Genomic DNA, 57,671 nt, shown 5'->3' with positions numbered 1-57,671 from the left:
CTGCACTAGAATGTCTCTCTCATTATACCCTTAGCCAAACTCAAGCACAGCAAGTTATGAAAGGCAATACAGTGCTCCTATATCATCACGATGTACCTCTTGATGAAGATGAGGTTTGTGTCCTGTATCAAGACCAACTTCTTGCTATAGGCGCTCTTGAAAAAAACCAATTCAAGCCAAAGCGTCTTTTCACAATTTAATCCGCTTTTTCTCACAGCAATTTCTTACAGAAAAATACTTTTCATATTAATAAAGGGAAGAAAGCTCTTTTCACTGTTTTAAACTTACCTTTTCACGATAATTCATATCAGAGCCTAAAATCTGTGATATACTCATAATTCTGACTCTAGCTTGAAAATAAAGCACAAGAATTTGTCTTTGTCGTTTTAAATCGTCTCTTTGATCATTTGGATATATGCCATATGCTCTCTCGTTAAAAAGATTTTGTAGAATGAAAACTCAGGTTTGAGCCTAAAAAAAAATCGCAATGCTGATGAGCTCTCCAACTGTTTTTTCAATAAAAAGCTGTCCTCAAATTATCAACAACATAAAGTGTTCATTAAAACATCTAAAACTTCTGCTGTTCTGTTCATTCCAACAAATTCATCTATAAAAATAGTATCATACATATTTTACAGTTTCAAAAAACTGTTCTAGCTCTCTTATCATTAAGGTAACTGATCCGCAGAGGACTTTAAATGCATTTCACTGACATTTGGTATCGTTTGCCGCTCAATCATGCGGTGTACTCTTATACCGTCAGGAGCACGATTTAAGCGACGCAAGAGTTTATTGACCTCTGCATCTGCTTTTATGCGGCGGTGATTATGGCGCAAATAATCTACCCATGTTGGCATATGATACGCTTCTCTCCAATATTGGGGCCTTTCAAGATCGCGTAAGAGAACCCATTGGCGAGCACCATCACGTAAACGAATATGGCGGCGACGTGTCATCACTTTGAGAAATTCTTCTAGATCATCTTCATGAATTTGATAATCGATCATAATCATGATTGGACCACTCCTTGCTTTTAGATCGAGTAAAAGCTCTGGTTCTCTAAAATGATCAAGCGGATCTAGATCTATCCGAGGAATTTCCTGAATTCTAAATTTTATCCCCGCAAGTGCTCCAAAAATCAAGAAGAGAGAACAAATACTTAAAGCAATTGTTGGAGAATAACCATCAGCTAAAACGCCCCAAATCATGCTTCCAATAGCCATCCCACCATAAGAAGCTGTTTGATAAAGTGCTAAAACACGTGCAACAACCCAACGAGGTGTAGAAAGTTGTACAGATGTATTAAAGAGTGATAACGCTAACACCCAACATAAGCCTGCAGGAAATAAAGCAATATGGCTTATAATCAGTGAACGGCTCATTGCTAAAAAAAAGCAGGAAAAAGAAAAACCAATAAACGCACTTGCAATAATTGTCTCTAAACGAAAATAATTTCGTACAGATGCATTAATAATACCAGCTGTCATAGCTCCAAGACCAAAACAACCAAGTAATGTCCCATAAAGAAATGCGCTTCCCCCAAGAATTTTATGCACAACAATTGGCAAAAGTGCCAAAATCGAAATCGCTCCAATACCAAACAGAAACGCCCTGACCATAATACTGAGAAGATTAGGTGACATTGCAACATAACGTAAACCATCTGAGACAGCTCCAAAAAGTCTTTCTCGTGGTAACGTGTTGTTTTCATAGATCGGTTTCCAAAAAAACAAAGTACCAATTAAAGGAATGTAACTTATTGCATTAAACAAAAAAGCTGCAGCCACACCTAAAGTTGCAATGATAGCTCCCCCAATAGCAGGACCTACACTACGCATTAAATTAAAGCCAACACTGTTTAAACTCACAGCAGCAGGAATATTTTCCCTGCTCACAATGTCTCCTATTGTTGCTTGCCAAGAGGGATTATAAAAAGCAGTTCCACACCCAATCAAAAATGTAAAACATAATAAAAGCCAAGGTGTTAGAAAGCTCATAGAGGATAAAATAGCCAAAATCATTGATATAATCATCATCATAATCTGTGCGTACAACATAATTTGACGACGATTAAAATTGTCTGCTAATGCTCCTGCCATCAAAGAAAACATAACAAGAGGCAATGTTGTAGCGCTTTGAACAAGCCCTACCATAGAATGCGAAGAACTAATCAATGCCATTAACCACCCTGCTCCTACAGCCTGTATGAGCCCCCCTAAATTAGAAATGAGAGTGGATGACCACAAATTTCGAAATACCGAATTACGAAAAAGTTTGAATGTTGAAATGCTCTGCATCTTTTGCCTCCAAATCGGTATTCTATCGCTTTTTTTTTACAATATACATTCTGTTAAGCAGGAATCTTTGTCTCAAAAGGATGCATAATTCTTTAAAAATTTTTCATAAAACAGTATAAAAATCAATCTTTCAAAACAAAAGCCTTTATTTAAAAAGAGTTTCAAAATGCTTTGAAGGACTAGTATTTTGACCTTCTTTCCTATATAAATGTTACGATAAATAAGAAGTCTTTGACTCTTCTTGTTTTCTCACAGACCCTTGCTGAACGACATCTCGGCTATGGGTGACTTTTGTTTATTCATTTTTTGAAAGGATAAGACGATGTCGATTACAGCTGAACGTAAAAAAGCTATTGTCGCAGAATATGCCAATAAAGTCGGTGATACAGGATCACCAGAAGTGCAGGTCGCTGTACTTTCTGAACGTATTGCTAACTTGACTAATCATTTTAAATTTCACAAAAAGGATAACCATTCTCGTCGCGGTCTTTTGAAAATGGTGTCTCAACGCCGTCGCTTACTTGATTACCTTAAAGGAATTGACCAAAATCGTTATCAGACACTTATCAAGAAGTTAGGTTTGCGCCGCTAAAACAAAAATGGGTGAATGGTTTTTCTACAAAAATCCACCCATTTTTTTCGGCTTTCTGCTTTCAGTTGAAAGCTTTAAAAACTAATGAATAATCATCATGAGGCAGGATTGCTAGTTGCTTCGCGTTTTAAATTGCGATTTATTCCTCTCTTCTCGCGAAAAGACAGAAGTGTCTTGTTATCCTGCCCATAGCTTTAAAATATGCTACTCAAAACCAGAATGTGACCACTAAAAATGTGAACACTGGTCATTAAGGATAAAAAATGTTCAAAACACACAAGATAGAAATTGAATGGGCAGGCAGGCCACTAACCCTTGAGACAGGGAAAATAGCGCGTCAAGCTGATGGCGCAGTCATTGCTACCTACGGTGAAACTATTGTCTTAGCAACCGTGGTATCAGCAAAAAGCCCCAAACCAGACCAAGACTTTTTTCCACTCACCGTTAATTATCAAGAAAAATCCTATGCTGTTGGTAGAATCCCCGGTGGTTATTTAAAACGTGAAAGCCGACCAAGTGAAAATGAAACTTTAATTTCACGTTTAATTGATCGTCCGATTCGCCCCCTCTTCGCTGACGGTTATAAAAATGATACACAAGTCATTGTATCTGTTATACAGCATGATCTTGAAAATAACCCAGATATTCTCGCAATGATTGCATCTTCTGCTGCATTAACTCTGTCAGGTGTTCCTTTCATGGGCCCCATTGCCGGAGCTCGTGTTGGCTATTGTAACGGACAATATATTCTCAATCCCCATATCGATGAAATGTCCGAATCAAAACTCGATCTCGTTGTTGCCGGAACAGAAAATGCTGTATTGATGGTTGAATCAGAAGCTCAAGAATTGCCTGAAGACATCATGTTGGGTGCCGTTATGTTTGGACACAAAGGTCTTCAACCTATTCTTGATGCTATTATCAAACTTGCCGAAGTTGCTGCAAAAGATCCACGCGATTTTGTTCCCGAAGATCTCTCTGATCTCGAAACAGCTATGCTGGAAATGGCCGAAAAGGATATACGAAAAGCCTATACAATTACCGATAAACAGGAACGTTACGCTGCACTTGATGCACTTAAAACAGAAATCATCAATAAATTTATGCCAGAAACAGAAGAAGACTGTAAATTTAGTGTAGATCAAATTGCAACCGTTTTCAAACAGTTGCAAGCAAAAATTGTTCGCTCAAATATTCTTGATACGAAAAAGCGTATTGATGGACGCGACCTTTCAACAGTACGTCCCATCCAATCGGAGGTTGGTATTTTACCCCGAACACACGGATCGGCACTCTTTACCCGTGGAGAAACACAAGCAATTGTCGTTGCAACACTAGGAACCGGTGAAGATGAACAATATATCGATTCTTTAACGGGTATGTATAAGGAAACATTCCTCCTTCATTATAATTTTCCACCATTTTCAGTGGGTGAAACAGGACGTCTTGGCTCTCCTGGTCGCCGCGAAATCGGGCATGGTAAACTGGCGTGGCGTGCCATTCATCCTATGTTGCCAAGTAAGGAATCCTTTCCTTACACCATTCGTGCTGTTTCAGAAATCACTGAATCCAATGGATCTTCTTCCATGGCAACAGTTTGCGGAACTTCCCTTGCTCTCATGGATGCCGGTGTTCCTCTGGCACGTCCCGTTGCAGGTATTGCCATGGGCTTGATTAAAGAAGGTGAACGTTTTGCTGTGCTCTCTGATATCTTAGGAGATGAAGATCATCTTGGAGACATGGATTTTAAAGTAGCCGGAACAGCAAATGGTATTACCGCCTTGCAAATGGATATCAAAATTGATGGTATTACCGAAGAGATTATGAAAATCGCGCTTGAACAAGCCAAAGGTGGTCGAATCCATATCCTTAATGAAATGGCCAAAGCTTTAACCAGTGCACGTGCTGAACTCAGTGAATTTTCTCCACGCATCGAAGTTATGAACATTGCTGTTGATAAAATTCGCGATGTTATCGGTACTGGCGGTAAAGTTATTCGAGAAATCGTTGAACAAACTGGAGCAAAAATCAATATCGAAGATGATGGAACCATTAGAATTGCTTCTGCCGATGCCAAAACTATTGAAGCAGCAAAACGCTGGATTCATTCGATTGTTGATGAACCTGAAGTTGGCGTTATTTATCAAGGAACAGTTGTAAAAACTGCAGAATTCGGTGCATTTGTAAACTTTTTTGGCTCACGTGATGGGCTTGTGCATATCTCTCAACTTACAACAGAACGTGTCACAAAAACAACAGATGTTGTTAAAGAAGGCGATAAAGTTTGGGTTAAATTAATGGGTTTTGATGAGCGTGGTAAAGTTCGCTTATCAATGAAAATCGTCGACCAAAAGACCGGTAAAGAAATTATTGGTGAGGATTCGATAAAAGCAGAACAAGAAAAATACACAGAGGAAACACATAAATCTGAAAACAAGCGCCGTCGTAAGAAAAAAGAAGAGTAAACTTCTCCTTTTTTCATGAAATTAAATGCCATCCCAAATTGGAATGGCATTTTTCTCTAAAAGAGCCACATGTGTTATTATTTTTACCTTTTGAAAAGTATGCACTTCCCTATCCTGATCCAAGCCAATCTTGGTTAAGTTTTGGTTTAACGGAAATCCCTGTTCCAGAATGGACAAAAAACTTAGAAATTATAACGCCTTGGCGACCAGATTTTTTAAAATTTGCTAACGCTCAATTTCGCTGTTCTCCTGAAATCAATCAAACTTGCACCCATGATGGTGCACTTTTGCAATTAAGCAAATATCGTGGTTTTAACCAAAATTGTTTTCTTGATTTACTAGAACGCGTTAAACCTGGTGGATGGATCATTATCGGTGGAAATAAAACGAGTGGTGCTGACTCAATGATGAAATGGGTCAAAAAAATTGTACCCATCACCAATAAATTTTCCAAAAATCACGGTCTTGTCTTCTGGATTCAAGTTCCACAACAAATAGAAAAACAAAATACTGCACAATTGCGTTCACCACCGCTCACTTTTGAAAACAAATTTCAAACCACTTCTGGCATGTTCTCGCACGGTCGTATTGATCCAGGATCTGCTGTACTTGCTTCGCATATGTGCAAAACTATTTCTGGAAAAACTGCTGATTTTGGTGCTGGTTGGGGCTTCCTTTCTCACGCTGCACTTGAAAGAAGTGAAAAACTCACTGCTCTTGATCTTTATGAAGCGGACTACAACGCTTTAAAAGCAGCCAAACAGCACCTAAAACACATAACAACTTCTCTTCCAATCCATTTCTATTGGCATGATCTTGTGCATGAACCAATCACAAATCTCTATGATACAATCATTTCAAACCCACCGTTTCACACACAACAAACTACAGATGTCTCATTAGGACAGCATTTTATTATCAATGCTGCAAAATACCTAAAGCCCGGTGGTAATCTTCTTCTTGTTGCTAACCGCCACCTGCCTTATGAAACATTGTTAAAGAGGCTTTTTCGCACGGTATTGATATATGAAAAAGCCCATGGCTTTAAAGTTATTGAAGCATACCGGTAGATAAAAATAAGCGTTCACTTTAGAGAATAAAACGGGAAAGATCGACATCCGCGGCAAGATCACCTATAGATTTTTTGACATAAGCAGCATCAACTTTAAACGAGGTTCCAGCTTTATCAGGTGCAGTAAAAGAAATCTCATCCAAAACGCGCTCCATTACCGTTTGTAAACGGCGTGCCCCTATATTTTCAATCCTTGCGTTTAAATCCACAGCAATATCTGCTAAAGCATCAATCGCATCATCGGTAATTTCTAAATGAACCTCTTCCGTTGCCATTAAAGCAATATATTGCTTAATCAGACTGGCTTCAGGTTCGGTTAGAATACGTCGTAAGTCTTCCCTTGTTAAAGGATTTAATTCCACGCGGATGGGCAAACGACCTTGAAGTTCTGGCAATAAATCAGATGGCTTGGAAACATGAAACGCACCTGATGCAATAAAAAGGATATGATCTGTTTTGATTTGCCCATATTTTGTGGCAATTGTTGTTCCTTCAACCAAAGGTAAAAGATCTCTTTGAACGCCCTCACGCGAGACAGCAGCACTTGCGCCCCCATCTCTGGTCGCAATTTTATCAATCTCATCGATAAAAACAATTCCGTCATTCTCAGCAACACGAAGTGCTTCTTGAATAATTTGATCCTGATCAAGGAGTTTTTCAGACTCATCATCAATAAGTGGTTTAAAAGCGTCCTTTACTGTTGTTTTGCGAACTTTTGTACGATTCCCCATCTTGCCAAAAATTTCTGACAAATTCATAATTCCCATTTGTGCACCAGGCATACCAGGAATATCAAAGGTCGAAGTACTATTACTGTTATTATCAGAGACTTCAATTTCAATCTCTTTTTCATCCAATTCACCGTCACGCAATTTTTTACGAAAACTCTCACGGGTAGCGGGACTTGCTGTCTTACCAACAAGGGCATCTAAAACACGCTCTTCAGCATTAATATGAGCCTTTACTTTTACTTCATCCCGTTTTTTTTCACGTACAAGAGAAATGGCAATCTCAACAAGATCACGAATAATTTGCTCAACATCACGCCCCACGTAACCAACTTCAGTGAATTTAGTTGCCTCTACTTTAACGAAAGGCGCTCCAGCAAGTTTTGCTAATCGACGCGCTATACCCGTTTTACCAACACCTGTTGGTCCTATCATCAAAATATTTTTGGGCATAACCTCATCACGCATCGGACCATCAAGCTGTTGTCGACGCCATCGATTGCGCAGCGCAATAGCCACAGAACGTTTTGCATCACTTTGGCCAATAATAAAACGATCAAGTTCAGAAACAGTCTCTCGAGGGGAAAATACAACACACATTCAAATAGCTTTCTCTAAAGAAGATAATTCTGCATCCAATGTTTCAATTGTGAAATGATCATTGGTATAAACACAAATTTTAGCGGCAATATTCATAGCTTTACGAGCAATGGTTTCTGCATCCAAATCCATATCTATGAGGGCCCGCGCAGCCGAAAGAGCAAAATTGCCTCCAGAACCAATTGCCATAATACCGTCTTCTGGTTCTAAAACATCACCAAGTCCTGTTAAAGCTAACGTTATTTTCTTATCAGCTACAAGCATCATTGCTTCAAGACGACGCAAATAGCGGTCTGTTCGCCAGTCTTTTGCAAGTTCTACACAGGCACGCATGAGCTGATCAGGATATTGCTCAAGCTTCGTTTCTAATCTTTCCAGCAAAGTGAAAGCGTCCGCTGTAGCACCTGCAAAACCAGCAATAACTGCTCCACTCTTCCCAAGGCGACGCACTTTGCGTGCATTGCCTTTCATAATCGTCTGCCCAAGAGAGACTTGACCATCACCGGCCATTACGACTTTACCACCTTTTCGTACAGTAATAATAGTTGTACCATACATTATGTCTGGCTTATGTTCTGCCATAAGGAAACTCCTTACTATTGACTTCTCTTCATTAAATGTAAAATCTAATCACTCTTGTCTTTTATTTAAGAACATATAAAGCAAAACACAATGATTAAGAAAAATTCAATTTATTGGAATAAAAAAAAGATATCGTTGTTGTCAATGCAAATTGTTGCTAAATAACTTTATGTAAATAGTTTACGCCTTTTAGAGGAAAAATCATGAAAAAAATAGCCATAGGGACATTGGGTGGAACAATTGCAATGGCTGCTGACAATTTGGGTCAAATGCAACCGATTTTAACTTCAGATATACTGATCAAAAGTGTTCCTGATTTAGATAGCGTTGCTGATATTCATGCTCAAACATTAATACAAATACCAAGTGGCTCTTTATCTTTCAAAAGTCTTTTTGAAATTATAGAGTGGGCAACACAACAAATAAAAGCGGGGGCAGAAGGTATTGTTTTAACCCAAGGTACCGATACAGTGGAAGAAACAGCTTTTTTTCTTTCCCTCTACTGGAATAAAGCCGAACCACTTATTGTAACTGGTGCTATGCGTCTACCTCATGAAGCAGGTGCTGATGGACCAGCTAATATTTTGGCCGCAACCCGTGTCGCTGCTCATCCACAAAGTCGAAATAGAGGTGTTTTAGTTGTAATCAACGATACAATTCATTCACCTTATTGGGTCCAGAAAAGCCATACCATCAAAATTGAGACATTTCAGTCAAGTCCGGTAGGTGTTCTAGGCATTATTTTGGAAGGAAAACTGATTTATTTTACTGATCGAAATTTTTTTCCAACAACTTTTGATCTTCCCAAAAACTATGATCACCAAGTTGCAATTCTATACTCTTCTCTATCCTCTGATACACAGTTAATGAAATTCTGCTTTGAAAGTGGCCATTATGCTGGAGTTGTTATTGCAGGTTTTGGATCAGGACACTGCAGCTTTGAAGAAGCAGATATCGTGCGACAATATACACAAAAAATGCCAATCATTATCGCTAGCCGTACCTACACTGGCCCTACAACCCGCAAAACTTATGGCTATAAAGGTTCAGAAGTCGATATGATTGCTTCTGGCGCCCTCATGTCTGGTTATTTATCAGCACTAAAAGCACGTTTACTTTTATGGGCTTTTTTGGCACAAGGGCTCTCATTGGAACAAATTAATGCACATTGGGATGACTGGACTATAAGCTAAAGATTATCTATCTTAAAGAAGAAAACATGCAAAATAAAGTTCATTTAAATACAAAAGGGCCTGCCTGTCTATCCTTAATCAATTACTTCGGCAAAAAAATTCTCGACTAATACAAATGATTGATACAATTCTCCCAAAAATTAATCAGGAAGATAATTTAGTCAAATCGATTTCCGATCGATATTCGCCCTATCGTGTCTTTACTGCACAAGAATGGTCTCAATTTCGTGCAGATACACCGCTTACTTTGACCTTTGATGAAATCAAACGTTTACGCTCAATTGATGATCCAATTGATCTTGAAGAAGTGCAACGTATTTATCTTTCTTTATCACGTTTGTTATCATGCCATGTTGAAGCTGTACAAGAACTTTTTCACAAGCGTCAACAATTTTTATATCAAGAAGGAACGAGAAAAACTCCTTTTATCATTGGAATTGCTGGCTCTGTTGCAGTAGGAAAATCAACTACCGCTCGTATTCTACAAGAACTTTTGAAACGTTGGACTTCCAGTCTTAAAGTTGATTTGATTACAACGGATGGTTTTCTCTATCCTAACGCTGTTTTACAGCAAAAAAATCGTATGAATCGTAAAGGATTTCCAGATTCCTATGATATTAAGAAATTACTGTGCTTTCTTTCTGCTATAAAAGCCGGTATTGGTAATGTACGTGCCCCACTTTATTCGCATATGATTTATGATGTTTTAGAAAATCAAACAGTTACCATTGATCGTCCCGATATCTTAATTGTTGAAGGGATTAACGTGTTACAAGTCAATGACCTCCCTAAAGACGGTAAAATTATTCCTTTTGTTTCAGATTTTTTTGATTTTTCAATCTATGTAGATGCTGAAACAGAAGTCATTCGACACTGGTATTTGGAACGTTTTAAACGTTTGCGTAAAACAGCTTTTCAAAATCCTAAGTCCTATTTTCATCGTTATGCACTCATGCATGAAGAAGAGTCCTTAAAAATCGCTGAAAATATCTGGCAAACAATTAATTTGAAAAATTTACAAGAAAATATATTGCCAACACGACCACGGTCTAATCTCATTCTACGCAAGGGAAAAAAACATTTGGTTGAATATGTGGCACTTCGACGACTATAGACTATAAAGGTTTCTAAATATGCATTTACATCACATTCATTTTACTTCAACACGTATTGATAATAGTTGTCCCATATTTTTGGTAAACCAGAGAAGTCTGGCTGATTTATCGCTTGATGCATCAACAACAGCATGGATAAAAGTTAATGATTTCACTGGTAAAGCAGGGCAAATACTCTTCATTCCTCACGAAACAGGGCATTTAAAAAAAGTTCTCTTTGGACTTGGTAATGGTGATGAACCTTTTATCACAGGGCTTCTCGCTAAAAATCTTCCTGCTGGAAATTGGCACCTAGAAGGAACTGCCTCTCATGAAATAAATAACTATCTTGGTTTGGCATTCGGAAGTTATCAATTTAACCGTTATCGTCAAAATTCTTCTTCAAAGTCCTTATCATTTTACGTTAACGATACGGTTGATCTCAATGAACTTAAACGAATTTATGAAACTGTCTTTTTTGTTCGTGATCTCATCAATATTCCTGCCAATGATATGAACCCCGATATCCTCGAGAAAGAAACACGCCATCTGGGAAAAACCTACGGTGCTGATGTCCAAAGCATTTGTGGAGATGAACTTTTAACACATAATTTTCCAATGATCCATGCCGTAGGACGAGCTAGCAATACTGTACCACGACTCATTGAGTTACATTGGGGGCAAGAAAACCACCCTAAAATAACGTTGGTTGGCAAAGGCGTAACCTTCGATACTGGAGGACTCGATATTAAATCAGCCAATAATATGTTGCTCATGAAAAAAGATATGGGAGGAGGTGCACATGTTTTGGGGCTGGCTAAACTTATCATGGATGCCAAATTACCCTTTCGTCTGCGTGTTTTAATCCCAGCTGTTGAAAATGCAATTTCCGCCAATGCTTACAGACCAGGCGATATTCTCAAAAGTCGTAAAGGTTTAAGCGTTGAAATTGGCAATACAGATGCGGAAGGGCGACTTGTCCTTGCCGATGCGCTCGCCTATGGTGATGAAGAAAGTCCACAATTCATGCTTTGCATGGCAACTTTAACAGGAGCAGCGCATATAGCGTTAGGACCAGAGCTTCCCGCATTTTATTGTAATGATTCAGTATGGGCACAACAAATTTCTCAATCTGCACATTCTGTTTATGATCCTCTTTGGCAAATGCCACTTTGGAAACCTTATGAGGAAATGTTATCATCACCAATCGCTGATCTTAACAATATAACTGGAAATAACTTTGCTGGCTCCATAGTCGCAGCTTTATTTCTGAATTCTTTTGTTGAAAAAACTAAACATTTTGCGCATTTTGATCTTTATGGATGGGTTCCAAAAGAAAAACCAGGCTTTCCTGTTGGCGGTTCAGCACAAGCTATCCGTGCTCTTTATAACCTCTTTAAAAATTAAGCTTGACGCAAAATGTCCACAAAGATGGATAATTCTGGAGCTTCAGGAGCGATTGCCTATCACCTTGAATTTGCTCTGCGCTTCCTTTGAAGATAAAATTGTATAGATACAGTTTTGATAAATCTGTTTAAAGGTTAAAAAATGCTCTCTAAAGATCCAAGATTATATGCATTCAGAGATGATCTAGCAGATAAACGGTTCGAAACAGAAATTACGGCTCAACGCTTTATTCAAGGTGAAAAAAAACGTGTTAACACAGCTGTCGCTGGACTGTTTAAAGAAAATAACAAAAAAAGTGAAAAACAAACAGAATGCTTATTAGGAGAAGAACTTCTCATCTTTGAACAAGGGAAGACCATGTCGTGGGGGCAATCTCTCAAAGATGGTTATGTTGGTTATATTGATACAACAATTCTTTGTACATCAGCGATAAAACAGACACATATCGTTTCAGTACCACGTACTTTTCAATATTTACAAGCTGACTTGCGTGGACCAATGGAATATCCCTTATCCATGGGAAGCAAAGTCAGTGTTGTAGATGAAACTGAAGTGCGTGGCACAATCTATGCTATCCTTGAAAGTGGGAAAGCAATCATTACACGCCATCTTAGTCCCATTGGGCGCGTGTATGAAGATTATGTTACAGTTGCCGAAACTCTTATCCACACACCTTACCTGTGGGGAGGTGTCAGCGGCTTTGGAATTGATTGCTCAGGTCTCGTTCAGCTCTCTATGATGATGACTGGCAAAATGGTTTTGCGTGATACAGATATGCAACAAAAAACCATAGGAAGAGTACTTACAGACAGTGATAAACTTAAACGAGGTGATTTGGTTTTTTGGAACGGCCACGTTGCCATTATGATTGATCATGAAAATATCATCCACGCAAACGGCTACTCTATGGACGTTATGATTGAACCATTAGAAGAAGCAGTGACACGTATCGCTAAAAAATACCAATATCCCATAGAAAAACGTCGACCAATTCAAGAAATGTAATACATGCTCTTCTATAAGCATGATGGATAAATACCCTCCGCTGTTAAATTCTTCCATGAATACATGGCAAACTCTTAAAATAATAATTGCGGACTACGGCTCATTGCTGATCATTATATGAATGAAAAAGCTTTCTTCACAAAGTTATTTATTGTCGACAGGGCTCATCACTTGATCTTTTCTTAAATCTCATATTCACCGTTCATTCAAAAAAAACTTTTATTAATATTTACGTGTTTTTTTAGATATTTTGGAAACGAGCTCATTCAACTACTGAAGAGCTTTGATGAAAACATCGCATGTTATATGCAAGGTATTGATTTAAAAATAAATCATCATTACACATATCAAATCAGATTTTTTCATATTGCCATATTTCATTGTTTCAAACATTCTTACTCTGAATCAGAAAAAACTGTTCAATGAGTGATCAATAAAGGGGTAATAGATAAACGGAGGAATATATTCATTTTGGAAAAAGATGAATTATAAAATTATTGCTCAGCTTCACAGCTCTCAAAAGTATTTAGAGCAAATCTCTTTTAATTTAAATAATGCAAATTGCGCAGTGTCTTACATTTTTGTTTTTCACGTTCTTTAATGGAATAGAGGATCTGCTTGAATATCTTCCACACCATTGTATTGCGTATTCACACAATTGTTTAGATATCTTTACTTTCGCCTAATCTGCTATCTGAGTGTTGTCTATAAATGTATCATGCACAATCACTATACAATCATTTTTATGTTCATGAAGTTATAAAACAGCCTGATCATTTTTAATTTACCCTTAATGCTATTCTTTCTCTTACATTTAAACAGTTGATGAATCATATGTTTCATCCCTTCTAAAACTCTACTTTTCAAATTTAAAGGCTCCCTATTTTATAAACCTATCCCAATCACTTTTTATTGATCACTCATGGCACAATTTTTCTGATTCAGAGTGTTTGAAATAATAAAATATGACACCAAAAGTCTGATTTAATATGTATAATAATAATTTATGTTACAAATCGATTTCTTGTCGCATAAATGCAATACGATGATGATTAAACAGTTGGTCACGCAAAAAAAATCTCTAATGACAACCACACTGCTTTTTCTTCGAAAGAGCCCTCTCGAATCTTTCCTAACATCAATATTACGATACAAATACCCCTTTATTTGGCAGCAGTATTGCCTTCTCATACACTCATTAAATAAATTAAATAAAGAAATTTTTTAATACCTGAACTAATGGCTTATCAGCTTCAGGCATAGGATATTTATCAAGATCGTTAATAAAAATCCATTTTAAATTTTGTCCTTCTCGTCCTTGTGCAACCCCCTTATAATGGGAGCAAAAATACAATGGCATTAAAAGATGAAATGTTTCGTAGCCATGGCTCGCAAATGTTAAGGGGAATAAATTATCTGCCTGAACGTGAACACCAAGTTCTTCTTCTAGTTCACGAATTAACGATGCTTCCGGAGTTTCACCTTGCTCAACCTTTCCACCAGGAAACTCCCACAAACCAGCCAGTGATTTTCCTTCAGGACGTTGTGTCAACAAAACACGATTATCTTGATCTAATAATGCGCATGCAACAACAATAAGAAGTGAACTTTTTATAGGCATAGCGCTCTCCACCCGGGATAATAAAAATAACTGTCTCTTCTCTCATCCCCCTACTTCAAGATGAAAGAGTTCAAATACTTAGTTCTCTGCTAAGAAACATACAGATATCCAATGTCAAATTTATGGTGCACCAATTAACTTCTGTAATCGCCATTGATCATAACGTATTCTTTCGTTAAATCGCAAGACCAAACAGTGGCTTTACCAGTACCTAAGCCAATATCAACACGAATTGTAATGTGTTTATTTTGCATATAAGCGCCTATTTTCTCTTCACAATATTCAGGATCTCGTTCACCATTGATCGCCAAACGATGTTCACCAAACCAAATCGTTAACAAATCACGGTCTACTTCAACACCTGCTTTACCAACTGCCATAACCACCCGTCCCCAGTTAGCATCTTCACCAGCAATAGCTGTTTTTACAAGTGGTGAATTTGCAATTGATAGAGCAATAATCTTCGCAGTATTGTCTGTTGTAGCACCAATCACATGAACTTCAATTAAATGACGCGCCCCTTCACCATCACAAACAACTTGTAATGCAAGCTCATGTAAAAGCGCACGCAATTGTTTTGAGAATACCTCATAACGTGGATCAGTTTTACTTGTGATGCAAGGAAAACTTTCTTTTCCTGTTGCAAACATCATGAGGGTATCTGATGTTGAAGTGTCACTATCCACAGTGATCGAATTAAAAGATTCCTGAACCGCTTCTGATAACATGGATTGGAGCATCTGCGAAGAAATGGCTGCATCACTCACCACAAACGAAAGCATCGTTGCCATATCTGGTGCGATCATACCAGCACCTTTTGCAATACCGTTAATGGTAATAGTTTCTCCCCCACAATCAAATCTGCGCGTAGCAAGCTTTGGAAATGTATCCGTCGTCATAATGGCTTTTGCAGCCTCCAACCAATTTCCTTCTTTTGCTGTCTTAGCCATACTTGGTAAAAGATTTACAATACTCGATGCCTCCATCGGCTCACCAATAACACCTGTAGAAGCTATAAAAATCTCATTTTTTTTAACCTTTAAAGCATTCGCAGCAGCACATATTATTGTATCTACTGTTTGCTTTCCTTTGCGTCCCGTAAAAGCGTTTGCATTGCCAGAATTAACAACAACACCTCGAGCAACTCCATGAGGAAGTGATATACGACAATGCTCTACAGGAGCAGATGGGCATTTTGAGCGCGTAAAAACACCTGCCACACTTGCTGACTTATCAAATACGATAAAAAGAAGATCCGTACGATCTTTATATTTAATCCCAGCTTCAGCTGTTGCTATCCGCACACCAGATAATGAAGGAAGCTCCTGTATATTTTGAGGAAACAAACGAGATATTTCTAAAGCCACACTATGCTTTCCACGACAATAGATGAAATGACCGCCGATAAATGCCCTGTGTCAAACAACTGCTAGGCTTTTTGAATAAAACCAATCTATCAAATCGCCTAGCTTTCAAAGATGCTATTCTGCTTCTTCTTCATCGGATGTCTCATCCGAAAGCGGCGCTTCATTTTGATTAAGCGATTGCATGAGTTTTGTAACATTAGGATCAGGATATTTTACATCTATCTTTTTACGCAAATCAGCAATGAGTTTTTGGTAGCGCTCTTTTATCAGTTGTGTACGCAACATCTCTTTCACATCATCAAATACAGGAGGTTGTTTTACACGGCGATCTTCTATCTTGATAATATGCCAACCAAATGGACTTTCAACAGGCTTTTTTGTGTATTCGCCAACTTTCAAACCAAACGCAGCATCTTCAAAAGGCTTTACCATTTGACCATGACTGAAATAACCAAGATCGCCACCAACAGCAGCTGAACCATCTGTTGAATTCTTTTTTGCAATCTCTTCAAAACTTTCCCCCTTGTTTAAACGCTTAATGATAGCTTCTGCTTCTTTTTTCGTTTTGACCAAAATATGACGTGCTTTAACCTCATCTTCTTTGGGTAAAGCAGCAACTTCCTTTTTATAAAGTGTTTCCAAATCAGCATCTGAAATCTGATCAACAACTGTCTGTTTAAAATAAAGCTGCTGAAGAACATTGTCACGCATAACTGCCATACGTTTATTGTAAGTTTCACTCTTATCGATACCTTCTTTAATTGCCGCTTTAGCAAGCGCCAGCATATCCAAGTAAGCTTTTAAAACTGTTATACGGCGTTGTTCATCAGAAAAACGTGCTAAACCAGGATTTATTTCGAGAGCTAACTCATCTAATTGCCCTGCTGTAACTTCCTTCCCATCAATAACTGCCATAACATGAGAAGGAGCAACCGTTTTTTCAGAAGCTTTCTCCAAAGTCTTTAAATCATTCGACACAGACTTCACGCCTTCTTGGGCCATCACCCCTAAATTCGTGCTTGCCAATAAAGTTGATGTCAAAAACAGCGTGATAAAATTAAATTTCATAAATATACTCCTTAAGAATGAACGCATGTTCAAGATCCCAATTTTTTATCTGTAGCATTTTAATCTCTAAACATAGATAAATAAACTGATAATTTTGTTCAAAAAAACATAAACTTTTTTCTTTTCTCAGACTATCCTTCCCTACCTCATAATACTGAAAAAATCATATAGAAAATGCCATATTATACCCTAAGTTACCCTGTAATATGATAATTAAACAGCATTACTAAAGTTGACATGGTGCACTTATCCCCTTATCTCTACTTTAATAATTGAAGTGAAAAATTGCGCACCAACAAGTATAATGGTACTATCTGCGTTTGGTTATATTAAATACCTTACGAGATTTAGAGTGTGGGGATAATATATGAAATACCCAGTAATAGTGGCAACAAATAAAAGAAAGGGCCAGGGATGGTCGGTTTAGGTGTCTTTGCACGTAAATTTTTTGGTTCAGCTCATGAACGGCGCCTCAAGGTTCTTCGCAAAAAAGCCGAACAAATTAATGTTTTGGAAGAGCAATTCCAGAAGTTAAGTGATACACAGCTTTGCAAAAAAACCGATGAATTTCGTAAACGTCTCGTGGAAGGTGAAACCGTTGATTTGCTCTTACCAGAAGCTTTCGCAACTGTCCGTGAAGCAGCAAAACGTGTTTATGATATGCGTCCTTTTGATGTACAGCTCATTGGTGGAATGGTGCTTCATGATTGTGGCATTGCTGAAATGCGCACCGGTGAAGGTAAAACATTAATGGCAACTTTGCCAATTTATCTCAACGCATTGGAAGGAAAAGGCGTTCATGTCGTGACAGTAAACGATTATCTTGCCAATCGTGATGCTGAAACAATGGGAAAAATCTTCGGTTTTCTAGGACTTACAACGGGCGTGATTTTGCATGATCTTGATAGTGACGCCCGCCGAGCAGCCTATGCATGTGATATCACCTATGCCACAAACAATGAATTGGGTTTTGATTATCTGCGCGATAATATGGCTTTCGACCGTAGTCAAATGGTCCAACGTGGGCATCATTATGCAATCGTCGATGAAGTTGATTCGATCCTCATTGATGAAGCACGTACTCCTCTTATTATTTCTGGTCCTTTAGAAGATCGGACTGACTTCTATAACCTTATTGATACATTTATCCCTGCCTTAACTCCAGAAGACTATGAAATAGACGAAAAACAAAAAACAACAACCTTTACCGAAGTTGGTACTGAAAAAATTGAAAAAATGCTCGAACAGGCAGGGCATCTTAAAGGTGAAAGTCTCTACGATATAGAAAATGTCGCTATCGTCCATCATATCAATAATGCTCTAAAAGCCCATAAGCTCTTTGTCCGTGACAAGGATTACATTGTCCGCAATGGTGAAATTGTTATCATTGATGAATTTACAGGTCGTATGATGCCGGGGCGGCGTTATTCTGAAGGGCTTCATCAAGCATTAGAAGCAAAAGAGCACGTTGCTATTCAACCAGAGAATCAGACTCTTGCTTCCATTACTTTCCAAAATTATTTCCGTATGTATAGAAAACTTTCTGGCATGACAGGTACTGCTATAACAGAAGCAGAAGAATTTAGTAATATTTATGGTCTTGACGTTATCGAAGTTCCCACAAATTTACCGATACAGCGTCGTGATGAAGATGATGAAATCTATCGAACAGCAGAAGAAAAATATCGTGCTATTGTACGTGATATTCGTCAAGCACATGAAAAAAGACAGCCTATTCTTGTTGGAACAACTTCTATTGAAAAGTCAGAACAATTGGCAGAACGTTTGCGAAAAGAAGGCATTACCAATTTTAGAGTTCTGAACGCCCGCTATCATGAACAAGAGGCATACATTATTGCACAGGCAGGAGTTCCTGGAGCAGTAACTATCGCAACCAATATGGCTGGTCGCGGTACTGATATACAGCTTGGTGGTAATATCGAAATGCGCATTCGACAAGAATTACAGGATATGCCCGAAGGACTAGAACGAACTGCAAAAATTGAAGAAATTAAAAAAGACGTCAAGCAACTCAAAGAAAAAGCATTAGCTGCTGGTGGTCTTTATGTTATTGCTACTGAACGTCACGAAAGTCGCCGTATTGATAACCAACTACGTGGACGTTCTGGTCGCCAAGGCGATCCCGGTCGCTCAAAATTTTTTCTCTCTCTTCAAGATGATCTCATGCGAATCTTCGGTTCCAACCGCATGGATGGGATGTTGCAAAAACTTGGATTAAAAGAAAACGAAGCTATTATTCATCCATGGATTAATAAAGCCATCGAAAAAGCGCAAAAAAAAGTTGAAGCAAGAAATTTCGAAATTCGTAAAAATTTATTAAAATATGACGATGTGATGAATGATCAGCGCAAAGTTATTTTTGAACAACGTATGGAGATCATGAACGCAGAGGATTTAACTGAAATGATTCTCGAAATGCGCAACGAAGTGGTTGAAGATCTTGTCGAAACCTACATTCCCTCTGGAACGTATTGCGAAAAATGGGACATTACAGCTCTACAAGAAGAACTTCATCAGCTCTTTAATCTTGAACTGCCAATCGAGACATGGGCAAAAGAAGATGGAATTGCTGAAGAACAAATCTTAGAGCGTATATCAAATGCTGTTACCAAACTTGAAAACGAACGTATTGAACGCTTCTCTCCAGAAGTTATGGCTTATTTCCATAAGGCCGTATTACTTGAAACCATTGACACATTGTGGCGTGAACATCTGGTACATTTAGACCATCTCCGTTCCGTTGTCGGTTTTCGTGGTTATGCACAACGTGATCCTCTCAACGAATATAAGACAGAATCATTTGAACTCTTTCAAGCCATGCTTAGAAATTTACGCAGAATCGTTACCTCTAAACTCATGCGTTTCGAGATCATTCAGCAACCCATAGAACCGCGCATACCTGAACAAACGGATGTTGGTGATCCTATTTTGAATGATCAAAATAAAAAAAATAGTTCTACCTTGTGGACACCATCACAAGAAAATAAATTCGTTAATCCGAAAGATCGTAATCCTAGTGATTCAACCACATGGGGGAAAGTGGGACGGAATGAACGTTGTCCTTGTGGTTCAGAAAAAAAATACAAACATTGTCACGGCGCCTTCGTCTGAAAAATATAACAGTTAAGATGCATAAAAAGCGAAATTATGAGCAAGAATTACGCACTGCAGGTTTAAGAGTGACACGTCAACGACGTATTATTCTTGATATTTTGGTCGACACAAAAGATCATCCTAATGCATTTGAAATTTTTCAACGTGCTAACAAAATAGATTCCAGTATTTCGCTCTCAACTGTTTACAGAACCATGAAGATATTAGAAGGAAATGGGACGATTCATCGCCATAGTTTTAGTGGTGGTCCCTCTCGTTTTGAGCAAGCAGATGGGCACCACCATGATCATCTCATTGATTTGGAAACAGGGCAAGTTATCGAATTTCATTCTGATATTATTGAAAAGTTGCAAGAAGAAATCGCTAAGTCCCTTGGTTATGATATTATCCATCACCGCCTTGAACTTTATGGGAAAAAACGTAATTTTTAAAATTATAGTTTCTCATGTGTCATCAAAAAATTCTTCCTGCAAACAAGATTTTACACAAGTTCTCTTTAAAAGCCTGCAGTTTCCATTGGCAAGAAAGATTTTCTACTTTATTACCCCTTTTTATAGGATGCTATAAAACACTCTATCACTAATATTACAACAAAAGTATTATAATAAATGAGGCCAATATTATCATGGTTTCTTTGCCACAAGATCGTATGAGACAGCTTGAAAAGCGCTTTGAAATAATTGAAAGCCAAATGGCTAAAAACCCGAATGCTGAAATTTATGTAAAATTAGCTTCTGAATATGCTGAATTGCAACCAATTGTTAGTTCCATACGAGCATTAAATGCTCTTTACGGAGAGATCACAGATCTAGAAACTATCATCAGTGATAAACTCACAGATGTAGAGATGCGTACTCTTGCTCAAGAAGAGCTCCCATTATTATGTCAGAAAATGGAACAACTTGAGCAAAAGCTTCAGATTCTTCTTTTGCCCAAAGACGTTGCTGATGAAAAAAGCGCCATTGTTGAAATTCGAGCCGGGACAGGTGGATCAGAAGCAGCACTTTTCGCCGGTGATCTCTTTCGCATGTATGAACGTTATGCCGCTTCTCGTAACTGGAAAGTGGAAGTTGTTTCGCTTAATGAAGGGGAAGTTGGTGGATATAAAGAAATTATTGCTACTATTTCAGGGAGAGGTGTCTTTTCTAAACTCAAATTTGAATCAGGTGTTCATCGTGTGCAACGCATCCCTGAAACAGAAACAGGTGGACGCATCCATACATCTGCTGCTACCGTTGCAGTGCTTCCAGAAGCTGAAGAAATTGATATTGAAATTCGTCCAGAAGATATTCGCATTGATACAATGCGTGCCTCTGGAGCAGGAGGACAGCATGTCAATACAACGGATTCCGCTGTTCGTATCACACATATTCCAACTGGGATTATGGTCGTACAAGCAGAAAAATCACAGCATCAAAATCGCGCACGGGCACTGCAAATTTTACGTGCACGCTTATTTGATATTGAACGACAAAAAGCGGAAAATGAACGCTCAGCATCCCGTAAAAGCCAAGTTGGATCTGGTGATCGCTCAGAACGTATTCGTACCTATAATTTTCCACAAGGACGTGTCACGGATCATCGTATTAATCTCACTCTTTATAAACTTGACCGCGTTTTAGAAGGAGATCTTGATGAACTTATTCATGCACTCATATCCGATCACCAAACAGCCCTCCTTATGGAAATGGATCATCATGAATGAACAAACATTCTCTCAACAATGTCATTCGACAAACTCAAGAAAAATTGCGCTCTCAAGGAGTTTCTGAAGCCAATCTTGATGCAAAAATACTGGTCGAATGGATAACAGATACAAATATATCTGATAGAGTTCTCCAACCAGATCTTTGCCTCTCTTTTGAACAAATATTACAATTAGAAAAAGCCATTCAACGACGTATTGCTGGTGAACCTGTCTACCGTATTATCGGAAAACGAGAGTTTTATGGTATATCCTTCGCACTCTCTCAAGAAACATTAGAACCACGCTCTGATACAGAAACGCTGGTGGATCTTGTTTTACCACCCCTCAAAAAATATGGTGAAAAATCAGAAAAAATAACACTGCTGGATATGGGAACAGGAAGCGGTGCTATTGCCATTGCGATTCTTAAACAAATTCCCCAATCCTATGCAGTAGCTGTCGATATTTCTGAAAACGCTCTTAAAACAGCCACAAAAAATGCAAAAAGTGCGAAAGTTATAAATCGCTTTACACCTCTTCTGAGCGATTGGTTTGATTCTGTTACAGGGCAATTCGATCTCATTATTTCCAATCCACCCTATATTCCAGAAACAGATATCACAAAGCTTGCAAAGGAAGTACATCTGCATGATCCCTTGCGCGCATTAATTGGTGGAAAAGATGGTCTTGATTTTTATCGAAAGCTTTCTGACAAAGCAGCAAACTACTTAAAAGAAAAAGGTTCTATCGCTGTCGAAATCGGCTACTCTCAAGAAAAAGAAGTCTGCGACTTATTTGAAAAAAATGGCTTCAAATGTTTAGAAATGCGCAAAGACTTAAACGGTATACCCCGCGCCCTTCTCTTTGTATGTAACCCTTAAAACTCCCAATCATCATCCGTGGTAGCAACCGCCTTGCCAATAACATAAGAAGAGCCAGCTCCTGAAAAAAAATCATGATTTTCATCAGAGTTTGGTGATAAAGCGGCTAAAATAGCAGGATTAACACGACAAACCTCAGACGGGAAAAGAGCTTCAAAACCTAAATTCATTAAAGCCTTGTTTGCATTATAATGAAGAAAAATTTTAACATCTTCTGTCAATCCAAGTGCATCATAAAGATCTTCAGTATATTTACATTCAATATTATAAAGGTCAAAGAGCAAGTTAAAAGCAAAATCCTTAACTTCCTTCTTTTTGGTTTCATCAAGTTTTGCAAACCCTAATTGAAATTTATAACCTATATAATAACCATGGACTGCTTCATCACGAATGATAAGCCGAATGAGATCAGCTGTATTGGTCAATTTAGCACGGCTGGCCCAATACATGGGTAAATAAAAACCAGAATAAAATAAAAAGCTTTCAAGTAAAGTCGAGGCAATCTTCTTCTTGAGTGGGTCATTTCCTTCATAACGCTCAAGAACTAATCTGGCTTTTTTTTGTAAATGAATATTTTCCTCTGACCATCTAAAAGCATCATCAACTTCTACCGTCGAACACAATGTTGAAAAAATAGAAGAATAAGAACGTGCATGAACCGCTTCCATAAAAGCAATGTTCGTTAACACTGCCTCCTCATGCTCTGTTATCGCATCAGCCATAAGCGAAATAGCACCTACAGTATTTTGAATCGTATCCAGAAGTGTTAACCCTGTAAAAACACGAATGGTTAACTTGCGTTCTTCTTCCGTTAGACTTGCCCATGAAGGAATATCATTGGAAAGCGGCACCTTTTCAGGCAACCAAAAATTTCCCGTTAAACGATTCCAAACCTCAAGATCTTTCTCATCATGCAATCTATTCCAATTGACAGCGCACACAACAGGATTTTTAGTTGTAATCTTTGTCATATGATTATCTCCTACAGACTACATGAAACGCAGCCATCCACTTCTGTTCCACTTAACGCTACTTGCCGCAACCGTACATAATAAATACTCTTTATCCCCTTTTTCCAGGCATAAATTTGTGCGCGGTTAATATCACGTGTAGTGGCCGTATCAGGAAAAAACAACGTTAACGAAAGACCTTGGTCAACATGCTGTGTAGCAGCAGCATAGGTATCAATAATTTTTTCAGGACCAATCTCATAAGCATCCTGATAAAAATCCAAATTCGTATTATCCATATAAGGAGCGGGATAATAAACGCGTCCAATTTTTCCTTCTTTACGAATCTCAATCTTTGAAGCAATCGGATGAATAGAAGAGGTCGCATGATTAATATAGGAAATAGACCCCGTGGGCGGCACTGCCTGAAGATTGCGATTATAAAGCCCGTACTCAATAACTAATTTCTTCAGCTCCTGCCAATCTTTTTGGTCTGGTATCACAATATTATTCCGTGCAAAAAGCTCTTGTACAAGCGAAAATTGTGGTTTCCATTCCTGCTCAATATATTTAGCAAAAAAACTACCATCTGCGTAAGCTGACTTTTCAAACCCTACAAACATTTTTTGACGTTCACGTGCAATTAAATTGGAAACACGTATTGCGTGATATGCTACGATATAAAAATAGATATTTGTAAAATCAATTGCTTCCGGAGATCCATAATAGATCTGTTCACGTGCTAAAAAACCATGCAAATTCATTTGTCCCAAACCAATTGCATGACTTTCAGCATTACCTTTTGCAATGGAAGGAACACAAGCGATATTACTCATATCTGACACAGCAGTAAGAGCACGAACAGCAGCTTCTACCGTCCGCCCAAAATCATCACTGTCCATTGCTTTTGCAATATTCATGGAACCAAGATTACAAGATATATCACTTCCAACTGTGCGATAAGTTAAATCCGCTTCTAGTTCACTCGCCTCATTCACCTGCAAAATCTCTGAACATAAATTGCTCATATTTATACGTCCAGCTATTGGATTGGCTCGGTTGGCAGTATCCTCAAACAAGATATAAGGATAACCTGATTCGAATTGTATTTCTGCCAATGTCTGGAAAAAGACACGTGCACTTATTTTCTTTTTACGAATTTTTGCATTATCAACAAAGGATCGATAATGCTCCGTCAAAGAAATATCGCTAAAGGGTTTGCCTGTAACACGCTCAATATCATAAGATGAGAATAAATACATATCCTCATTATTACGCGCAAGCTCAAAAGTAATATCAGGAATAATCACACCAAGCGAAAGAGTTTTAATTCTGACTTTTTCATCAGCATTCTCACGCTTTGTATCCAAAAATTTCATAATATCTAAATGATGGGCATGCAAATAAACAGCACCAGCACCTTGCCGTGCACCAAGCTGATTAGCATAAGAGAAAGAATCTTCCAAAAGTTTCATCACCGGTAAAACACCTGAAGACTGATTTTCTATTTGCTTGATCGGTGCCCCTGCTTCCCGCAAATTTGTCAAACAAAGCGCTACCCCTCCACCGCGCTTTGAAAGTTGTAAAGCTGAATTAACCGAACGTCCTATCGATTCCATATTGTCTTCAACCCGCAACAAAAAACACGATACCAATTCGCCCCGTTGTTTTTTTCCTGCATTCAAAAATGTCGGGGTTGCAGGTTGAAACCGTCCTGTAATAATTTCATCCACAAAGCTCTCAGCAAGAGCCTTATTCCCTTGCGCTAAATATAAAGCTACCAAGCAGATACGGTCTTCATAACGCTCAAGATAGCGCTTTCCATCAAAAGTCTTTAGTGTATAGCTGGTATAATACTTAAATGCGCCCAAAAAAGTAGGAAAGCGAAACTTAAACGCATAAGCACGCTTAAAAAGCTTTTTGATAAAAGAAAAATCATAAAGCTCAAACAAAGCTTTTTCATAATAACCTTCTTCTATCAAGTAGTCTATTTTTTCCTTAAGATTATGAAAAAAAACCGTATTTTGATTAACATGCTGGAGAAAATACTGTCGCGCAGCAAGTCGATCCATATCAAATTGAATATGACCATTTTCATCATAAAGATTAAGCATTGCATTCAGCGCATGATAATCCGTGATCTGATCTGATTTCTGCGACTGTTCTATACCAACTGTTTCCAAAATCTTTCCAATCCCTTCTTTACACAAATAATATCTTCCTCAGTTCCACGCAGCTCAAAACGATACAGACAAGGCACAAAACACTTTTCAGCAATGATCTTGCTCGCTAAGCTGTAATAGCGACCAAAATTACGATTCCCACCACCAATGACCCCCCGAATCAATTTTCGGTTCTCATCTTCATTGAGAAAACGAATAACTGCTTTCGGCACAGCCATTTTCCCTTCACCATCTGCATACGTAGGAACAACCAACACATAAGGCTCATCAACTAACATCGACGGTTTTTTTTTATCAATTTTGAAGAGTCGTTGATCAAGCTGAGAAACAAAATACTCAGTATTACCCGTTGCACTCGAATAATAAACGATAAGTCCCATTAAACACAAAGACCACTAATCATATCTGGTCTAAAACCAGACCAATGATTTTCACCACAAACAACTACAGGAACCTGACGATACCCTAAAGACTGAACAAAACTATATGCTTGTTCATCCCGAGAAATGTCAACCACACGATAATTAATGCCTTTAGCATCGAAAGCGCGGCGTGTAGCATCACATTGGACGCAAGATGGTTTGCTATAAATAGTGACCGGCATTTTTTCAACTTTCAAAATTCCAAAAAATTAACTCTTTTAGAGTTAATTTTGACGATTTTATAGATACTCAAGAATAACAAACAACAGCAAGCATACACAAATATGTGCAGCTCTACTCTCGTTCAAACAATACATAGCTTTCTGAACGTAACAGAAATCCTCATCAAATAATTTTAAAATTACAACGAGAATAAATGATTATCTTACAACAAAAATGGTAAAATAGCTCAGTTATAAAACAATCTTCTGCTTGCATTACAATACCCTCCTGCTGCCTAAAAAAACCAACGACCCCTAAAACGTCTCCAGCAGTCGCTCCTCAACACTAATTTTACTCTGTTTATGATACAATCAACTCACAAACACGAAACGGAATTACCCCTCAAGAGATACTTCAGCAGAAATACTGCTTTCCTCTTGCGTCAATAAACTTTTTTCTATCACATTATGGAAATAACTTAGATGCCAAACGAAACACACTGTACCCTCACTTGTGCCTATTTAGAATCACCAATCATTTTTAATACTATATATAGTATACACACACTCTCTTTCGTCAAGGAAAATTCAACCATTATTTTTAATTTTCCACGATCTTCCCACGAAAATAATTAGTTCCAAAATCTATGTAATAATATAACATTTTGTTGACAAATGTTATATTATTACATATCTATCCTAAGAGAGATAATAGAAACGGTATGAATTATGAATCTGCATTTTAATGATGCAACATTAGGCTATGGAAACAGGATAGCAATAGAAAATTTTTCAGCAAAGTTAAAAGCTGGATCGTTAGTAGCAATAATGGGTGATAATGGTGCTGGAAAATCTACACTATTAAAAGCTATAGTCGGATTGATTAAACCTCTCAAAGGAAAAATTACAAAACCAAAGAAAAGCCGAATTGCTTATCTTGCTCAGCAATGTAATATAGATCAAACATTTCCCATTGATGTGAGAGCACTTGTAAAAACGGGACTATGGTCTTTTTGTGGATTATGGAAAAACCAACGCCCTTATTACTCTAAAATTCAGAATGCACTTGAAATAGTTGGGCTCACGGCTTTTGCCACCCGTTCACTTGATACGCTCTCAAGTGGCCAATTACAGCGCGCCCTTTTTGCACGTATTATTGTACAAGATGCCGATCTTATCTTGCTCGATGAACCTTTCAATGGTGTAGATCGTAAAACCCAAAAAGACCTTCTTACTTTAATCGCACACTGGCAAAAACAAGGACGAACAGTTCTTACAGCGCTCCATGACCCCCTCATTGTACAAGAATATTTTCCACAAATGATTCAAATTAATAAACAAAATGCCTTCTATGGAGAAACAACACAGTTTTTCTCCGACACCATTCACCAGGCTATATCACCTGTTATATCCAACTCTTTTCGTATCAGCGTGCTAAAACAATATCTTCCCTTCAATGATTCTTGTTCTATTGGATTATAATACGTGTACGCATTTTTTCTTGCCCCTTTCGTTGATTTCCATTTTATGCAAAGTGCCCTTATCGGTTCAATCCTCTTATCCATCAGCGCATGTCCTGTCGGCGTATTTTTGATGCTGCGTGGAATGAGTTTAGTAGGAGATGCTGTATCTCACGCTATTCTTCCTGGTGTTGCAATTGCTTTTCTTTTTTGTGGATTCTCACTCATATCTATGACACTTGGTGGCATCCTAGCTGGTATCATCGTTGCTTTAGCAACCGCCTTAATTTCACGAAATAGCTTTCAGAAAGAAGACGCATCAATGACTGTTTTTTATCTTATTGCACTTGCAGCTGGTGTCATTATTGTTTCACTTAAAGACTCAACAATTGATCTGCTTCATCTCTTATTTGGCTCAGTACTCGCAATTGATACACAAGCCCTTTTACTAATCACCACTATCATGTTGATCACAGTGTGCAACCTTTGCATTTTCTGGCGCGCACTCGTAGTGGAAAGCTTTGATCCTCTCTTTTTTAAATCACTCTCTCCACTGAGTAAATATATTCATGTATCATTGCTCGGACTTGTTGTATTGAATTTGGTGGGAGGCTTCCAATCACTTGGAACATTACTTTCTGTTGGTATTATGATGATTCCAGCTATTACAGCCCGCTTTTGGCTTTCGCGTCTGGGCCCTATCTGCATACTTTCCACCCTTTTGGGAATCGTTGCTAGTATATGTGGTCTACTGCTTTCTTTTCATCTCTCACTTCCCTCTGGTCCCGCTATCATTATTGCCGCAGGATTTATTTATCTTTTTTCATGCTTTATAAGTCCACGTGGCTTTATTGTATCATGGTTTCCAAATCTCTTTTATACCTTCCTGCCCACTTTAAGGAAATAATGTGCCTAGACTTATTCAAAAACTTGTTCTGCTTGGAGTCTTCTTACTCCTTGTGCTTTTTTCGTTTTCTGCTTCTGCGTATAATAAAATTAGAGTTATCGCGAGTTTTTCTATTCTTGCAGACTTAGTAAAAAATGTAGGAGGTGATCATATTTCTATGATTACTTTCGTTGGTCCCAATGCAAATACCCATACTTATGAACCTACCCCCCGTGATGCTCAAGAGCTTAAAAAGGCTCATATTATTTTCATCAACGGACTTCATTTAGAAGGTTTCATTGACCGTCTCATCACAGCAAGTGGTACAAAAGCACTGGTTGTTGAAGTGAGTGCTAACATCTCCCCCCTCGAAATTAAAAACCAAGAACAGAGTGCCCAACACCGCCACAGTAATATTGATCCACATGCTTGGCAGACTATCCCAAATGTTGAAATTTATATTAAAAATATTGCCACTGCTTTTTGTAAAATCGATCAACAATTCTGTGCAACCTACAGCAAAAACGCCAACTCTTACATCCAAAAACTTAAAGAAAAACAAGAAACATTTAAAACAAAGATTGCAACCATTCCAAAAGATAAGCGTATTATTATCACATCTCATGACGCCTTTGGCTATTTTGCTCAAGAATATGGCTTCACTATCCTTGCACCCCAAGGGATTTCTACAGAAGCTGAAGCGACTGCAGCCGATGTGGCCAAACTTATCAAGCAGATTAAAGCCAACAAAGCAACTGCACTGTTTGTTGAAAATATCTCTAATCCTCGTCTCATAGAACAGATTTCAAAAGAAACAAGTTTACAAATTGGTGGAACACTGTATTCTGATGCGTTATCGAACAAAAATGGCCCTGCTGCAACCTATCTCGATATGATGGAACATAATGTAAAAACTATTATCGACGCGATAACAAAGCATTAAGGCGCGTCATTATATTATAAGTACAAAACATTGATTTATGAAAATAATTCACCATTTCATCGATTGAATGCGCGTTCCAATACCCTAAGACTTTCTTATTTCAAATTTTTGCATTTAAAATCAGAAAAAACATTCGCTTGCATTTCACAAACAGAGTTGTCGTGATGTAAAAACTACTTCAGAAAAGAGTAAAAATACTTCTTATGAACAGTCTCAATGCAAGAACCTTTGCAACATTGAGAGCTAGTAAATAGAATGATGAGGCCGGCGTGAAACTTCATAAGCGTAAAGAAATGGTAATGTACAACGGCTTTCACGATATACCATTCACGGGCACTTACTTGAAATAGGCTTAGGAGTTTAAGAAGACCAACAATGTGGATAAAAGCCGTCTTAGAAAAGACTCAATATGCCCCTCATGAACCGTCTCAGTACAAGAACCTTTTACAATATCGCGAGCGGTAAATAAAATGATGGGAGTGACTTACCCCCTCATAAGTGTAAGAATGTGGGGTATTCAATGGATCTTACGTTATACTCTTCACATCCACCGTGAGATAGACTTGAAATCAATGAGAGATGTCTTTTAAAAAGTAAGTGCGTGAATGAGCAAAACGACGGTGTTCTGTTTTCCTTGAAGGACTAGTCGCATAAAGAATACGATAAGCAAAAATGTGAAGAGTTGCATAATTTCCATTACTTAAAAGATATTGTTATGGAAGCTTTTGAAAGTAAAACTGAATTAAAATAGGGTAGGAAAGATGAAAATTGTTTTTTACCTTTACAGCTTTATATTCATCCCCAATGAGGCTGTTTACCCGTTTGAGAGATTACCCAAACAGAAAGACGCAATATTCTTGCATTGACCTAGCATAGGAATGCTGGAATTATACATAAGGCACTGAAATATCTATATATTTTCTTTGAACATGCAACTGCGTTAACATTGGATGCTAATTGACAAACAAAGGTAAAAGCACGCTCTTTGTTCGTGTGGGATGCAAACAACCTTTCTGGAGATTGGCGTTTAAAAGTGATAAGACAAACACTATAAAAATTAAAAAACACTTTCCTAAAAACCATAACCAGAATATCACAACTTCTCCTATTGAATGATTGCTACTGTTTATATAGTTGAGCTTCCCTTCTCACTCTTCTCATTTGAATCATTTCAATTTTTTACCAGATTTTTATAATGATCTTTTCAGAACACAATAACCATCACAAAGGGAAAACTGCCGAGTCTAAACAAATTCGTTTGACCTTTTTGTGGTTCCTGTTTAAATGGGTCAAAATATTTTTGGAATAATACTGTCACTGCATGTTCACGTGTAATACTATAAATTTGGTAAAATCCGTATTCCATCACTTTAGAAAGGGTGAACCATGAGTCGTTTTTATCTTTCTATAGCGGCATTTACTGTTGCTATCAGCGTGACAACAGCGGGTTTTGCGCAAACAAAAATCAGCTTTTGGCATTCTATGAGCGGTGAGCTAGGAAAACAAACTGAAAACCTTATTAACGACTTTAATGCTAGTCAATCTGAGTATAAAGTTATTCCTTCATTTCGTGGTGAATATGAAGAAGGTATGATCTCGCTCATTTCGGCATTCCGTGGAAAACAACAGCCGGTTCTCGTCCAAATTTATGAAATTGGCACTGGAACTATGATGGCTGCAAAAGGTGCAATTTATCCCATTTATCAATTGATGAAAGATACAAAACAAGAATTCGATCCTACAGATTATTTGCCTGCTATAAGTGGTTATTATTCTGATGTTCAGGGACGAATGCTATCTATGCCTTTCAACGCTTCAACACCAATCCTTTATTATAATAAAGATATCTTTAAAAAAGCAGGACTTGATCCAGAACAGCCACCTAAAACATGGCAAGATGTCGAAAGTTTCTCCAAAAAAATTCTTGAAACTAAAGCAGCAAGCTGTGGTTTTACAATGGCTTATGCATCTCAATGGATTGGCATAGAAAACTTTTCAGCATTACACAATATTCCTTTTGGGACGAAAGAAAATGGCTTTAGCGGACTTAATTCAAAGCTTACCTTTAATGGGCCATTACAAGTGCGTATGTGGACTGACCTTAAAAAATGGTCTGATCAAGGCATTTTCCGCTATGGTGGCCCTGCCGGCGCATTAGATGCAACACCAATGTTTATGACACAAAATTGTGCAATCTTTATGCAATCTTCAGGATCGCGTGCAGGTATCCTTTCTGAAGCAGTATTTAATGTTGGATTTGGTATGCTCCCCTACTACGACAATGTAGAAGGTGCACCACAAAATTCAATTATTGGAGGAGCTTCGATTTGGGCTTTGAAAGGTCATACCCCTGAAGAATATGCAGGTGCAGCTGCTTTTCTTAAATTTCTCTCAAAAGCTAATAATCAAGCTAAGTGGCACCAGATAACAGGTTATCTTCCAACTACAAAGGCTGCTTACGAACTAAGTAAAAAACAAGATTACTACAAAAAAAACGTTGGAGCAGATATTGCTATTAGACAGATTACTCTTAACCCACCAACCGTTAACTCAAAGGGTATCAGATTTGGTAATTTACCGCAAATTCGTTCCATACTTGATCAAGAATTAGAAGCTGTACTCAATGGCTCAAAAACACCAAAAGATGGATTGGATGAAGCCGTTGAGCGTGGGAATAAACTTCTCCGTGAATTTGAGAAAGCCAATCATTAAGGTTTCATTATTGTTGTTAAAGATCAAAAACTCTACAAAACAGTTGAGTTTTTTTAATTCTTTTTTATTCACCTTTCTAAAGTCTCTCTCTTTAAAGAGCTCTACGAATGCAAGAAAAACATGCATATTTCAAAAATAGTCTACTTCCTTACTGGTTGCTTTTTCCTCAGCTCCTTGTGACTTTTTTGTTTTTCTTTTGGCCTGCTATCCAAGCAATAAAATCGTCTTTTGAGCGTGAAGATCCTTTTGGCTTTACTACAACCTTTATTGGTTTTGAAAATTATGTTACAATTTTCTCTGATCTTGCTTATCTCAAATCGCTTCTTATAACCGCAATATTTTCCATTTCGGTAACTGCCACTTCAATGACCATATCTCTTCTTTTGGCTGTCTGTGTTGATCGTGTCATCCGCGCAAAAAAAGCTTACACAACACTTTTGCTCTGGCCTTATGCTGTTGCTCCGGTATTGGCAGGTATATTATGGTTGTTTATCTTTCATCCAACTGCCGGAATTGTCCCTTTTTTTCTCCAGAAAATAGGTATTATATGGAATTATCGTATTAATGGCATTCAAGCAATGATTATTATTGTGATTGCAGCCAGTTGGAAACAAATCTCTTATAATTTTCTCTTTTTTCTTGCCGGTCTTCAATCTGTTCCACGTTCCCAAATAGAAGCAGCAGCAATTGATGGTGCTGGTCCTTTTAAACGATTTTGGACTGTGGTTTTTCCGCAAATTTCACCGACAACCTTTTTTCTTCTTATCGTTAACATCCAATATGTTATGTTTGATACATTTGGCATTATTGATAACATAACCTCTGGAGGTCCTGCGCGTGCAACAAGCACTCTTGTCTACAAAGTGTACGATGATGGTTTTAAAAACCAAATAATTGGTGCATCAGCAGCACAATCAACAATATTAATGTTGATGGTTATTGTCTTAACATTTATTCAGTTCCGCTGGATTGAACGCCGTGTACAATATTAGGAAGAAAATCATGGTTGAAAATCGCCCTGTTTTAAAATTTCTAACCCATATAACCCTTATTATTGGCATTTTCATTATTTGCTTTCCAGTTTATGTTGCTATCATTGCCTCAACCCATAACTCGGCGGCATTTAGTTCAGGAACACTTCCTCTTTTACCAGGAAAATATGCCCTGGAAAACTATAAGACAATCTTTGGTGATGGACTTATGCAGCTTGGTTTGCCTAATCTCTGGCCACTCTTAATGAACTCCCTCATTATGGCTGTTGGTATTAGTATTGGAAAAATTATTATTTCACTCTTTTCTGCTTATGCAATTGTCTACATGCGCTTCCCTTTTCGCAAAACTGCGTTTGCCCTTATATTCATTACATTAATGCTACCTGTCGAAGTTCGTATTATCCCAACATATGCAGTCGTCGCACAATTAGGCATGATAAACACCTATGGTGGAATGATTATTCCACTCATTGCATCTGCAACTGCTACATTTTTATTTCGTCAGTTTTTTTTGACTGTTCCTGACGAACTCTTAGAAGCTGCTCGTGTTGATGGTGCAGGACCATTTAAATTTTTTAAAGATATTCTTCTTCCTCTTAGCAAAAGTAATATTGCTGCTTTATTTATCATTATGTTCATTTATGGATGGGTACAATATCTTTGGCCTCTTATAGTCACAACTGACCAAAATCATCAAACTATTCTTATTATTCTCAAACAGCTCATCGTAGAATCACTTCAACATAACCCTCAATGGAATATACTCATGGCAGTATCGGTTGTGGCCATGGTGCCACCTGTTCTAGTCGTTATTTTCATGCAGCGACTTTTTATCAAAGGCCTTATTGAAACGGAGAAATAACTGTGGCCATAATCCAGTTATCAAATATAAAAAAACAATATGAAAATGGCATTCTAGTCATTGATGATTTAAACTTAACTGTTGCCGATAAAGAACTTCTTGTCCTTGTAGGTCCTTCAGGGTGCGGAAAATCAACTCTATTACGCATCATTGCAGGACTCGAGCAAGTCACTTCAGGTGAACTGTATATTGACAATGAGCGTATCAATAATCGTGAACCAGCTGATCGTGACATCGCTATGGTTTTTCAAAATTATGCACTTTATCCTCATATGACAGTTCGTGGAAATTTAGAATATGGTCTTAAAAATCGTAAAACACCTAAAGATGAAATAAATAAGCGTATCACACACGCTGCAAAGCTTTTGCAAATAGAGCCATTTCTGGATCGTAAACCACGGCAATTATCAGGAGGACAACGACAGCGTGTTGCAATGGGGCGTGTCATTGTTCGTCAACCACGTGTTTTTCTCTTTGATGAGCCACTTTCAAACCTCGATACACAACTGCGTGCGCAAATGTGTATCGAGATTAAAACACTCCAGCGTTCATTGGGAACAACTAGCCTCTACGTGACTCATGATCAACTAGAAGCGATGACACTAGCTGATAGAATAGTTGTCATGAATAAAGGGGCTATTGAGCAAATTGGAACGCCAATGGAAATTTACGATTATCCAGAAACAACATTTGTTGCTGATTTTATTGGCTCTCCCTCTATGAATTTTCTTGATCGCAAAACTTTAGAACAGCATTTAGGTCATTCATTGTCTTATAGTCAAGAAACTGATCTTTTAGCATTCAGACCTGAAGTAATCTTGTTAGGCGAATATCCAAATCAAGGAGCTGTCTTTCACACACAAATTGAACTTATCAAACCTGTCGGAACAGGATGCCATGTTTTAACGCATTGGAATAATAATATTTTTACCATTGAAATAAAAGAACGTTTGACACACGATTATGGTCAAAAACTAAGCTTTACTGTTCCCCATCAGAGTTTTCATAGTTTTAACAAAAGTACTGGAAAACGCACACGTGAGAATTAAATAAAGTAAAAATTTTAATCTTATAAGCACCATCAGTAAATAATCCGCACTTCTCTTTTTTATCAACCTCATTTTTTTAGGGTGGTGTTATTTGCTTTATATTATAGATTGTGTGCTTTTATTTTTCCGTACGTAATTGTATAGCAAGGTCAGGTTGATCTGTTGTGATATAATGTACAGGCATATCAAGCCAATGCGATAGCCGAGGTCTCCCATTAATTGTCCATACCCCCACAGTAAAGCCAGCTTCAAGCGCAGATTCAATAAAGTCCTGTGAAACAAGAGAACCATCTAAACTCAGATCAGAATAGCCCAATTTTTTCCATTTAGAAAAATGCTGGTACATATCACCTTCAAAACGATCAATACATGGACCAGATGTTATTCCTGCTTCAATAAAAGGATGAAGGCTTATAGGATCAAAACTGATTGCAGAGACCCGTTCTGTTAAATTTCGATTTTTTATCAACGCAAGTGCTTTTTGAGATAAAAGCCTTTCACGCTCAACTTCACCACATGTTTTGATTTCAAGATGAAGCGCAACATTAGTTGATCCTAAAAGATCAAGCACCTCTTCTAATAAAGGAGGAGCTTCAGTACTTCCTTTCACATGAAGTTGTTTACGTGTTTCATTATCAATATTGTGAATATATTCTTTTTTTCCAACCAGTTGTTCTAGATAAAAATCATGAAATACAACTACTTCACCACTTTTAAGAAGATGAACGTCGCATTCAATCTCATCGACTCCCAACGCAATGGCGTTACGAAATGCTGAAAGTGTATTTTCGGGATAAAGATTAGCCCCCCCACGATGCGCAACAATTTTTTTCTCAGACATGGGAAACTTCACACTTCTCAAATTTAAACGATACTCGCTCATACATAATGAGATCATAACTTTGAAGAGCTAACTCCGGATAAACAACAACTTTTTAGGAAGCTCGTTTGTTTCTGTCCACTCTTGCTAAGATTAAAATCTAAACAGTACTCTCTTGTTAAAAATGCTTAATTGAATTTCAATCATTCCCACTCAATAGTGCCAGGAGGTTTTGACGTTACATCATAAACAACACGATTAATACCTCTCACTTCGTTAATAATACGTGCTGCTGTTTTGCTTAAAAACTCCATATCATAGGGATAAAAATCAGCGCTCATTCCGTCTACAGATGTTACTGCACGAAGAGCACAAACAAATTCATAAGTACGTCCATCACCCATAACCCCGACAGTTTGAACAGGCAGAAGAATAGCAAATGCCTGCCAAATTTCGTCATAAAGACCGGCTTTACGGATTTCATCAAGGTAAATAGCATCCGCTTCACGTAGAATTTCTAACTTTTCACGTGTCACTGCACCTGGGCACCGAATTGCAAGACCAGGACCTGGAAAAGGATGACGGCCGATAAACTGCTCTGGCAATCCTAACTCTTTCCCTAGAGAACGAACTTCATCCTTAAATAGCTCACGCAATGGCTCTACAAGTTTCATGTTCATCCGCTCCGGTAATCCCCCTACATTATGATGGCTTTTAATTGTTACCGATTTACCAATAGCTGATATACTCTCAATGACATCTGGATAAAGCGTGCCCTGCGCTAAAAATTCTGCACCGCCAATCTTTTTGGTTTCTTCTTCAAAAACTTCAATGAAAAGGCGGCCTATCGTTTTGCGCTTTTTTTCTGGATCTATCTCACCTTCTAGAGCATTGAGAAACATATTGGCGGCATTAACATGAATAAGCTTTATATTATAATGATCTCGGAATAATGTAAGAACTTCTTGAGCCTCATTTTTGCGCATCAACCCATGGTCTACCAAAATACATGTCAGTTGATCTCCTATTGCTTCATGAAGGAGCACTGCCACAACTGATGAATCCACACCACCTGAAAGACCACAGATGACACGACTTTTTCCTACTTTTTGCCGTATCTTAGCAATTGTCTGCTCACGATAAGAAGCCATTGACCAATTGCCTTTAAGATTAGAGATTTTAAGAACAAAATTTTGCAAAAGTTTTGTACCATCTAACGTATGGACAACTTCAGGATGAAACTGCACTGCGTAAAGGCGCCTTTTCTCATCAGCAATAGCAGCATAGGGAGCGCCTTTTGAGGTCCCTATAACACGAAACCCCTCTGGTAAAGCCGTCACGCGATCACCATGACTCATCCATACTTGATAACAAGAGCCTTTTTCCCAAACACCCTCAAAAAGTGCACTGTTTTCTTGTACCTCTAAAAAAGCCCGCCCAAATTCACGCTCATGTCCTGATGCAACTTTTCCACCAAGCTGAACGCACATGATTTGTTGACCATAACAAATACCAAGAACTGGAATATCCATTTCAAAAATTTCCATCGGAGCACGCGGTGAACCTTCATCAATAACGGAATAAGGACTGCCTGATAAAATAACAGCTTTTGGTTTTATCCTTTGCATGCCCTCTAAAGCTAATTGAAAAGGAACAACTTCACAATAGACACCCATCGCTCTTACTCGCCGTGCGATAAGCTGTGTAACTTGTGAACCAAAATCAATAATAAGAACAGTGTCTGAATGTGATATGCTCATAGAAAACCAATCAATAATTGTAAAATATAGCCCATAAGATTTATTGTTCAATTTTTCTCTCTTACAAGCCTATTTGCTTAAGAAAAAGGTCATTCTCATAAAATTTAAGATAAAAAATGCGAAAAGATGTCTCAATGTTTTTTTTGCAACACAGATAAAAAGAAACCATCTGTTTTTGTTGTTGCCGGCGATAAAGTAAGTCCATAATTTGAAAAGACCGGTTGCACAGATGAAGAACTAAAATGTTGCTTCCAAAGCGCTCGCATATCTATTGCATAAAAATTACAATGCTGTTGAAGAAAACGAGAAATTTGCTCTTCATTTTCATCCACAAAAAGAGAGCACGTAATATAGACTAAGCGCCCATTCAATTTAAGATAGTCTATAGTCTCATTCAAAATAGCTCTCTGTTCCCTTTGGCGTTGTCTTACCTGTTCTAACGTTAAACGCCATTTCGTATCTGGATGCCGCCGCCATGTTCCTGTACCACTACATGGAGCATCTAGCAAAACTCTATCCATCCGACCTACTAAGGACTGCAATTCTTCTCTTTGCGCCCGCGGCTGTACATTACGAACACCAGCGCGTCGAAGACGATCAAAAATAGGAGCTAAACGGGCTTTATCGGAATCATAAGCATAAATTTGCCCTTGATTCTTCATACTGGCAGCTAAAGCCAAAGTTTTTCCACCAGCACCGGCACAATAGTCCAATACTTGCATTCTTTCTTTTGCTTCTACCAGGTGAGCAACAATTTGGGATCCCAAATCTTGTATTTCAAAATGCCCCTTTTGGAAAGCTGGTTTAACTTGAACATTGGGATGACGTCCAAATTTTTCAATCGGTGCAATTCTTAAGGCTTGCCGAAACCATGAAAAGGATTGAACTTTGTTTTTTGCTAACTCCTGAAAAACCTTCTCTGGCGTTGCCTTCAAACTATTCACACGTAAATCTAAAGAAGGACGTGTTGCTAATGCAGCAGCTTCAATGACCCAATTGTCGGCAAATAAAGGACGCAAATGCGCTTGACACCATTGGGGAATATCACCACGAATATAGTCTGGTGCATCAACTAATTGCCGCCTTTGCCATGATTGACGCTGCCTCATCCCTAATAACTGCGGTGCAAATCGATCCCCTTCTAATTCACCGTCAATTTGTTCAATGGTCATTTTATTAGTATCTAATAAAGTTCCAAAAACACTATCCCGAATATCATCACTCTCCATACGCCATTGTAAAGAATAACGTCGTCTTAAGACATCATAAACAATTGTACCAATTGCTGCACGATCACTTGCTCCTGCAAAGCGATGACAAACTCCCCAATCTTTTAAAGCTTCACCTATTGGGCGATGCCGAATTTCTATCTCTTTTAGAACATCTATTGCTGCTTGCAAACGCCCACCTAAGCGCATTCATCTCTCCCATTGAATTCTATAAAAACCTAAAAAATTTAAGAAAAGAACAACATTATCTCTCTTACTGCCAATGGAATCCTCTCAAAATTACCTCAAGTTTGCATTGCATATTGTATGATTCTGATTACGTTTTTTGATAGTAGCAAAACTTTTTCCCTCACGTACTATCCGTTCACATTGCTCTCATCTTAAAATACACATAAGTCTAGCTTGATATTACAAAACAGAATGTACCCTTAAAATCCCTCTTCCAATAGAGGTACGCAGAAATTGTCACCACCTTTATTCCTTTATAAATGAATTTTCATAGCTCTCTATAAACAGTACAGAACATCCGATATCCACTATCTTGAAAATGCTCTCTTTCTGAAAATGAAAAGAAACACTTTTACTAAGACCTGCACAGTTATCTTATTCCTAATAAAATATTAACTTTTTAGAAAATGCTTGGAACCACTATTTGGCATTACCGTTTTTACTATACTGGCCATAAGCCAGATAATTTAAAAGGAGAAAATAATGAACACTTACAATAATGGGAAAACAACTTCATCTAAAGGCCGTCACAATACACTGCCCTCAAACAATGGAAAGAAATCCATCCAAAGTGATCAGGCTAACACTCGCCAACGCGCGTCAAAATCAGAGCGGAAGACGACAAAAAGTTAATTCCTTTAATTTTATATAACTTACAGAAAGAATTGGAATGTTAACCTCCAATTCTTTCCCTCCGATTGTTTACCTTTGTGCTTTTTAGACTATTGTATCAAATCACAAGAGAAAAAACGACTATTTCCGTACGGTTTTCTAAAAAGTCTTCGAGATTTTTACAAAATGACTCTAAGCTTTTACGCATCAAACAGGTCTGCGATAATTTGGACTTTCCCGTGTGATAGCAACATCATGTGTATGACTTTCATGAAGTCCAGCATTCGTAATACGAACAAATGTTGCTTTTTCGCGAAACTCCGCTAGATTTTTTGCCCCAACATACCCCATCGACGCACGCAACCCACCAGCTAGCTGATGCAAAACCGACGCTATCGGCCCTTTATAAGCAACTTGACCCTCAACACCCTCAGGCACCAATTTAAGTTCATCACGAACTTCATCTTGAAAATAACGATCTGCCGACCCTCCCACCATAGCACCAACAGATCCCATACCGCGATAAGCTTTAAAAGATCGTCCTTGATAAAGATAAACCTCACCAGGGCTTTCTTCTGTACCCGCCAAAAGAGAGCCAATCATAACAGAACAAGCCCCACCTGCCAAAGCTTTCGCAAAATCTCCCGAAGCTTTGATCCCACCATCAGCAATCACAGGAATACCTGCTTTGTCAGCAACTTCTGCAGCACTCATAATGGCCGCAAGTTGCGGAACACCCACCCCTGCAACAATGCGCGTTGTACAAATAGAACCAGGACCAATACCAACTTTTACAGCATCTGCACCACTATCAATCAAAGCTTGTGTTGCTTGTGGAGTTGCTACATTACCAGCAATAAGAGCTGGAGAAAACGCCATTTTTTTAACACGTTCAACTGTTTCTAGCACACGCTGAGAATGTCCATGAGCCGTATCAATTACCAGCACATCTACTCCTGCATCAATTAATCGTTCAGCTCGCTCAACACCATCATTGCCTACACTCATTGCAGCAGCAACACGCAAGCGACCTTGCGAATCTTTGGCAGCATTTGGATTTAATTGTGCTTTTTCAATATCCTTCACTGTTATCAAACCAACACAGCGATTGTGTTCATCCACAACCAATAATTTTTCAATACGGTGATGATGTAAAAGATATTTCGCTTCATTGAGTTGGACATTTTCACGCACTGTGATCAAATTTTCATGCGTCATTAATTCATAAATTTTTTGTTTTAGATCTGATGCAAAACGCACATCTCTATTCGTCAAGATACCAACAAGCCGTCCAGCAGTCTCACCTTTAATGCCATTTTCAACAACCGGAATACCGGAGATACCATGAGAGCGCATTAAAGCTTTTGCCTCTTCAAGTGTTGCATCAGGACCAATTGTTACGGGATTAACAACCATACCAGATTCAAACTTTTTTACTTGACGGACTTCTTCAGCCTGCTCTGTAGGAGACATATTACGATGGATAACGCCAAGACCACCAGCTTGAGCCATAGCAATTGCCAAACGCGATTCTGTCACAGTATCCATTGCAGCAGAAAGCAACGGCAAATTCAGCTTAATATCAGCTGCAATACGCGTGCTAAGATCTACTTGACTAGGCATTACAAGAGAATGACCTGGCTGTAAAAGCACATCATCAAAAGTCAATGCTAATGCACCTGTCCCTGTTTCAACAATCTTTGCCATAGCCAAATTCCTTTATATAAAAAAACACTGTCAGTAGTTTTGAATACAACTGCGGTTCTCATAAATTGTGGATTGACACAAAATTATGCCATGCTTAAAAAAAAATGAAAAGAAAAATAAAAATAATTTTTTTGATTATAGTTTATAAAATTTACAATTGTGATTCAATCGGTAACCAACTTATTATTTTTGCAAACGCACGACGCCAAAAATTGCTTTCTGGCTCATAATTAACGCTATACTGTTTTTCGTTTTCAATAAAATCCCAATAAATGCGGTTGTTGTCATTAAGACGGAGATGATAACTCATTTCACCCGTCGTTTCTTCAGCAAAAAGCAAATCTAATCGCGTTGTAATGGGGGCACATTCAAAAAGAATACCCATTTCTGTATTCAACGCAGCTGATCGAGGATCAAAGTTTAAAGATCCAATAAAAGCAGTTTTACGATCAACTAAAAAAGCTTTGGTATGTAAACTAGCCTTACTTGATCGAAACAGTCGCAACCCGTGCATATTTCCACCTGGTTTTAACTCATAGAGCTTAACACCACTTTTCAATAACATCTTACGATAAGGTACATAACCACCATGCACGAGTGCCACATCAGTGGCTGCTAAAGAATTCGTAAGAATTTTGACATCAACACCTTTTGAAACCAAATTGCTAAAATTCTGCGTACCTACCTTACCAGGAACAAAATAAGGTGATGTAATCTGAACCGTTTTTTGGGCGTCTTCAATAACCTGTGAGAGTGCTTTCATGAGCCAATTTTCTGCTTTTTTGCGCAATACTTTTTCCGGAGGATCAGAAAGAACAACAACTTTATCTGCTAAAAATAATCGCTTTCCTGTCTGAATAAAACAGTCAAAACTAATATGCTTCTTGACATAATCTAAATAAACTTTTGCAGCTTTGGAATCACGAAATTGTCGTAATTTTTCCCTCCAAAAAGCAAGATCATTTACACTTTTAGGAACAACTAAAGTGTGAATCGGTAAAACGACAGCGCTATTCCAAAAATCATCAAAGATGTTTTCCACCTTTTTAACCGAAGGACCTATTAACATCAAATCTAAGTCTCGAAAATGTGATTCTTTACCAGCGTCAAAATAAGAGTCTGCAAGATTACGTCCCCCTACAAAAGCCATACGACCATCCACAATAAAAGCCTTATTATGCATTCTGCGTGTTACAGTAATTGCCCGCAATATAATCTCTAAACCACGGCGTACACCACCCTTACGTGATCGCCCTGGATTAAACATTCTTACTTCAATATGGGGATGTTTATCTAGCGCCATATAAGCTGGATCACGTGCCTGAGCGTTAATATCATCTAAAAGAAGGCGCACACGAACACCCCGATCAGCAGCCTCCACTATTTCACTTAATAATAAGCGTCCTGTTAAATCATCGTCCCAAATATAATACATGAGATCAAGACTACGCCCAGCCTTTGCTGCTCCTACCGCACGAACACAAAACGCATCCAAGTTGCTGATGATAAGCGAAAGAGCATCTTTATCAACCCCTAACCCATCGGTTTTCTCCGCTAATTGACTTATTATACGGTCAAGCTTGGTTTCATCTTTCTTAACAGTCAGCGCATAAGAATGCTCCCCCCGAGCATTTTTAACAAAACGCCCATAAGTGTAAATCGCTAACATAGACGCAATAAAAAAAAATATGATAAAACTGATAACAATCTGTAACAGAGTCAAAGAGAATCAACTTTCTATTTTTAAGCTATCACACTATTCTAGATAGGAACCAAAACAACTAAAACCAATAAAATCAATGATTCTACCTTAATCGTGCAAAAGGTAGAATGTCACTTCTTGCTTAAGAGAATATAAACCCAACATCAATGATTCCAGAATTTTAGCTTCAATGCCAAAAAGCGTTAAAGCTATTCTTATCATCTTAAATCAAATTGCGCTAAAGTCAGGAAAATTGAAACAAGAAAAAAGCTAAAAACAATTGATCAAATAAAATCTAAACTCATTGTGTTTACAAAATTATCCTCAACCCTAAGCTCTGTAATAAATGACATTCTTTTTAAACGCTTAAATTCCTCTGTTGTCTTCATCAGAAACTTCTACACTTTTTTACATCATATTTCTCGTGAATAGAGATTCGTCATGGATTTTACTTCCGTTCTTGACTGCTTATTGCTCTCAATCCCTCTATTTTTCGATAAAGGGTAGAACGCCCTATACGAAGACGGCGCGCAATCTCACTCATATGTCCCTTATAATGTTTAAACGCTTTTTCAATAATATCACGTTCCATCTCAGCAAAAGTACGAACATGCCCGTCAACATCCAAAAATTTTACAGATTCTTGCTCATGATCCTCTTGCATATTACTTTCAATAATTTTTGGAACATTCATTAATGAATTTCCCATTAATTGTGGAAAATCTCGAACAGTTAACAATGGCCCATCACTGAGTAAAATCGCACGAAATAAAAAATTCTCAAGTCCATTCCGATTACCAGGCCAATCATATTGCATAAGCAATGAAAGAGCCGAACCTGCTAAACCATGTACATGGGACCGCCCTGTTTCCGTAATAATGCGATCAATCAAACGTTGTGTAAGATCTGGAAAATCATCCCTTAATTCTCGTAAAGCAGGAACACTTATAGATAACTGAGAAAACTGTTCAAACAAACTATGTAAAAAAAAGCCTTCTTTAACGAGATCAGAAAGCCGAGACGTTGAAATTGCAATGATCCGAAAAGGAAAAACTTTGTCCTTCGTAGCCTTTTCCCTTTCTTTAAGGTAATGCATGAAACGCTTTTGCTGTATAGGCTCGAGTCTATCAACATCACAAAGGCATAACGTTCCCTTTTCAAGAGAAGAAACCAGTGGTATAAATTCTTTAAACCACTGGTGATTTTCTTCTTCTGGATCAACGATAGCTAAACATTGGAAGCGAATAAAATCTCCCTCTGACAACAAACCCTCATGATGAATAATGCGGGCTAATGTTTCGCGGCCAGTTCCAACTTCACCTTCTATCAAAAGATTCTGTAAAGAAGACGCTGCTCTTTTCGATTGCTCTAAAACTATCTGCATTGCCCTACTTTTTATGGAGAGGTCAGAAAATCGCAAATGATTTTCTTTTTTTCGCCGAATATAATGAACCTCACGCTCCAATGCAGAAATGAGGGCAAGAGTATCTAACGTGACTCTCAACCGTAGTAATGTCACTGGATGAATCCAATAATCAATAGCTCCAGCTGTTAAAGCTTTCTGGAGTAATTCTTGATTCTCTTGCTGTGCTATCACAACAATAGGAACGGCAACACCAGCAACTCTAATCATTTTAATCAAATCACCCACACTCAAATCGCTCATGACAACATCAAGGAGTGCAAGCACAATATTTTTACGTCTGTGTAAAAGATCGATTGTACGGAGGCCATTTTCTGCTTCAATAACACGGTAACCAAAGCCGCGCAGCATAGCAGAAAGCTCTACACGCCTCCCATAATCTTCACTCGCAACAAGAATGGGACCAACCATAATTTTAATAATCTCCTTTGAGACTACTAAGCAGCTTAATGTAAGAATCGTTGTAAACCATAAGAAATATTTCGCCTCTTGTGTTTCACATGTGAATTTCACCAAGCGGTTACTTAAATACAACATTAAGGCATTTTTTTCCATTTTTTTGCTTTTTCATTGATTTTCATCAAATTTTTCATATTGACTCATGGAGTAATTTAACAATCTTATAGAAGCAAAAGAGCAGGATAACACAAATAGAGTAAAAAAAATGAAGCATACTTGCCGTATTTTATGTCTTATAATCACAGCTTTAGGATTAGGTGCCTGCGGCTTTTCGCAATATTATGGTCCAAATATACAAACAGGAATTGATGGAAAATGGCTTGATGAAAACGGTATTATTTCCTCTTTCCAAAATGGTGTTTTTGAAACGCGAGCAGCAGATACAGAAGAAAAACTATCAGAAGGTACCTATAATTATGTCAGTGCTCAACATATAGAAATTGAAATACGCTCCATTCTCCGTGGAACAATATCTAAAGTCAGTTGTATGATATCGCATAATGCAACACAACTTCTCTGTACATCACAAACAGGAACACAATTTTTCCTTAAGAGAAAATTTTAAATAAAATAAACAAAGTCAAAGCTTCTATTAAAAACATAGAAAGCATCCTTATAATAGGAGGACACAAATCTCCCTGCGCGAGAAAAATATCCTTTAAAATACGAAAAACACTCCTCTTTTTCCAAAAAATATCTCAATAAAGCTGTTGCACAAAACAAAATTTTATCGAATGTGGGTATTTTTTACTTAAGCAGCACCAATGCGTAAAAGATCGTGAAAGTGAACAATTCCTATCGGCTTCTTATTTTCAACCACGAAAAAAGCCCCAATATGGTGCTCATTAATAAAAGCTGTTGCAGCACCAACCAGTGTATTTGGCTCGACAATTTTGGGATCCTTTGTCATTAACTCATCAACATTAAATTTCGATAAGTTAACGTGAATGTTGCGTGCAAGATCACCATCCGTCACAATTCCAATTAATTCACCTTCTTGATTCACAACACCCACACAACCAAAATGTTTTTCAACCAAAACACTCATAGCTTTAGCCATGGCTGTACCTTGCGCAACCAAAGGAATACTTTCACCCTGATGCATAATATCACGAACATATTTAAGACTTGCACCAAGAGAACCACCAGGATGATAAATTTTAAAATCTGTCGCAGTAAAACCACGCATTTCTAAAAGAGCAACAGCTAACGCATCTCCCATTGCCAATTGCATAATTGTTGAAGTTGTAGGAGCAAGCCCGTGAGGACACGCCTCTTCTATCTTTGGCAATAAGAGTACAATATCCGCTTGCCGTCCTAATACAGAGTGCTCCCCCGATGTCATGGCAATAAGTGGCGTGCGAAACCGCGCAGCATGGTTGATAATGCCACTTAATTCCGAAGTTTCGCCTGACCATGACAAAGCAAGAATAACATCGTCAGATCCAATCATACCAAGATCACCATGATTAGCTTCTGCAGCATGCACAAAAAAAGCAGGCGTTCCGGTCGAAGCTAAAGTTGCAGCAATTTTTGCACCTATATGACCACTCTTGCCAAGACCAGTAATTACTACATGACCATTAGCATTTCTGATAGTTTGAACAGCAGCTTGAAAAGCGGAAGAAAGATATCCAAGCAAAGCTTCTTCAAGGGCTTCAAGCCCTTGTTTCTCACTTGCAATTGTTTTAAATGCCGATGTAACAGTGCTTTGTAAAACCAACATATGGGAAGACTGTGCTGTCATGATTAAATTTGATAAATGAATTTAATGAAAGATCTATAACTTTTCTATTTTAATGATTTCTAGTAAATTTTTCAATGAGGCAGAAACTTGGCTGTGCATATCAGCGCGTGCTAAAGAAAATGCAACGTTAGCTTCAATAAAACCAGCTTTAGAACCACAATCAAAAGTGCGCCCCTCTAACTGAAAACCAAAAAAATCTTGCTCATTTAAAAGCCGCATCATCGCATCTGTTAACTGAATTTCGTTTCCTGATCCTCGTTCTTGATCGGAGAGAATATTAAAAATTTCTGGTTGTAAGATATAACGCCCATTGATGTATAAATTCGAAGGAGCTGTTCCTTTTTTTGGTTTTTCTACCATTTTTGTAATTTCAAAACCATTTGCAATCTGTTTGCCTTTTCCAACAATACCATATTTATGTGCTTCTCCAGGATCACACTCCTGAACCGCGACAATATTGCCACCAGCGGTTTTCTCATAAAGATTAACCATCTCAGAAAGGCAACTCTTTTTAGCTTGTATAAGCATATCGGGTAACAATAAAGCAAAAGGTTCCTCCCCAACTAACTCACGCGCGCACCAAAGAGCATGTCCTAGCCCCAAAGGCTGTTGTTGGCGCGTGAAAGAAGTTGTCCCTGGTGGAAGTTGTAAAGCTTGTAAATGATCAAGTTCTCCTCTCTTACCACGTTCGGCAAGTGTTGTATATAATTCAACTTGCGTATCAAAATAATCCTCAATGACTGCTTTATTACGTCCAGTCACAAAAATAAAATGCTCAATACCTGCTTCACGTGCTTCATCTACTACATATTGAATAACAGGCTTATCAACAACAGTTAGCATTTCTTTAGGAATTGTTTTTGTTGCAGGTAGAAAACGCGTACCAAGACCAGCCACGGGAAATACTGCTTTCCGAATTTTACGCACTTTCATCCTCCCGATTCATCTTATAAGTTACTGATTTCATTTAATATATGTTTTTACTAAATGGTAAAAAAGATATCTTATTCTTTTAATTGCCATTATAATGGACAGAAATAAAGATGCAAAAGTATGATAGTTTATTGAGAGTATTCCTTTAAAACGAATAATCCATTTCAGCCTTTTTTATTTACTTGATAATATGATTAATAAAACCAAATACATAAATGAAATCCTTGCACATAAAAATATTTGAATATTGAAAGGAATTTTAAAATGCAAAAAACAGAATCTAAGACCTTCTTTTATTCAGAGAAACCGATAAATTCTAGAGCTCTTATCATTGGTTTAGCGGTTCTTTTCTCTGTTTTTTTAATGTTTTTTGCACAACTTTCATACGCTAATGTTGGTTTTCAACAGTGGATTAAAGAATTTAAAAAAGTAGCTCTCACCAATAATATTTTATCCTCTACATTTGATATGGCTTTTAAAGGAATCAACGCAATTGATCCAGAAGTTTTAAAAAAAGCCGCATACCAACCGGAATTTGTTGATCCTTCATGGAACTATTTCGACAATCGTGTTCATGACATTGCAATTATGGAAGGACAGAGCCAAACTAAAAAATGGCAAAAGTGGCTTTCTCAAATTGAAAAACGTTTTGGTGTTGATCGTAATATCCTCCTGGCGATTTGGTCAATGGAAAGCAATTATGGAAAAGTTTTAGCAAATAAAGATGTGATGCGTGATACCATTCGCTCATTAGCAACCTTAGCCTATGCTGATCAAAAACGCGCAAAATATGCACAAGCGCAATTGATTGCTGCCATGACAATTCTCCAAAACGGTGAAATTACACGTGCACAACTTACTGGCTCTTGGGCTGGTGCAATGGGACATACACAATTTATTCCAAGCAGTTATCTCGCTTATGCCATTGACATGGATGGGGATGGACGACGTGATATTTGGACTTCTGTTCCAGATGCCCTCGCAACCGCTGCTAATCTTCTCTACATGAATGGTTGGCAGTCTAAACTTCCTTGGGGAGTGGAAGTTAAATTGCCGCAAGGAAAAAATCTTCCCGAGGATTGGCATTCATTTGAACAATGGGCAAAGCTAGGTGTAAAACAGGCGAATGGAAAACATTTGCCTTCATTATCTGAACGAGCAATATTGAAATACCCAGATGGGCCAGAAGGACCTATATTTTTAGTAACAAAAAATTTCTTTGTTCTTAAACGTTATAATAATGCAGATCGCTACGCTTTCGCTGTTGCACTTCTTGCTAACCGCATTGCTGGACATTCTGGATTGGTTCAAGATTGGCAGCGACCATTTCCGCCTCTTACTTTTTACGAACGCAAAGAACTGCAATCTCGCTTAGCAGCACTTGGCTATTATAAAGGAGAAATGGATGGCATAATCGGTACAGCCTCTCGAAAAGCACTTAAAGCTTTTCAGCTGCGCCACGGCTTAACAGCAAATGGATATCCAACCCCTGAAGTTCTCTCCCTTCTTCGAAAACAATAATCTGGAGTAAAGTGTTTGTTCCTTTTCCGTCCGATACTCCTGATTTTTCTGCTTTTCTCTCTCCTTGTCGTGAGTGTCATACAACCATCTCCAAGTCAAGCGACGAACTTCTTTAAATGGTTGTTAGAACATAACAAACAAGAACAAAAACCACCGCAAATTATAGAACAAAAAACATACAAACCACAAAAGACTATAATACAAAAAAACACACATAAGCTAAAAAAAGAGAATGCAAAGCGCATTCTCGTCATAGGGGACTTTGTAGCTTCTGCTGTCGCTAATGCACTCAAAAATCTTTTTACTGATAATAGCGATATCATCATCATAAATAATACAATACCGGATTCTGGTTTGGTCAGAACTGATCACATTTCTTGGAAAAGCAATCTTTCTGAACTCATTGATAAAAATAAACCTGACGTTATTATCATGATAATCGGTGCAAATGATAATCAACCGATCACAACGTCTTACGGCATATTCAGTGTGCTTCAACCGGAATGGCTCAACATCTATAAACAAAGAATTATCGAAATTACTGAAAGCCTTCACACTTCGGGGAAACCATGGATATGGATGGGACAACCTGCTTTTGGAAATGAACACTTGACACAAAAAATGAAAATTTTCAATGAACTCTACAGAAAAGAAACAGAAGTAGCAGGAGGATATTTCCTCGATATTTGGAATGGTTTTACTGATGAACAAGGTCGATTTTCTTTTTCCGGTTATGATATTCATGGAAAAATAGCCAAATTACGTACAAATAATGGCATTCACTTTACCTTTGAGGGAAAGAAAAAACTTGCTTTCTATTTAGAAAAGCCATTGAAAAACATTCTAAATTTTGATTCATCCCCCTATAAAAATAGATATCTCACAAACACAAATAATCGACAATTTATTACACAAGAGCCCAATAATATTCTACAGCAACCGCCAATGAGCCTCGATGACATAGCACAACAAAATACCCGCCTACTTAACAAAATAAATCAAAATTTCGTCAAAAAATTATGGTTTCCGCCAAATGGTCACCAGAAAGATCGTGCTGACAATTTTTCTCTTCCCTAATATCTTGAAAAAACAGAGATTCTTATTTCCCTAACAAACTAAAATCTAAATACAATAAAAATCTATTTTATAAGATCATGATAAGATAAAAATTCGCATAAATCTTAACTGCTGATAAGAATATAATGGTATAATTTACAGCATACCGTTCCACTTTTATAATCCACGTTTTTTAATCATCGCCTCTGGTGAAGGCAAACGTCCCCGAAAAGCCTTATAGAGCTCCTCTGGATCCCGGCTCCCTCCAGCAGAATAGATAAAACGTTTTAACCGATCAGCGAGCTGTGAATTAAAAACATCACCGGTTTCTTCAAAAGCCTGAAAAGCATCGGCATCTAGCACTTCTGACCATAAATAAGAATAATAACCAGCTGCATAACCATCACTTGAAAATATATGCGTAAAATGTGGAGGACGATGACGCATTATAATTGTATTAGGCATTTGCAACTTCTCCAATTCCTGATGCTCAAACATTGTTGGATCAGATATCGTTTCTCTCTGATGAATAGCCATATCCACTAAAGCTGATGAGATAAATTCTACCGCAGAAAAACCAGCATCAAATGTCTGTGCTGATACAATTTTATCCATCAATGCTTGTGGTATAGGAAGCCCCGTCTTTGCATGTGTAGCATACGATTTTAAGATCTCTGGTACGGTTAACCAATGCTCGTAAAGTTGAGAAGGAAGTTCAACAAAATCCCGCGAAACCGATGTGCACGCTACAGATGGCCACGTTACATCAGAAAGCAAACCGTGCAATGCATGTCCAAATTCATGAAAAAGTGTTTGTGCATCATCAAGTGATAAAAGAGCAATCTCGCCTTTGGGTGGCTTTGCAAAATTACAAATATTGTAGATAATAGGCTTTTGCCCACCATCCAATTTATGCTGCACTTGTAGACTATTCATCCATGCTCCAGATCGCTTTGAAGAGCGTGCAAAATAATCACCAATAAAATGCCCAAGAAAACTTCCATCAGATTTCTTTACTTCCCATAAACGTGCATCAGGATGCCAAAGTGCAACAGCATTTTTTTCTTCAAATGAAATCCCAAAAAGTTTTTTTGCTACAGCAAAAGCCGCTTCAATTATGCGATCAAGCTGAAAATAATATTTAATTTCAGCGCCATCGAAAGAAAATTTTTCAGCACGAAGTTTTTCAGCATAATAACGCCAATCCCAAGCTGCTAAAGATTCATTGCTGCCCCGATTATTTGCAAAATTTTGCAATTCAATCTGTTCGCTTGCAGCCTTAGCTCTTGCACGTTCCCATACAGGTGTGAGCAATCCCATAACTGCATCAATGCTTTTCGCCATAGTATTATCAAGTTTCAAATCTGCGAAAGACTTATACCCTAATAATTTAGCCTTTTCATTTCGAAGTGCAACAATCTCTAAAAGAATTGCACGATTATCATTCTCGTTATTATTTTCACCGCGCTTAGACCAAGCTTGAAATGCTTTTTCACGCAAATCACGACGATGAGAAAATTTTAAAAATGGTTCAACAATTGAGCGTGCCAATGTTAAAGCATAAGCGCCCTCATGTCCCCTTTCGCACGCAATTTCTTTCATTGAAGCAATAAGATCATCTGGTAAACCAGACAAATCTGTTTGTTCTAAAAATAAAATCCATTCAGCTTCATCTTTTAAGACATGTTGACCAAAAGTAGCATTTAAAAAAGCAAGCTTTTCATTAATTTCAACGAGCCTTTTCTTGCTTTTTTCATCAAGTTTTGCACCATTACAAACAAACTTTTTCCACCATAATTCAAGGACACGCGTTGTTTCATTATCATACACACCTTGCTGCGACTGTTTATAAAGCGCGTTTATTTTCGCAAATATCCGTACATCCATCATAATTTTCGAAGAATAACGAGAAAGCTTTACAACAAATTCTTGTTCTAACTGTTGAATCAACGCATTACTATGAGCACCTGAACGCAAGAAAAATATTGAACATACACGATCAAGCCTTTTTCCAGAAAGTTCAAAAGGTTGCAAAAAACTCTCAAGCGTTGGTGGCTCTTGCACCATTGCAATCGTCTCGATTTCTTCCTCTGCTTCTTTAAGCGCTTGTTCAAAAGTGGGCTTAAAATCTTCATCACTTATTGAAAAAAAATCAGGAAGTCCTGAAAATCCCTTCCAGTCCAACAGTGCTGCTTTTGTCATAATATTCTCTCTCCATTTATAACTTAAGGGGAGTAACAGTTATCTTTACGGATACAAATTGATAAATAATACTATAAAATTATTTAATGTGCTTCGAAAGTGTCTTTCAGTCCTCTATTAAGGAAAGAAATAAAGGATTTTTTTATCATGAGGAAATAAACAAAAATAAAAATCTCTACATACTTGATTAATGAAATTGTTTATAACTGCAATCTATCCTTGACTTTAGTTCAAATATTAACAATTGGAAATATAATTGGTAGGGGCTTTTTTAAAATCTTCCATAACTTTTGTTTTATCCTATCTATAACCTGAATTTATAATTATCCAATCCTTCGGAAGGTACTTTATTATGACTGAAATTAAAACGACCTTCGACTTCAAAAATTCTTCTCCTGAAGTTCTCGCCGAAGAATTAAAAAATTATCATTTTGCTGACTCAATTGATATCATCAATGATCTTGATATCATGGAACGCGTCACTATTCTTAGCCTTTTACCTCTTGATTATACCATTGAACTCTTTGACAAACCAGAACTTGAACAACCAGCAGCTATTCTTGAACTTCTCCCTGTAAACCGCTCAATTGAAATTCTTGATGGCATGTCTGCCGATGCCGCTGCTGATGTCTTTCAGGAAATGGATACAGAAACTCGCACGCGGCTTTACGCATTACTCAAACCCATAACGCGCGCTGAGCTGAAAAAACTGACCAGTTACCCTGAACATACAGCGGGTGCATTGATGACAACAGAGTTTATAGCTGTTCCTGCAAACTGGACCGTAAAAAAAACTCTAAATCATATTCGTGATGTTGAACGAACACGTGAAACAGTTTATACAAGCTATGTTATCGACCCTAAAACAGGCACTCTTCTTAAAGCTGTTTCGCTGCGTAACCTTATCCTTGCTTCGCCTGATGATCAAATTCTAAACGTCTCTACACACGACACACCCATCACAATATCCCCCTTCACGCATCATGAAGATATTGCTCGTCTTTTCCAACGCCATGATCTTCTCTCTGTACCGGTTATTGATGATGGAAATCATGTCATTGGTATTGTGACAGTCGATGACGTACTAGACACAATGGTTGATGAAATGAGTGAAGATGCTTACAAATTTGGAGGTATGGAAGCTCTCGATAAACCCTATATGCAGATAAACTTTTTAGGGATGATGAAAAAACGTGGGGGCTGGCTTGCTTTACTTTTTGTTGGCGAAATGTTGACAGCCAGCGCTATGCAATATTTCGAAGCGGAGCTTGAAAAAGCTATTATCCTTACACTTTTCATTCCTCTCATTATGAGTTCAGGAGGAAACTCTGGCTCACAGGCAACATCCCTTATTATTCGTGCATTAGCTCTGCGTGAACTCACGCTTAAGGACTGGTGGAAAGTCATTATTCGTGAAATTCCCGCAGGGCTATCTCTTGGTATTCTACTCGGAATCATTGGAGTTATGCGCATTGTTTTCTGGCAACAGCTCGGTATCTATGACTATGGAAAACATTGGATGGCTGTTTGTGTAACGGTAGGAGCTGCTTTGGTTGGGATCGTTACATTCGGTTCCTTATCTGGATCCATGCTTCCTTTTATTCTTAAACGCTTGAGATTTGATCCCGCAAGTGCTTCAGCTCCCCTTGTTGCAACTTTAGTAGATGTTATGGGGATTGTAATCTATTTTTCTGTTGCCTCCGTCATTTTATCTGGAACTCTACTTTAAAAAACGCATTTTCTGCAACTTAAAATCTCTCCTGTTTTAACAACAAAAATAGCCTTACACATCTTAAAGTAGAGTTCTTGATACTGTCATTTCGTTATTGCAAATGCTCTTCTTTTTTCTACTTTCAGTGAGTATATTAAATACTCATCGTGAGTGCGACAACCCGTAGTTAATACTTTTAGCTTGCATAAGAAATTTTTCTTTAAGTTGCAAAATTTTTTTATTCGTGTTCTTCCTTTAGTTCTATGTTCTTTTTACAAATATTTTTCTGCATAACTGACTCAGAGAGTATCAATGGATTTGCCTCTTCGAGAGTTAAGCGTTTTTAGATGTTTGTTAGTGTAATTTATTAGATTTTTAAATTGGGTGTTTATTTTTCTCAGAGAGATTGTCAAGTTTTCAATTGAGAAAAATTATTCGACACCTACTTAACTGATCACTTGAACGATTATGTATGAAGGAACACATAATTAAGTGTCTTCCTTTCTCTGATTAACCATTGTTTATAAGACTTCCAACACCAACTCATTCAACAATGCATCCTATTCTTTTCTCACTTGCAAATCGGAAAATAACTATAAAATCTTCGTTTTAAGAAGGTGTATTGCAAATTTTCAAATCATACAGCTTTTACAGAATATACAAAAAATACCTCTTTCTTGATAGAGATATAAGGGATTACAAAATCAGTTACTTTTTCACCAGTCTTTTTATTTTCATAGGTTTATTGGCGTTTTGCAATCTCAAATTTTGGTTGTTCAATCCCCTTTTTGTATTTTTTATGCTTCTAAAGTTTTATTAAGTGGAATAGTTTTATTTATTTTTTTATTAAAAAATTCAACTTTGTTCAATTTCACAATGGTAAATTTATCTTGAATATTAAAATATATAATGTATTTTATTGAAATCATATGTGTTTAAAGAATTTAAATTCATTTTTTGCAACCAGTACCGTGAGCTCTTATTCATACGTCACTCCTCTTATTGACGTGCCTATAAATGATTTTTTCTTCATAATAAGATCAAGGGATATATAGGTAAAAAATATCACTGTGCTAAGCTATTCTAACGCAATAGAGAAAATGATGCTTATTTCAATTATAAATCAATGCTTTGCAAAACAAATATACAATGATTTTTGCTGTTAAGTTACCGGCAAAAGGCAAAAGCTAAAGCACGCGTTTTATTATAAAAGAGAAAAGTATATTATTTTTTTCTGCCCACATTGCTCATATAAAATACTCATACATGCAAAAGTTTTCGGAAAAACTTATCCAAGCCAACAGAGCATCAAAAATCTTTGTAAATACTTTTTCATAAAAATATTTCCTCCTCTTCCAAAATTATCAAAAAGCATGTACAACACTTTATAATAGTAAGGTAAAAAGCGCAAAAGCTTTGCCTCAAATGAAATTTCATTAAACGAAAAGAAGAAGATTTATGCAATTGCGTAACATTGCCATTATTGCCCATGTTGACCATGGGAAAACAACGCTCGTAGATGAACTCCTCAAGCAATCAGGAAACTTCCGTGATAATCAGCGTACCAGCGCACGTATGATGGATTCAAACGATATTGAAAAAGAACGTGGAATTACAATTCTAGCAAAAGTGACATCCGTTGTTTGGAAAGATACCCGAATTAACATTGTAGATACACCAGGTCATGCTGATTTTGGTGGAGAAGTTGAACGTATCCTAAACATGGTAGATGGAGCAATTGTGCTTGTTGATGCCGCTGAAGGTCCAATGCCGCAAACAAAATTTGTCGTTGGTAAAGCACTGAAAGTAGGATTGCGCCCTATTGTTGCTATTAATAAAATTGACCGTGCTGATGCGCGCGCCGATGAAGTCATCAATGAGGTTTTTGATCTTTTCGCTGCTCTTGATGCAAATGATGAACAGCTTGATTTCCCTATTCTCTATGGATCAGGGCGTGATGGATGGATGGCTGAAACCCCCGAAGGACCAAAAGATCAAGGTCTGAGTCCTTTGTTTGATCTTGTAACTCGCCATGTTCCTTCTCCTAGTATAGCAGAAGGACCATTCCGCATGATCGGAACTATTCTTGAAGCAGATCCATTTTTGGGGCGAATTATTACAGGACGCATTCATTCGGGTTCTATAAAGCCCAATCAAAATGTCAAGGTTCTTAGGCAAGATGGAAAAGTTTTAGAGACTGGGCGTATTTCAAAAATTTTGGCATTTCGTGGGCTGGAACGACAACCCATTGAAGAGAGTATTGCTGGTGATATTGTAGCAATTGCAGGTCTCCAAAAAGGCACCGTTGCTGATACTTTCTGTGATCCTGCAGTCAATGAACCTCTCACTGCTCAACCAATTGATCCTCCTACTGTAACTATGAGCTTTCTCGTCAATGATAGCCCTCTTGCCGGAACTGAAGGAGATAAAGTCACAAGCCGTGTTATCCGTGACCGTTTGTTAAAAGAAGCAGAGGGTAATGTAGCCCTTAAAATTGAAGAATCAACCGATAAAGATTCTTTCTATGTTTCGGGACGAGGAGAATTGCAACTCGCAGTCCTCATCGAAAATATGCGGCGTGAAGGATTTGAGCTTAGCGTTTCACGTCCACGCGTTGTTATGCAAAAAGATGAAAATGGAACAACTCTTGAACCAATCGAGGAAGTTGTCATCGATGTTGATGAGGAATATTCTGGAACTGTTGTTCAAAAAATGTCCGAACGTAAAGGTGAAATGATTGAACTACGTCCCTCTGGAGGTAATCGTGTACGCTTGGTCTTTTACGCACCAACGCGCGGTCTGATCGGCTACCAATCCGAGCTTTTAACTGACACACGTGGTACAGCAATTATGAATCGCCTCTTCCATGCCTATGAACCTTATAAAGGAGACATTGGTGGTCGTGTCAATGGTGTTATGATTTCAAATGATAACGGTGAATCCGTCGCTTATGCTCTTTTTAATCTTGAAGATCGTGGACCTATGATAATCGATGCTGGCGTTAAAGTCTATCAAGGCATGATTATTGGTATACACTCACGCGATAACGACCTAGAAGTCAATGTTTTAAAAGCAAAAAAACTAACCAATATGCGCGCTTCTGGAAAAGATGAGGCTGTAAAATTAACTCCTCCTGTTAAAATGACA

General features: G+C 37.8%; 44 protein-coding genes (2 of these 44 running past the window's edge). 25 read left to right on the top strand and 19 right to left on the bottom strand.

Going from position 1 to position 57,671, the window contains the following annotated elements:
- Positions 1 to 200, top strand: partial view of a tRNA pseudouridine(55) synthase TruB gene (gene truB / locus AYT27_RS01095; RefSeq protein WP_011180164.1) — the end only. It extends 760 nt beyond the left edge of the window; 200 of the gene's 960 nt are visible here — the last part of the coding sequence; the start codon falls outside the window, past its left edge; its stop codon occupies positions 198 to 200.
- A 468-nt stretch (positions 201 to 668) separates the two neighbouring features.
- On the opposite strand, the gene AYT27_RS01090 is transcribed toward truB, so the two are convergent.
- A complete protein-coding gene (locus tag AYT27_RS01090; RefSeq protein ID WP_011180163.1) occupies positions 669 to 2,297 on the bottom strand; it encodes an MFS transporter in 1,629 nt (542 codons plus the stop codon).
- Positions 2,298 to 2,619: 322 nt separating this feature from the next.
- Between AYT27_RS01090 and rpsO the strand changes: the two genes are divergently transcribed.
- The 3 genes from rpsO (at position 2,620) to AYT27_RS01075 (ending at position 6,424) form a co-directional block, all read left to right on the top strand.
- On the top strand, positions 2,620 to 2,889 hold the full coding sequence (rpsO, locus tag AYT27_RS01085) for a 30S ribosomal protein S15 (RefSeq protein ID WP_011180162.1): 270 nt from the start codon (positions 2,620 to 2,622) through the stop codon (positions 2,887 to 2,889).
- Between the two features lie 263 nt (positions 2,890 to 3,152).
- Entirely contained in the window at positions 3,153 to 5,354 is a 2,202-nt protein-coding gene (gene pnp, locus AYT27_RS01080) for a polyribonucleotide nucleotidyltransferase (RefSeq protein WP_011180161.1), read from the top strand.
- 71 nt (positions 5,355 to 5,425) lie between these two features.
- Complete coding sequence (locus tag AYT27_RS01075; RefSeq protein WP_034447520.1) at positions 5,426 to 6,424, top strand: class I SAM-dependent methyltransferase; 999 nt, start codon at positions 5,426 to 5,428, stop codon at positions 6,422 to 6,424.
- Positions 6,425 to 6,443: 19 nt separating this feature from the next.
- Here AYT27_RS01075 and hslU read toward each other — a convergent pair whose 3' ends face one another.
- Both hslU and hslV read right to left on the bottom strand, forming a co-directional pair.
- Positions 6,444 to 7,754 (bottom strand): ATP-dependent protease ATPase subunit HslU, encoded by a 1,311-nt coding sequence (gene hslU, locus AYT27_RS01070; RefSeq protein ID WP_011180159.1) that lies wholly within the window; start codon positions 7,752 to 7,754, stop codon positions 6,444 to 6,446.
- The gene (gene hslV / locus AYT27_RS01065; protein WP_011180158.1) at positions 7,755 to 8,336 is read right to left on the bottom strand and encodes an ATP-dependent protease subunit HslV; all 582 of its coding nucleotides are present in this window, start codon (positions 8,334 to 8,336) and stop codon (positions 7,755 to 7,757) included.
- Between the two features lie 203 nt (positions 8,337 to 8,539).
- On the opposite strand from hslV, the gene AYT27_RS01060 reads away from it, so the two are divergent.
- From AYT27_RS01060 to AYT27_RS01045, 4 genes are all read left to right on the top strand, one after another.
- A complete protein-coding gene (locus tag AYT27_RS01060) occupies positions 8,540 to 9,529 on the top strand; it encodes an asparaginase (RefSeq protein ID WP_011180157.1) in 990 nt (329 codons plus the stop codon).
- A gap of 169 nt (positions 9,530 to 9,698) precedes the next feature.
- Positions 9,699 to 10,643 carry a type I pantothenate kinase gene (coaA, locus tag AYT27_RS01055; protein ID WP_223396458.1) on the top strand — a complete coding sequence of 315 codons (945 nt, stop codon included), beginning with the start codon at positions 9,699 to 9,701 and terminating at the stop codon, positions 10,641 to 10,643.
- 19 nt (positions 10,644 to 10,662) lie between these two features.
- Complete coding sequence (locus AYT27_RS01050; RefSeq protein WP_011180155.1) at positions 10,663 to 12,030, top strand: leucyl aminopeptidase family protein; 1,368 nt, start codon at positions 10,663 to 10,665, stop codon at positions 12,028 to 12,030.
- A 141-nt stretch (positions 12,031 to 12,171) separates the two neighbouring features.
- A complete protein-coding gene (locus AYT27_RS01045) occupies positions 12,172 to 13,035 on the top strand; it encodes a C40 family peptidase (protein ID WP_011180154.1) in 864 nt (287 codons plus the stop codon).
- Between the two features lie 1,207 nt (positions 13,036 to 14,242).
- Here AYT27_RS01045 and mutT read toward each other — a convergent pair.
- The 3 genes from mutT to AYT27_RS01030 form a co-directional block, all read right to left on the bottom strand.
- A complete protein-coding gene (gene mutT, locus AYT27_RS01040) occupies positions 14,243 to 14,656 on the bottom strand; it encodes an 8-oxo-dGTP diphosphatase MutT (protein WP_011180153.1) in 414 nt (137 codons plus the stop codon).
- A 134-nt stretch (positions 14,657 to 14,790) separates the two neighbouring features.
- On the bottom strand, positions 14,791 to 16,023 hold the full coding sequence (gene argJ / locus AYT27_RS01035; RefSeq protein ID WP_011180152.1) for a bifunctional glutamate N-acetyltransferase/amino-acid acetyltransferase ArgJ: 1,233 nt from the start codon (positions 16,021 to 16,023) through the stop codon (positions 14,791 to 14,793).
- A 114-nt stretch (positions 16,024 to 16,137) separates the two neighbouring features.
- Positions 16,138 to 17,091, bottom strand: coding sequence for a peptidylprolyl isomerase (locus AYT27_RS01030; protein ID WP_011180151.1), 954 nt, complete (start codon positions 17,089 to 17,091; stop codon positions 16,138 to 16,140).
- A gap of 414 nt (positions 17,092 to 17,505) precedes the next feature.
- On the opposite strand from AYT27_RS01030, the gene secA reads away from it, so the two are divergent.
- From secA to prmC, 4 genes are all read left to right on the top strand, one after another.
- The gene (gene secA, locus AYT27_RS01025) at positions 17,506 to 20,223 is read left to right on the top strand and encodes a preprotein translocase subunit SecA (RefSeq protein ID WP_011180150.1); all 2,718 of its coding nucleotides are present in this window, start codon (positions 17,506 to 17,508) and stop codon (positions 20,221 to 20,223) included.
- 17 nt (positions 20,224 to 20,240) lie between these two features.
- A complete protein-coding gene (locus tag AYT27_RS01020; protein ID WP_011180149.1) occupies positions 20,241 to 20,657 on the top strand; it encodes a Fur family transcriptional regulator in 417 nt (138 codons plus the stop codon).
- A gap of 194 nt (positions 20,658 to 20,851) precedes the next feature.
- Positions 20,852 to 21,931 (top strand): peptide chain release factor 1, encoded by a 1,080-nt coding sequence (gene prfA / locus AYT27_RS01015; RefSeq protein ID WP_011180148.1) that lies wholly within the window; start codon positions 20,852 to 20,854, stop codon positions 21,929 to 21,931.
- Entirely contained in the window at positions 21,928 to 22,794 is an 867-nt protein-coding gene (gene prmC / locus AYT27_RS01010) for a peptide chain release factor N(5)-glutamine methyltransferase (protein WP_011180147.1), read from the top strand. The genes prfA and prmC overlap by 4 nt, the downstream gene beginning before the upstream one ends.
- Here the strand turns inward: prmC and nrdF are convergent.
- From nrdF to nrdH, 4 genes are read right to left on the bottom strand one after another with little or no spacing between them, the layout of a single operon-like run.
- Positions 22,791 to 23,765: a class 1b ribonucleoside-diphosphate reductase subunit beta gene (nrdF, locus tag AYT27_RS01005; protein WP_011180146.1), complete on the bottom strand. Its 975-nt coding sequence runs from the start codon at positions 23,763 to 23,765 to the stop codon at positions 22,791 to 22,793. The two genes, prmC and nrdF, sit on opposite strands and share 4 nt — an antisense overlap.
- A gap of 11 nt (positions 23,766 to 23,776) precedes the next feature.
- Positions 23,777 to 25,927, bottom strand: coding sequence for a class 1b ribonucleoside-diphosphate reductase subunit alpha (gene nrdE, locus AYT27_RS01000; RefSeq protein ID WP_011180145.1), 2,151 nt, complete (start codon positions 25,925 to 25,927; stop codon positions 23,777 to 23,779).
- Positions 25,909 to 26,307 (bottom strand): class Ib ribonucleoside-diphosphate reductase assembly flavoprotein NrdI, encoded by a 399-nt coding sequence (gene nrdI / locus AYT27_RS00995; protein ID WP_011180144.1) that lies wholly within the window; start codon positions 26,305 to 26,307, stop codon positions 25,909 to 25,911. The genes nrdE and nrdI overlap by 19 nt, the downstream gene beginning before the upstream one ends.
- Positions 26,307 to 26,531, bottom strand: a complete 225-nt coding sequence (gene nrdH, locus AYT27_RS00990) for a glutaredoxin-like protein NrdH (RefSeq protein ID WP_011180143.1) — start codon at positions 26,529 to 26,531, stop codon at positions 26,307 to 26,309. Before nrdH ends, nrdI begins: the two co-directional genes overlap by 1 nt.
- A 708-nt stretch (positions 26,532 to 27,239) precedes the next feature.
- Here nrdH and AYT27_RS00985 point away from each other — a divergent pair.
- The 7 genes from AYT27_RS00985 to AYT27_RS00955 all read left to right on the top strand — a co-directional run bounded on the left by AYT27_RS00985 (position 27,240) and on the right by AYT27_RS00955 (position 35,414).
- Positions 27,240 to 27,992 carry an ABC transporter ATP-binding protein gene (locus AYT27_RS00985; RefSeq protein ID WP_011180142.1) on the top strand — a complete coding sequence of 251 codons (753 nt, stop codon included), beginning with the start codon at positions 27,240 to 27,242 and terminating at the stop codon, positions 27,990 to 27,992.
- Between the two features lie 3 nt (positions 27,993 to 27,995).
- On the top strand, positions 27,996 to 28,877 hold the full coding sequence (locus AYT27_RS00980) for a metal ABC transporter permease (RefSeq protein ID WP_011180141.1): 882 nt from the start codon (positions 27,996 to 27,998) through the stop codon (positions 28,875 to 28,877).
- A 1-nt stretch (position 28,878) separates the two neighbouring features.
- A complete protein-coding gene (locus AYT27_RS00975) occupies positions 28,879 to 29,799 on the top strand; it encodes a metal ABC transporter solute-binding protein, Zn/Mn family (protein ID WP_011180140.1) in 921 nt (306 codons plus the stop codon).
- 1,386 nt (positions 29,800 to 31,185) lie between these two features.
- Complete coding sequence (gene ugpB / locus AYT27_RS00970; RefSeq protein WP_011180139.1) at positions 31,186 to 32,511, top strand: sn-glycerol-3-phosphate ABC transporter substrate-binding protein UgpB; 1,326 nt, start codon at positions 31,186 to 31,188, stop codon at positions 32,509 to 32,511.
- 107 nt (positions 32,512 to 32,618) lie between these two features.
- Positions 32,619 to 33,503 carry a sn-glycerol-3-phosphate ABC transporter permease UgpA gene (ugpA, locus tag AYT27_RS00965; RefSeq protein ID WP_011180138.1) on the top strand — a complete coding sequence of 295 codons (885 nt, stop codon included), beginning with the start codon at positions 32,619 to 32,621 and terminating at the stop codon, positions 33,501 to 33,503.
- Positions 33,504 to 33,513: 10 nt separating this feature from the next.
- The gene (gene ugpE, locus AYT27_RS00960; RefSeq protein ID WP_011180137.1) at positions 33,514 to 34,365 is read left to right on the top strand and encodes a sn-glycerol-3-phosphate ABC transporter permease UgpE; all 852 of its coding nucleotides are present in this window, start codon (positions 33,514 to 33,516) and stop codon (positions 34,363 to 34,365) included.
- 2 nt (positions 34,366 to 34,367) lie between these two features.
- The gene (locus AYT27_RS00955) at positions 34,368 to 35,414 is read left to right on the top strand and encodes a sn-glycerol-3-phosphate import ATP-binding protein UgpC (RefSeq protein WP_011180136.1); all 1,047 of its coding nucleotides are present in this window, start codon (positions 34,368 to 34,370) and stop codon (positions 35,412 to 35,414) included.
- Between the two features lie 118 nt (positions 35,415 to 35,532).
- Here the strand turns inward: AYT27_RS00955 and AYT27_RS00950 are convergent, their stop codons facing one another.
- From AYT27_RS00950 to AYT27_RS00940, 3 genes are all read right to left on the bottom strand, one after another.
- A complete protein-coding gene (locus tag AYT27_RS00950; RefSeq protein WP_034447536.1) occupies positions 35,533 to 36,255 on the bottom strand; it encodes a glycerophosphodiester phosphodiesterase in 723 nt (240 codons plus the stop codon).
- Between the two features lie 182 nt (positions 36,256 to 36,437).
- Positions 36,438 to 37,994 carry a glutamine-hydrolyzing GMP synthase gene (gene guaA, locus AYT27_RS00945; protein ID WP_011180134.1) on the bottom strand — a complete coding sequence of 519 codons (1,557 nt, stop codon included), beginning with the start codon at positions 37,992 to 37,994 and terminating at the stop codon, positions 36,438 to 36,440.
- Positions 37,995 to 38,125: 131 nt separating this feature from the next.
- A complete protein-coding gene (locus tag AYT27_RS00940) occupies positions 38,126 to 39,412 on the bottom strand; it encodes an RsmB/NOP family class I SAM-dependent RNA methyltransferase (protein WP_011180133.1) in 1,287 nt (428 codons plus the stop codon).
- Between the two features lie 522 nt (positions 39,413 to 39,934).
- Here AYT27_RS00940 and AYT27_RS08975 point away from each other — a divergent pair.
- The gene (locus AYT27_RS08975; protein WP_172642075.1) at positions 39,935 to 40,084 is read left to right on the top strand and encodes a hypothetical protein; all 150 of its coding nucleotides are present in this window, start codon (positions 39,935 to 39,937) and stop codon (positions 40,082 to 40,084) included.
- Positions 40,085 to 40,270: 186 nt separating this feature from the next.
- Here the strand turns inward: AYT27_RS08975 and guaB are convergent, their stop codons facing one another.
- From guaB to AYT27_RS00925, 3 genes are all read right to left on the bottom strand, one after another.
- Positions 40,271 to 41,770 carry an IMP dehydrogenase gene (gene guaB / locus AYT27_RS00935; RefSeq protein ID WP_011180132.1) on the bottom strand — a complete coding sequence of 500 codons (1,500 nt, stop codon included), beginning with the start codon at positions 41,768 to 41,770 and terminating at the stop codon, positions 40,271 to 40,273.
- A gap of 151 nt (positions 41,771 to 41,921) precedes the next feature.
- A complete protein-coding gene (locus tag AYT27_RS00930) occupies positions 41,922 to 43,493 on the bottom strand; it encodes a phospholipase D family protein (RefSeq protein ID WP_011180131.1) in 1,572 nt (523 codons plus the stop codon).
- Positions 43,494 to 43,920: 427 nt separating this feature from the next.
- On the bottom strand, positions 43,921 to 45,306 hold the full coding sequence (locus AYT27_RS00925) for a sigma-54-dependent transcriptional regulator (RefSeq protein ID WP_011180130.1): 1,386 nt from the start codon (positions 45,304 to 45,306) through the stop codon (positions 43,921 to 43,923).
- A 253-nt stretch (positions 45,307 to 45,559) separates the two neighbouring features.
- Here AYT27_RS00925 and AYT27_RS00920 point away from each other — a divergent pair, with 253 nt between their 5' ends.
- Positions 45,560 to 45,919, top strand: a complete 360-nt coding sequence (locus AYT27_RS00920; RefSeq protein WP_011180129.1) for a hypothetical protein — start codon at positions 45,560 to 45,562, stop codon at positions 45,917 to 45,919.
- Between the two features lie 186 nt (positions 45,920 to 46,105).
- On the opposite strand, the gene AYT27_RS00915 is transcribed toward AYT27_RS00920, so the two are convergent.
- Both AYT27_RS00915 and galU read right to left on the bottom strand, forming a co-directional pair.
- Positions 46,106 to 47,101 carry a KpsF/GutQ family sugar-phosphate isomerase gene (locus tag AYT27_RS00915; protein ID WP_011180128.1) on the bottom strand — a complete coding sequence of 332 codons (996 nt, stop codon included), beginning with the start codon at positions 47,099 to 47,101 and terminating at the stop codon, positions 46,106 to 46,108.
- 33 nt (positions 47,102 to 47,134) lie between these two features.
- A complete protein-coding gene (gene galU, locus AYT27_RS00910; RefSeq protein ID WP_034447673.1) occupies positions 47,135 to 48,028 on the bottom strand; it encodes a UTP--glucose-1-phosphate uridylyltransferase GalU in 894 nt (297 codons plus the stop codon).
- 270 nt (positions 48,029 to 48,298) lie between these two features.
- On the opposite strand from galU, the gene AYT27_RS00905 reads away from it, so the two are divergent.
- Both AYT27_RS00905 and AYT27_RS00900 read left to right on the top strand, forming a co-directional pair.
- On the top strand, positions 48,299 to 49,555 hold the full coding sequence (locus AYT27_RS00905; protein WP_011180126.1) for a lytic murein transglycosylase: 1,257 nt from the start codon (positions 48,299 to 48,301) through the stop codon (positions 49,553 to 49,555).
- 15 nt (positions 49,556 to 49,570) lie between these two features.
- Positions 49,571 to 50,632, top strand: a complete 1,062-nt coding sequence (locus AYT27_RS00900; protein WP_011180125.1) for an SGNH/GDSL hydrolase family protein — start codon at positions 49,571 to 49,573, stop codon at positions 50,630 to 50,632.
- A gap of 156 nt (positions 50,633 to 50,788) precedes the next feature.
- Here the strand turns inward: AYT27_RS00900 and AYT27_RS00895 are convergent, their stop codons facing one another.
- Positions 50,789 to 52,813, bottom strand: a complete 2,025-nt coding sequence (locus tag AYT27_RS00895; RefSeq protein WP_011180124.1) for a M3 family metallopeptidase — start codon at positions 52,811 to 52,813, stop codon at positions 50,789 to 50,791.
- 352 nt (positions 52,814 to 53,165) lie between these two features.
- Between AYT27_RS00895 and mgtE the strand changes: the two genes are divergently transcribed.
- Together mgtE and typA are read left to right on the top strand one after the other, a co-directional pair.
- The gene (mgtE, locus tag AYT27_RS00890; protein ID WP_011180123.1) at positions 53,166 to 54,542 is read left to right on the top strand and encodes a magnesium transporter; all 1,377 of its coding nucleotides are present in this window, start codon (positions 53,166 to 53,168) and stop codon (positions 54,540 to 54,542) included.
- 1,440 nt (positions 54,543 to 55,982) lie between these two features.
- Positions 55,983 to 57,671, top strand: the 5' portion of a protein-coding gene (gene typA, locus AYT27_RS00885; RefSeq protein ID WP_011180122.1) for a translational GTPase TypA. 138 nt of this gene lie beyond the right edge of the window; only the first 1,689 of its 1,827 coding nucleotides appear in the window; it begins with the start codon at positions 55,983 to 55,985; its stop codon lies off the right edge, out of view.

Origin of the sequence: Bartonella henselae str. Houston-1, assembly GCF_000046705.1 — a bacterium.
GTDB lineage: Bacteria > Pseudomonadota > Alphaproteobacteria > Rhizobiales > Rhizobiaceae > Bartonella > Bartonella henselae.
The sequence above is the reverse complement of the archived record's forward strand: the minus strand, read 5'-3'. Positions and strand labels throughout refer to the sequence as shown.

What these genes read in the sequence shown, in the direction of transcription:
- AYT27_RS01050 (WP_011180155.1), top strand. Translation starts at nt 10,663, where the DNA reads ATGCATTTACATCACATTCATTTTACTTCAACACGTATTGATAATAGT.
- AYT27_RS00940 (WP_011180133.1), bottom strand. Translation starts at nt 39,412, where the DNA reads ATGCGCTTAGGTGGGCGTTTGCAAGCAGCAATAGATGTTCTAAAAGAG.
- AYT27_RS01090 (WP_011180163.1), bottom strand. Translation starts at nt 2,297, where the DNA reads ATGCAGAGCATTTCAACATTCAAACTTTTTCGTAATTCGGTATTTCGA.
- AYT27_RS00915 (WP_011180128.1), bottom strand. Translation starts at nt 47,101, where the DNA reads ATGACAGCACAGTCTTCCCATATGTTGGTTTTACAAAGCACTGTTACA.
- AYT27_RS00925 (WP_011180130.1), bottom strand. Translation starts at nt 45,306, where the DNA reads ATGGTTGGTCCCATTCTTGTTGCGAGTGAAGATTATGGGAGGCGTGTA.
- prfA (WP_011180148.1), top strand. Translation starts at nt 20,852, where the DNA reads ATGGTTTCTTTGCCACAAGATCGTATGAGACAGCTTGAAAAGCGCTTT.
- AYT27_RS00895 (WP_011180124.1), bottom strand. Translation starts at nt 52,813, where the DNA reads ATGACAAAAGCAGCACTGTTGGACTGGAAGGGATTTTCAGGACTTCCT.
- hslU (WP_011180159.1), bottom strand. Translation starts at nt 7,754, where the DNA reads ATGTGTGTTGTATTTTCCCCTCGAGAGACTGTTTCTGAACTTGATCGT.
- AYT27_RS00950 (WP_034447536.1), bottom strand. Translation starts at nt 36,255, where the DNA reads ATGTCTGAGAAAAAAATTGTTGCGCATCGTGGGGGGGCTAATCTTTAT.
- nrdF (WP_011180146.1), bottom strand. Translation starts at nt 23,765, where the DNA reads ATGACAAAGATTACAACTAAAAATCCTGTTGTGTGCGCTGTCAATTGG.
- nrdH (WP_011180143.1), bottom strand. Translation starts at nt 26,531, where the DNA reads ATGCCGGTCACTATTTATAGCAAACCATCTTGCGTCCAATGTGATGCT.
- mutT (WP_011180153.1), bottom strand. Translation starts at nt 14,656, where the DNA reads ATGCCTATAAAAAGTTCACTTCTTATTGTTGTTGCATGCGCATTATTA.
- nrdI (WP_011180144.1), bottom strand. Translation starts at nt 26,307, where the DNA reads ATGGGACTTATCGTTTATTATTCGAGTGCAACGGGTAATACTGAGTAT.
- rpsO (WP_011180162.1), top strand. Translation starts at nt 2,620, where the DNA reads ATGTCGATTACAGCTGAACGTAAAAAAGCTATTGTCGCAGAATATGCC.
- ugpE (WP_011180137.1), top strand. Translation starts at nt 33,514, where the DNA reads ATGGTTGAAAATCGCCCTGTTTTAAAATTTCTAACCCATATAACCCTT.
- AYT27_RS01030 (WP_011180151.1), bottom strand. Translation starts at nt 17,091, where the DNA reads ATGAAATTTAATTTTATCACGCTGTTTTTGACATCAACTTTATTGGCA.
- guaA (WP_011180134.1), bottom strand. Translation starts at nt 37,994, where the DNA reads ATGAGCATATCACATTCAGACACTGTTCTTATTATTGATTTTGGTTCA.
- AYT27_RS00920 (WP_011180129.1), top strand. Translation starts at nt 45,560, where the DNA reads ATGAAGCATACTTGCCGTATTTTATGTCTTATAATCACAGCTTTAGGA.
- AYT27_RS00905 (WP_011180126.1), top strand. Translation starts at nt 48,299, where the DNA reads ATGCAAAAAACAGAATCTAAGACCTTCTTTTATTCAGAGAAACCGATA.
- ugpB (WP_011180139.1), top strand. Translation starts at nt 31,186, where the DNA reads ATGAGTCGTTTTTATCTTTCTATAGCGGCATTTACTGTTGCTATCAGC.
- AYT27_RS01045 (WP_011180154.1), top strand. Translation starts at nt 12,172, where the DNA reads ATGCTCTCTAAAGATCCAAGATTATATGCATTCAGAGATGATCTAGCA.
- mgtE (WP_011180123.1), top strand. Translation starts at nt 53,166, where the DNA reads ATGACTGAAATTAAAACGACCTTCGACTTCAAAAATTCTTCTCCTGAA.
- hslV (WP_011180158.1), bottom strand. Translation starts at nt 8,336, where the DNA reads ATGGCAGAACATAAGCCAGACATAATGTATGGTACAACTATTATTACT.
- AYT27_RS08975 (WP_172642075.1), top strand. Translation starts at nt 39,935, where the DNA reads ATGAACACTTACAATAATGGGAAAACAACTTCATCTAAAGGCCGTCAC.
- AYT27_RS00985 (WP_011180142.1), top strand. Translation starts at nt 27,240, where the DNA reads ATGAATCTGCATTTTAATGATGCAACATTAGGCTATGGAAACAGGATA.
- guaB (WP_011180132.1), bottom strand. Translation starts at nt 41,770, where the DNA reads ATGGCAAAGATTGTTGAAACAGGGACAGGTGCATTAGCATTGACTTTT.
- prmC (WP_011180147.1), top strand. Translation starts at nt 21,928, where the DNA reads ATGAACAAACATTCTCTCAACAATGTCATTCGACAAACTCAAGAAAAA.
- AYT27_RS01020 (WP_011180149.1), top strand. Translation starts at nt 20,241, where the DNA reads ATGCATAAAAAGCGAAATTATGAGCAAGAATTACGCACTGCAGGTTTA.
- ugpA (WP_011180138.1), top strand. Translation starts at nt 32,619, where the DNA reads ATGCAAGAAAAACATGCATATTTCAAAAATAGTCTACTTCCTTACTGG.
- AYT27_RS01060 (WP_011180157.1), top strand. Translation starts at nt 8,540, where the DNA reads ATGAAAAAAATAGCCATAGGGACATTGGGTGGAACAATTGCAATGGCT.
- secA (WP_011180150.1), top strand. Translation starts at nt 17,506, where the DNA reads ATGGTCGGTTTAGGTGTCTTTGCACGTAAATTTTTTGGTTCAGCTCAT.
- pnp (WP_011180161.1), top strand. Translation starts at nt 3,153, where the DNA reads ATGTTCAAAACACACAAGATAGAAATTGAATGGGCAGGCAGGCCACTA.